The sequence below is a fragment of the Kribbella swartbergensis genome, assembly GCF_054784135.1.
Genome location: NZ_BAAGPM010000015.1, coordinates 1 through 56,212, shown reverse-complemented (window position 1 = coordinate 56,212; position 56,212 = coordinate 1). Strand labels below are relative to the sequence as shown.

Below are 56,212 nucleotides of genomic sequence, written 5' to 3'. Positions count from 1 at the left end.
GCGACGATCGCCCAGCGGGTCGTCCGGGCCAAGCGCAATCTCGCCAAGGCCGGTGTCCAGTTCGAGGTGCCGTCCGGCGACGAACTGCGGGAGCGGCTGTCGTCCGTGCTCGAGGTCATCTACTTGATCTACAACGAGGGCTACTCCGCGACCGCCGGTGACGACTGGATGCGGCCGGCGCTGTGCAACGAGGCCATGCGCCTCGGCCGCCTGCTGGCCGAACTCATGCCGGACGAACCCGAGGTCCACGGGCTGCTGGCACTGATGGAACTCCAGGCCTCCCGCGCCAACGCCCGCGTCGGGCCCGAGGGCGAACCGGTCCTGCTGCTCGACCAGGATCGCCGCCGGTGGGACCGGTTGCTGATCCGCCGGGGTCTGGAAGGACTCGACCGGGCCTGGGCACTCGACAAGCCGCCCGGCCCGTACCTCCTGCAGGCCGCGATCGCGGCCTGCCACGCCCGCGCGGCCGACCCCGAGGACACCGACTGGAGCCGGATCGCCGGCCTGTACGCCGTACTCGCGCAAGTCGCACCGTCACCGGTGGTCGAACTCAACCAGGCGGTCGCGATCTCGATGGCGTTCGGCCCGGAACGCGGGCTCGAGGCCGTGGACGCGCTCGCGGACGAGCCCTCGCTGAAGGAGTACCACCTGCTGCCGAGCGTCCGCGGCGACCTGCTGTTCAAGCTCGGCCGGCTCGACGAGGCCCGAGCCGAGTTCGAGAAGGCGGCCGCCCTCACCCGCAACGAGCGCGAACGCAGCCTCCTGCTGGAACGCGCCGCGGCCTGTTAGGTCGATGCGCTACCGCTGGCGGCCGGCCATCCAGGCCACCGCACCGACGCCGAGGGCCACCGCTCCGCCGACCGCAGCAGCCGCCTTCGGGTGACGCCGGCTCACGGCAGGCACCTGCCTGACTTTGGCGGGCATTTCCTTCATCCGGCGGCCGGCCTGTCCGGCGGACTCCTTGACCCGCCTGGGCACGTTGAGTTGCCGGGTCAGTTCCTGCACGGTGCCGGCCAGGTGCTGCCGGGTCTGCTCGAGGTCGAGGCGCAGTGCCTCGGTCTCGCTCAGCGGTTCTCGATGGGCCGCCTGCTTGGTGGTCATGCGGTGATCTTCCCTTCCGGCCGGTGACCCTTCAGTGCTTCGAGGTCCTCGTGGACGCCCTCGACCGCGCGCCGCGGGACGGGTGGTGAAGCCTGGCTGACGTGCCGCTTCCCGAGCAGTGCCGCGACCCCCGCGATCGCGAACAGCACGATCGCGACGATCAGTGCGGACAACCACGCCGGTACGGCGGTCGCGAGACCGAGGATCGCGGCGGCGATCAGAGCCCCGAGACCGTACAGCGCGACGGCGCCGGCCCCGCCGAACAAGCCGATGCCCTTACCGGCCTCTTTCCCCTTGTCCGCCAGTTCGGCCTTGGCCAGTTGCAGTTCGTCCCGGACCAGCCGGCTGACATCGCTGGTCAGCTGAGCGACCAGGGCGCCTACCGGCTCGTCCTGGCCGTGATGTCCGGCATCGTGCCGGACGGCGTCTGTACGCGTCGTCATCTCGCCTCCCGTGGGTCGGCTCATCGCCCGGTACCCAGGCCTCGCGACGCTACGCAACCGGCCCGTTTCCCCGGCCGGTGTCGATTTCGGCCACGATTGTTCGACGCAGGTGGTGAGATCACCGAAGCAGGAGGAACGTCATGGAGAAGGTCACGTCGGCGGACGGCACCGCCATCGCCTACGACCAGCGCGGAAGCGGCCCGGCTCTGGTGCTGGTCGACGGCGCGCTGTGCAGCCGGGCCCAGGGCCCGATGCCGGAACTCGCCGAACTGCTGGCCTCGGAGTTCACCGTGTACAACTACGACCGCCGTGGCCGCGGCGACAGCGACGACGCGGCGGAGTACGACGTCGAGCGTGAGATCGAGGACCTGGCCGCGGTGATCGAGGCGGCCGGCTGCTCGGCGTACGTCTACGGCACCTCGTCGGGCGCGGCGCTGGCGCTGCGAGCCGCCGCGGCCGGGGTGGCGATCGAGAAGCTGGTCGTGTTCGAGCCGCCGTTCGTCGTGGACGGCAGCCGCAAGCAGATCCCGCGGACCTGGGTGACGGACCTGAAGGCGCTCGGCCCGTCCGACGCGGTCAAGTACTTCATGACCAAGGGCATCGGGCTGCCGGGGTTCGTGGTCGGGATGATGAGGCTGATGCCGGCCTGGAAGGGGATGAAGGCGGTCGCCCACACCCTTCCGTACGACGCGGCCCTGCTGGGAGACAACTGCTTCGGCGAACCGCTGGACGCCTCGCAGTGGGCGACCGTCGACCGGCCGGTGCTCGTCGTCAGCGGCGGCAAGAGCCCGGGCTGGATGAAGACGTCGGTCAAGGCGCTGGCGAGCGCCGTACCGGGTGCGAAGCACGAGGAGGTCCCCGGCCAGAACCATGTCATCAAGGCGTCGGCGATCGCCCCGGTGATCTCCGGCTTCCTGCGCTGACACAACGGCAGGGGCGCCCGGCCCACCTGGTCCGGGCGCCCCTCGAGCCGTGACCGAGCAGCCGGCGGCGCGGCCGCCGGTGTTCGGCCGCCGACGTCAGCTGACGGTGATCAGGCCGCCTGCGTTGGCGCGGGCCGCGTCGAAGCGGGCCTGGGCGTCGCCCCAGTTCACCACGTTCCACCAGGCCTTGACGTAGTCCGGCTTCACGTTCTTGTACTGCAGGTAGAACGCGTGCTCCCACATGTCGAGCATGACGATCGGGATCTGGCCGGCCGGCAGGTTGCCCTGCTGGTCGTACAGCTGGTGGACCAGCAGCCGGCCCGCCAGCGCGTCCCAGCCGAGGATCGCCCAGCCGGAGCCCTGGATGGTGGTCGCCGCCGAGGTGAAGTGGGCCTGGAAGCCGTCGAACGAGCCGAAGTACTCGTCGATCGCGGCGCCCAGCTCGCCGTCCGGCTTGTCACCGCCGTCCGGCGACAGGTTCTTCCAGAAGATCGAGTGGTTGACGTGCCCGCCGAGGTTGAAGGCGAGCGACTTCTCCAGCCCGACGATGGCGCCGAAGTCACCCTTCTCGCGGGCGGCGGCCAGCTTCTCCAGGGTGTCGTTCAGGCCGTTGACGTAGGTCTGGTGGTGCTTGGAGTGGTGCAGCTCCATGATCTCCCCGGCGATGCTCGGCGCCAGCGCACCGTAGTCGTACGGGAGGTCGGGAAGCGTGTACGTGGTCAACTCTGCTCCTTCGTCGGGGCCCGCGGGGGCCGATATCTCCGATGTCCTGTTTCAGCGGCACCAGCTTGAAACTTCAACCACGGTTGAGGTCAAGGCGCCACGCGGGTCGGTGTCGCATCTCTCACCGGCCCCGGCCAGCACCTCGACTGTGCCCGGCACAGGCCCGTTCACACGGGATCCGCACCGGTCACCCCCAGCTTCACATACTCCGCCCGCGGAGCCACGGGCGAGTCTCATCTATCGCACGACCGTGCTCGAGGACGTGCCCATGACGCGCGCAGTACGGCGGCGAACGGCGCGGCGCCCGACACGAAGCCGGTGTGGTCGCCGGGGAAGCGGGTGGGCTCGATGCCCAGCCCGGCGGCCAGCGCGGTCGAGGTCCGGTCGCACAACTGGCCGCCCGACTCCTCGCCGATCCCGACCACGATGCGCACTCCGCTGTCCTTCAGCCGAGCCAGCTCCGGCAGCCAGCTGACCGATTCCCGCAGCTCGTGCTCGAACCAGAACCGCTCGTCGGCGACCACCCGCGGATCCCGCTCACCGCCGAACATCGCCTCGACGACACCATCCGGCACCTCGATGTTCGCCAGCGCGAAGAACTGCCGCCACGCCCCGGTCACGTCCCCGGCCAGGTAGTCCGCGATCATCCGCTCGGATGCGGCCAGCAACTCGTCGCCGTCCTCGACCAGCCGGTCCAACGGCGGCTCGTGCGCGATCACCGTGGTGACCAGCTCCGGATGGGCCTGCGCCAGCGCGAGCGCCGTCACCGCACCCCCACTCGACCCGAACACGGCCGCCGGCCCGGCGTCGGCGTACCGGATCAGCCGGGCGAGGTCGTCGGCCCGCTGCTCCGGCGTCGATCCCTGACCGATCAGCCGGCTGCGGTGGATGCCGCGCGGATCCGTGGTGAGCACGGTGTGGTCGGTCGCCAGTTCCTCGGCGAGCGGCGCGAACGAGTCCGCGTCCATCGGCGCACCCACCAGAACAACCAGCGGTCCGGAACCCCGGACCTCGTAGTACAGCTCGGCATCGGGGACGGTCAGGCGCTGCGCGGTCGTGATCATGGTGTCTCTCCTTCGACGGGTTGTTGGCATCACCACGAACGGCAACCCGCCGAATGGACACAGACGGAGGGTGCCGGGCGGAAGTCGGCCCGGCACCCTGGCGGCACGTCAGTTGCCGGAAATGTCGGAGTCCGGACCGAAGTCGGCCTCCTCGACGACCCGGCGTACCTCGACCTCGCTGCCGAGCGCCTCGGCCAGCCGGGCGGCCCACTCGATCGCCTCGTCGCGGTTGCGAACCTCGACGACGATGACGCCGCCGATCAGCTCCTTGGTCTCGGCGAACGGGCCGTCGGTGACGGTGCGCCTGCCACCCTCGACCTTCACCCGGGCGCCGAGCGCACTGCGGTGCACACCTTCGGCGAACAACAGGACACCCGCCTTCGACATGTCCTCCACAGCCTGGCCGACCGCCACGGCCACCTCGTCCGGCGGGAACATCCCGGCCTCGCTGTCGGCGTCCGCCTTGTTGATGATCATGTAGCGCATCGCAGTGGTTCTCCTCGTCGTGTCGGTCGATCACTTACTCTCACGTCGAGCGGTCCACCACCAGATCGACACACGCCGGAGAAATCAGATCTGCGACGCGGTCAGTTCGGCTGGTCGCCGGTGGCCGGGCGGTAGGCGCAGGCGTCCTCGAGGTCCTGAGTGGGGGCCGGTGGGGTCGCGTTGGCGGGCTTGCCGGAGGGCCTGGTGGACTTCGGAGCCGCCGGCGGGGCCGGGGCGGTGGTGGCCGGGGGTGCGGGCTGCTCGAGAGCCTTCTCCACGGTGTCGCGGAGGGCGTCGTAGTCCGGGTGCAGGTACTTCAGCCGCAGCTTGGCGGCGTCGAGGTGGACGTTCGAGACGGTCCCCGACTTCACCCGGAGCGCCAACTGGACCATCGCGGGCAGCAGTTCCTGCGGGATGTCGGTGCGCAGCAACTGCTGGCCGGCCCTGGCGATCGCCTTGTACTTCGTCACCAGCGTCCTCGGGTCGGCCGCGTCGATGATCCCCTTGATCGCGCAGCGCTGGCGGATCTGGCGCTGGTCGTCGTCGGCGCCGTACCGGCCGCGCGCGAACCACAGCGCGTGCCGCCCGTCGAGGTGCTGGTTCGGCCCGGGCTCGATCCACTCGCTCGGCGGGATGTTCGAACTGCTGACGCCGCCCATCGCGACCCGCTCGTTGACGTTGACGGTGATGCCGCCGAGCGCGTCGACGAGTTCGGCGAAGCCTTTCAGGTTGACCTGCAGGTAGTAGTCGAGCTTCAGGCCGATCGCCTCGCCGACGGACTGCTTCAGCACGTCGGCGCCCTCGTTGTCGGACGGGCCGAGGATGCCCGGGTGGGCCGCCGGGATGTTCTGGTACATCGAGGTCAGCATCCACTCCAGCCTGCCCTCGAGGCTGAGCCCTTCCTTGCCGTAGCCGTTCGGGTAAAGCTTGTGCAGCGGCGAGTCCTTCGGGAACGGCATGAAGGTCAACTGCCGCGGCATCGAGACCAGCGAGGTGTCGCCGGTCCTGGTGTCGATACTCGCCACGATCACCGTGTCGGTCCGCACTCCGGGCCGGCTCGGCGCGTCGTCGCCGCCGAGCAGCAGCAGGTTCAGCCGCGGCTTGTCCTCCCACGGGTCCTTGGTGTTGACCACACTCGGCCGGGTCGCACTCTTGCCCTCGCCCTGCGCCACGAACACGTCCTGCACCAGGTCGCGCTGTGCCAGCACACTCTGTACGCCGAGGGCGGCCGGGGCCGCGATCGCGAAGCACAGGACGCCGACCAGCAGCGCGCCGAGGACCCGGCCGCCGCGGCCACCTGTTGCCGGACGCAACGAACGGTGCGACGCGACGACGACCACGATCCAGAGGACGGCCAGCGTGCCGATCGCCACCGACGTGATCAGCAGCCGGCTCGGTACGACGGCCGCCGAGAGAACCTCCTCGCGCCGGGCCAGGCCGACGTAGGCCCCGAGCGCGATCAGTCCGAGGGTGACGGTCAGCACGAAGACACCGATCCGGCGGCGGCCGCCGATGACAAGGCCGAGCCCGGGGAGCAGGGCACCGAGCAAGGTCAGCCCAAGCACCCTCGGAACCGACCGCGGCCGGCGTCCGTCCGGCTCGGACGCGGGCAACCCGGGATCGCTCGTGGCGCCTGTCGCGCGCGACCGTTTCCCCATGGCTCCCCTGTCGCCGTCCCCCGAGTACCAGTGTGCGTCAAGTACCCGTGCCCGCACCTCTTCAGACGTGTCACCGGGTCAAACGGTTGTCATACCGGCAGATGCGTTCCGGCGAAGCCGGGCGTCTCGACGAGGGTGCGCACCACCACGGCGATGCGGTCGGGCGGGGTCCACTTGGTGGTGTCGGCCTTCGGCATCGCGGCCCGGTTGGCGGGGGTGTCGATGGTGCCGGGCACGATGGTGTTCACCCGGATGCCGTCACGCGCGTACTCCGCGTGCAGGGCGTCGGCGAACGCGATCACTCCGGCCTTCCCGGTGATGTACCCGGCTGCCCCGGCGAACGGCCGCAGCGCCGCTCCGCTCGACGTGCAGACCACCGCTCCACCGCCGGCGGCGATGAGGTGCGGAAGCACGCCCTGTGTCATCAGGTACGTCGGCCGCAGGTTGAGCCGGATCATCGACTCGAAGTCCTCGACCGGCGTCTCGTGCACCCGCGCCCCGGAGCCGAAGCCGCCGACGAGGTTGACCAGTGCGGCCAGTGGCGCGGCCTCGTCGGAGGTGGCGAGCGCGACGACGTCCGCCGTACCGGCCGGATCGAACGGGTCGGCGACGATCGGGTTCAGCGCCGGGTCGGTGCCGAGCCGGGCCAGCGACTCCTCGGTCCGCCCGGGTACGACGACCCGCCAGCCGGCTCGCAGGAACTCCGCCGTCACCGCCGCGCCGAGCACACCGGTGCCACCGGCAACCACCACCGTCTTCGTCATGCCGGAAGCCTAATCCGGTCGCGGCGACCGGCTCCTGGAGGTTAGCGTCGGCAGTGTGCGGATTCTGACGCTGGGTGGGAACGGATTCGTCGGACGCGCGGTCATCGCGGACGCGCTCGAACACGGCGCCGAGGTGGCGTCCTTCAGCCGGGGCAGGAGCGGGACCGACCTCCCACCGGAGGTGACGCAACTGTTCGGCGATCGCGACACCGGTGACTACGCGGCGCTGCGGACCGGTGAGTGGGACGCGGTGGTCGACCTGAGCGGTTACCAGAGCAAGCAGGTCGACGAGGCGATGGACGTGCTGGGCGACCGGGTCGGGCGCTACCTGTTCGTCTCCAGCCACGCCGTCTACGTCCGGGATCTGCCGCCCGGCACCGACGAGAACGCGCCACGGCGTGAGCCGCTGCGGGCGGCCGACGAACTCACGAACGACACCTACGGCCCCTGCAAGGTCGCCTGCGAGGACGACGTCGTGGAGCGGTACGGCGACCGCGCGACGATCGTCCGCCCCGGCAAGGTCACCGGTCCCGGCGACACCTCGGAGACGGTCCTCTACTGGGTACGGCGGGGAGCCCGGGGCGGCCGGGTTGCCCTGCCGACGCGACCGGAGCAGCCGTTGCAGTTGACCGACAGCCGCGACCTCGGCCGGCTCGTCGTCCAGCTCGTCACCGACGGCAGGCCTGGAGCGTTCAACGCGATCGGACCCGACAGCACGATCGGGGAACTGATCGAGACCGCCGCCGAGGTCGCCGGCAACGCGGTCGAGTTGGTGCGGGTACCGGCCGGCGCCGTTCCGGGAGGCTTCCCCTTGATGGAGCCCGAGACGGCGTGGGCAACGCGTCGACGCGACCAGTCCAAGGCACGGGCCGCGGGTATGCCGGTGACGCCCCTGCGGCAGACCGTCGCCGACGTCATCGCTTGGGACCGGGGCCGCGGTGAACCTCCGCTCGCGGTCGGTCTCTCCGATGAGGAAGAGCTGAGGCTACTCGGGCAGGGCTAGGGTCCGGCCGGCGTCGCGGGCCGCGTTGATGCTGCGGGTGAGGGTGTCGCGGAGGGCAGCCGCTTCCTCGGCGAAGCCTTGGACGACCGAGGTGTCACCGGCCGGCTCGGTCCGGGCCAGGAGCTCGATGTAACGGTCGCCGTCCTCCAGCGCCGCCTCGGCACGCAGCGCGGCATCGGCCGAGCGGACCCTGTCGGCGTACCGCTCCAGCAACTCGACCTTGCGCTTGATGGCGTCGACGGAGAGCGCGAGTGCTCGGCGCTGCGGTCCGAGCACGGCTTCCAGCTCGGCGGTCGACATGCCCCGCGCGACCTCGCGCTGCCGGGCCCGCAGCACGGTCTGCTCACGCAGCACCTGGCCGATGTCCCAGAGCTGCTCGGGCAGGACCAGGTCGTTCTTCACCTCGTCGAGCAGCCCGCGCCGGGTGACTGTTGCCTCGAGCACCGTTTTCACCGCGCGTTGGGCCCGGTCCAGCAGCCGGGCGGCCGCCTCGTCGAAGTCCTCCGGCAGCAGGTACCTGCCGTGCTGCCGCCGGACCGCCTTGTGGCCGCGGTCCTCGACCGCGGACTTGGCCACGATCCCGACGGTGGCGACGGCCAGGATCCCGGCCAGCACGATCGCCGACCAGGAGGCGACCTCGGCCGGCAACGTCGCCGCCATCAGGATGAGAGCCAGGATCCAGCCGCCGACGCAGACCGCGAGCCAGACCAGCAGCTGACCGAAGGTGTTGCCGGGTGCGACCGACCAGGAGGTCTCCCGCTTGGGCTTCGGCTGCCCGGCCGGGACGAACAACTCGGGCCGGGTGCCGTACAACCGCCGTACGCGGGCCGGAACGTCAGGCGCGAACACCGGCTCCATCGGCACCTCCACGACTGTCGACACTGTCGATACTCAGCGTAGCCGGGCCGGCTTCGCTTCGAGCCCGAACTCGAACAGACGGTCCTGAAGGCGTATTCAGTCGAGCGGGGAGACCCAGTCGGGGTTGCGGCCGAGGAGGCCGAGTAGCTGGTCGAAGTCGGAGGCGTCGCCGGAGACCTTGACGCTGCGCTCGAAGGCGGCGCCGGGGCCCCGGACCGCGTCGGTGTCAGGGATCTTGCGGGCCAGGATCAGCGCCTGCTCGACCAGGTCCGGCGGCGGGTCGTACGGGATGTCGATGGCCCGGGCCAGGTCCCACGCGTGCACGACACAGTCGAGCTGGTGGAAACTCAGCGCCACCCGGCGCGGGAACGAGCCGTACTCGCGGACCTCCATCAGCCGGTCCAGCGCCCCGCCGTCGGCGAACGCGTCCGCGACCCGGACGTTCGACCGGCGGTACGCGCCGGACGGGTGGTCCCCGAGCCGTCCGCCGTTCCAGGTCTGCACCGGGGCCGACCCGTTCAGCGCCGCGGCGGCGAAGCCCTCGTTCTCGCTGACGATGTGGCGGAGCAGACCGCGGACGGTCCAGTCCGGGCAGGGCGTCGGGAACCACAGCTGTTCGGGGCGCACCTGCATGACCACCTCCCCGAGTACTGCACCGGCCCTCCGATCCAGATCCCGGATGTCCATCCGTGCTCCTCCCGTCGGCGCTGCCCCAGCCGAGCATAGGCCCGCGGGCCTGTTTTGGGCATGGACCGGGTTCGAGCACAAGGGACAACCCGCACTGCGGCGCGCGTGAGATGATGCGGCCATGGGCTTCCAGATCGCGAACCTGCCGGACGCGGACCGTGTCCTCGACGAGTACCCGTTCGCTCTCGTCGTCGGGATGATGCTGGATCAGCAGTACGGGATGGAGCACGCCTTCCGGGGCGGCTGGAAGGTGCTCAGCCGATTCGGCACCCTCGATCCGGCGGCGATCGCCGCCGCCGAGCCGGAGGCGTTCAAGGAGCTGTGCTCCCAGCCCCCGGCGATCCATCGGTTCCCCGGCTCGATGGCTGCCCGGCTGCAGGAGCTGGCCGCCCTGGTCGAGTCCAGGTACGACGGTGACGTGACCCGGCTGTGGACGGAGCCGACGACCGGTAAGGAACTGCTCAAGCGGGTGCAGGAGCTTCCCGGCTTCGGCAAGCAGAAGGCTCAGATCTTCGTGGCGCTGCTGGCCAAGCAACTCGGTGTCCGGCCCGACGGCTGGGAGGCGGCCGCCGGGGACTACGCGCTCGACGGGTACCGGTCGGTCGCGGATGTCGTGGACGCGGATTCGCTGCAGAAGGTCCGTGAGTTCAAGCAGCAGAAGAAGGCCGCCGCTAAGGCCGGCTGATCAGCGGTTCGGGACCCGGGTCCGCCACAACAGGTAGACGAAGTACGGCGCTCCGATCAGCGCGGTGAGCAGTCCGGCCGGGATCTGCGCCGGAGCCAGCAGCGTGCGGCCGAGGCTGTCCGCGACGCTGACCAGGATCGCGCCGAGCAGCGCGGCGACCGGCAGGATCCGGGTGTGCCGCCCGCCGACCAGCGCCCGGGCGGCGTGCGGTGCCACCAGGCCGACGAAACCGACCACGCCGATCGCGGACACGGCGGCCGCGGTCAGCAACGCCGCGCACAACAACGCGGTCAGCCGGGTGCGCTCGAGCCGTACGCCGAGGATGCGCGGTACGTCGTCGTCCAGCGCCACCAGGTCGAGTTCGCGCCGGGCGTGGACGATCACCGGGGTGAGCACCAGCAGCGCGATCGCCACCGGTACGACCTGTGGCAACGTCCGCCCGTACGTGCTGCCGGACAACCACGTCATCGCCATGCTGACGTTCCACGGATCGGTGGCGACGATCAGCAACGTGATGATCGCGGTCGCCCCCGACGACACCCCGACACCGATCAATACCAGCCGGTCGGAGCTCAGCCCGCCACGCCACGACACCAGGTAGACCAGCGCGAACGTGGCCAGCGCGGCCACCGCGGCGGCCCCCGACAGCAGCCAGATGCTTGCGGACGGCAACAGTACGAGCGTGGTCACCGCACCCACGCCCGCCCCGCCCGTGATCCCGAGGATCCCCGGTTCCGCCAGCGGGTTCCGGCAGACCGCCTGGACCGTCGTCCCCGCGATCGCGAGCGCCGCACCGCACAGTACGGCGGACAGCACCCGCGGGAACCGCTGGTCGAGCACATAGGTGATCGCCCGACCGGACCGCCCGTTGATCCAGTTCATGACATCACCGGTACGCAGGAACGCATCGCCGGCCAGCATCGCCAGGACGCCGGCCACGACCAGCAGTACGGCGAGCACACCGGTGACAACCCAGAACGTCCGCCGGCTGCGCAGCCCCGAACTCGCACCACCCGGCGTCCGGCTCGGGCCCGAATCGCGGTACCGCCGCGCCAGCCAGACGAGCACGGTCGCACCGACCATCATGGTCATCACACCGGTCGGGATCTCCACCCCGGCCTGGCCACCGAGCAGGGCCCGGAGTACGACGTCCGCGGCAAGGACGACCAGGACGCCGGCCAGACCGCTCAACGGAAGCAGTACGCGGTGCCGCAGCAACCCGGGCACCATCGGAGCGATCAGCCGCACGAGCACCGGGGCGACCAGACCGACGAAGCCGACCGGGCCGGCAACCGTGACCGCGGCGGCCGACAGCAGCACCGTCAACAGGGTGATCAGTACGCGCACCCGCCGTACGTGAACACCCAGCACCGACGCGGTGTCGTCACCGAGGGCGAGGATGTCCAGCTTCGGCGCCAGCAGCATCGCCCCGATGATGCCGACGGCAACGACTGGCGCCATCTGGCCGACCGCGGTGAAGTCGGTCTGCACCAGCGTGCCCGCTCCCCAGGCGAACGTGCCGACCGTCTCCTCGCGGTAGAGCAGCAGAAGCAGCGTCGTCACCCCGGCCAGCGCCATCGCGACGGCCGATCCGGCCAGGATCAGCCGGGTCGGACCTGACGAGCCGCCGGCCGACAGGGCGAGCACCAGGGCGGCGGCCGCCAGCCCGCCGAGAAAGGCGACTCCCCCGGCGGGCAGCACCGGCAACGAGACCCCGAACGCGGCCACGACCACGACCGCGAGATACGCCCCGGCGTTGACCCCCAACGTGTCCGGCGAGGCGAGCGGGTTCCGTGCCAGCGACTGGAGCCCGGCCCCGGCGAAGCCGAGCGCGACCCCGACCAGTACGCCGGCCAGCAGCCGGGGCAGCCGGGACGCGATCAGCACATTGGCGGAGTTGTCCGTGCCCTGGCCGACGAGCAACCGCAGGAGGTCACCGGCGTTCACCGACGAGGTGCCCTGGGTGAGGTGTACAGCAGCCAGCAGTACGGCGGCCACAGCGGCCAGAGCCAACACGCTCGCCACGCGGAGCCGCCGTACCGGCTGCAGAGCCTCGGGAACCTGGACGTCAGGTCCCGGGGCGGTCACCTGGGTCAAGACGTGACTGCCTGGACGGCCGCGTCGATGAACTGCTCGGTCGACTTCGGACCGCCGAACATCCAGATGCCGTCCGGGAGCCGGTGTACGTCGTTCCGCTTCACGAACGGCAGGTTCTTCCAGATCGCGTTCTTGGCCAGGTCGCCGCCGAACACGTCACCGCCGTCGGCGTCGTTGGCGATGTAGAGGAAGTTGCCGTCCGGCAGCTTGGTCAGGCCCTCGAGGTCGGTCTGGGCCAGGCCGTAGTCCTTGTCACCGGCGCCGGTCCAGCCGTTCTTCAGGCCCAGTTCGGCGAGCACCGCGCCGAGCAGCGAGCCGGTGGTGAACATCCGGATCGAGATCGTGCTGCCCTGCTTCCAGCCGTCGGCCATGGTGAAGTTCTCACCGGCCTTGCCCGCGTCGGCGATCTTCTGCTTGCCCTCGGCCAGCGCCTTGTCGAAGTCGGCGTTGAGCTGCCTGGCCCGGTCGGCCTTGCCGATCGCGCTGCCGATCAGCTCCAGGTTGGCCTTCATCTGCGCGATCGGCTTGGTCGCGTCCGAGCCGCGGATCACCAGCACCGGTGCGATCTTCTCGAACTGGGCGATCGAGTTCGCCGACTCGTCGGTGGTGGTGATCACCAGGTCGGGGCTGAGCGCGGCGATCGCGTCCACGCTGGACTCACCGCGGGTGCCGACGTCCTTGACCGACGGGTCCAGCTTCTCGGCGGTGACCCACTTGCCGTATCCCTTGGTGTCGGCGACCCCGACCGGCATCACGCCCAGCGTCACGAGACTCTCGACCGCGTTCCACTCGAGCGCGACGACCTTGGCGGCCGGGGCCTTCAGGTCGAGCTTCTTGTTCCGCGCGTCGGTGATCGAGACCGGCTGCGCGGTGGTCTGCGCAGCGGCGTCGGTGGTCGCGGGCTCGCTCGTCCCGCACGCCGTCAACGCGAACAGGGCAGCAGCGAGCAGGGCGGTGGTTCTCTTCATCAGATGTCCTCAGATCGTGGTGAGGCGATTCAGGTGCTTGCCGATGGGACGGGTGGTGACCAGGCCGGTCGCGGGGTCGGTACCGACCTCGATCCGGATGCCGTAGGTCTCGGTCAGCGCGTCGGCCTCGAGCACCTCCTCCGGCGTACCGCTCGCACGGACCCGCCCCTGATCGAGCAGCGCGATCCGGTCCGCCACGGCGGCGGCCTGGTTCAGGTCGTGCAGTACGACGCCGACCGCGACGCCGTGGAGGTCGGCGAGCTCACGCATCAGGTCGAGGATCTCGATCTGGTAGCGCAGGTCGAGGAACGTGGTCGGTTCGTCGAGCAGCAGGACGCCGGTGTCCTGGGCCAGACAGGTCGCGAGCCACACCCGCTGCAGCTCGCCGCCGGACAGCTCGTCGACCGCGCGCTCGGCCATCGCGGTCACCCCGGTGACCGCCATCGCGTGCTCGATCGCCCGGTTGCCGTCCGGGTCGTCGGTCCGCCAGCGCCCGCGATGCGGATGCCGCCCGTACCCGACGACGTCGCGCACACTCACCCCGTTGGGGGTCGGCCGCGACTGCGACAGCAGGGTGACCTTGCGGGCGAACTCCTTGGCGGACAGGTCGAGCGCGCTGACGCCGTCCGGGAACGTGATCCGGCCGTCGTCGGGGTGATGGAGCCGCGCCAGGGCACGCAGCAGCGTCGACTTCCCGCTGCCGTTCGGTCCGACGAGCACGGTGACACTGGCCGCCTCGATGCGCAGGGATGCGCCGTCGACCACCCGCTTGCCGTGATATCCGAGGCGCAGGTCGTCGCCCGCCAGCCCCACCGTCTCCTGCATGCAGCAGAGGATAGCCTTACCTAATTGAACTGTCAGCTTTACGCTGCGTCGCTGGAACCGTTCACAGAGTGAGGGCCAGCCGGGTGGCCTGGTCGATGGCGCGTTTGGCGTCGAGTTCGGCGGCGACGTGGGCCCCGCCGATCAGGTGCACCGGGCGACCGGTGTCGCGCAAGGCGTCGGCGAGGTCGCGCACCGGTTCCTGGCCGGCGCAGACAACGACGGTGTCGACGTTCAGGACCCGTGGATTCTCGCGCTTCGGGCCGAAGGTGAGATGCAAACCGTCGTCGTCGATGCGTTCGTAGTTGACGCCACGCAGTTGCTCGACCTGCTTGTTCTTCAAGGCCGCTCGGTGTACCCAGCCGGTGGTCTTGCCCGGGCCGGCGCCGATCTTCCCGGGCTTGCGCTGCAGGAGATAGACGCGCCGCGGCGAGGGCTCGGGCCGCGGCGTGGTGAGTGCGCCGGGGGCGAATCTCGGATCGGTCACGCCCCACTCCGCCTTCCACGCCTCGAGGTCCAGCGCGGGTGACGCTTCGGTGGTCAGGAACTCACTCACGTCCACGCCGATCCCACCGGCTCCGATGACCGCGACGGTACTGCCGACCGGCTTGCGGTCGCGGACGACCTCGACGTACGAGAGAACCTTCGAGTGGTCGATGCCGGGGATTGCCGGAACGCGTGGGACGACTCCAGTGGCCAGCACGATCTCGTCGAAGCCGGCCAGGTCCTCGGCCGTCGCTCGGTGCCCGAGGTGCAGCTCGACGCCGGTCAGGTCGAGCCGGCGCCGGTAGTAGCGGATCGTCTCGGCGAACTCCTCCTTGCCGGGGATCCGCCGCGCGATCCCGAACTGCCCGCCGATCTCGTCGTCGGCCTCGAACAGCTCCACCCGGTGTCCGCGCTCGGCCGCCGTCACCGCCGCGGCCAGGCCGGCCGGACCGGCCCCGACGACCGCGATGTTCTTCGTACGGCGGGTGGGCAGTAACCGCAGCTCGGTCTCGCGCGCCGCCCTCGGGTTGACCATGCAGCTCGCCTTCCGCTTGGCGAAGACATGGTCCAGACAGGCCTGGTTGCAGGCGATGCAGACGTTGATCTCGTCGGCGCGGCCAGTGGTTGCCTTGAGCACCCAGTCAGGGTCGGCGAGGAACGGCCGGGCCATGCTGACCAGGTCGGCGTCGCCGCGCGCCAGCACCTCTTCGGCCACCTGCGGCAGGTTGATCCGGTTCGACGTGACGACCGGGACACTCACGTGCGGCTTGAAGGCAGCGGTCACGCCGGTGAAGGCAGCGCGCGGCACCGAGGTCACGATCGTCGGCACCCGGGCCTCGTGCCAGCCGATGCCGGTGTTGATGATCGAGGCACCGGCCGCCTCGATCTCCTTGCCCAGCGCAACGACCTCGTCCCAGGACTGGCCGCCCTCGACCAGGTCGGCCATCGACAGCCGGTAGATGATCAGGAAGTCGTCCCCGACGCGTTCGCGGGTCCGCCGGACGATCTCGACCGCGAGCCGGCGGCGGTTCTCCGGGCTACCGCCCCAGCGGTCGGTGCGCCGGTTGGTCCGCTCGGACAGGAACTGGTTGATGAAGTACCCCTCGGACCCCATGATCTCGACGCCGTCGTACCCGGCCTCCCGGGCCAGCGCCGCACAGTCGACGTACGCGGTGATCTGCCGGCGGACGCCGCGGTCGGTCAGGGCACGCGGCCTGAACGGGTTGATCGGGGCCTTCAGAGCCGAGGCGGAGACGCTGAACGGGTGGTACGCGTACCGGCCGGCGTGCAGGATCTGCAGGGCGATCCGGCCGCCCTCGGCGTGCACGGCGTCGGTGACGATGCGGTGCTTGCGCGCCTGGCGGCTGCTGGTCAGCTTCGAGCCGAACGGGGTGAGCCAGCCGGTCCGGTTCGGTGCGTAGCCGCCGGTCACCATCAGGCCGACCCCGCCGCGGGCCCGCTCGGCGAAGTACGCCGCCAGCCTGGGCAGGTCCTTCGCCCGGTCCTCCAGGCCGGTATGCATCGAGCCCATGATCACCCGATTCGGCAGCACCACATGCCCAAGATCAAGCGGAGCCAACAGGTGCGGGTAGGCGCTCATCGATTGTCCTTTCGGAGGGCCTCGATCACTTCGTCACACCACTCCACGAACGACTCCTCGGCGCGGATGCCACCGCGCAGGACGAGGTACTGGTGCAGGTCCCGGCCGTGCAGCCTGGCCGGTTTCGGGAAGTCCCGTTTCTGGATCCCGCGGTAGATCTCGAGCCGGGTGGCGTGCTCGGCCCGGTGCCGCTCGACTTCCTTCAGTACGACGTTCGGATCACCGATCGACGCACCGCGCAACTTCACCCCGAGACCGTCGCGCAGTACGGCGGGGTCCTCCGGCTCGGCCAGCCACCGGGTCAGCTCCGCCTTGCCGGCCGCGGACACCCGGTACACCTTCTTGTCCGGCCGCCCGTCCTGCGCGATCTCGGTGTGCCGGACCCAGCCGGCCTCGTCCATCCGGCGCAGGACCCGGTAGATCTGCTGGTGGGTGGCCGGCCAGAAGTACCCGATCGACCGGTCGAACCGCCGGGCCAGCTCGTAACCGGACGCCGCCCGCTCGGTCAGCGAGACGAGAATCGCGTGTTCCAGGGCCATGTCAGGACTCTAGCTATGCAACGCGTTGCACTGCACCTGATTGCATCCAGGATCACAGTCGAGTTCCGGACCGGCTGCTGAGGCTTTGGGATAATGGTTGCAGACGCCAGCTATCGCGGATCGAGGAATCATGGACCAGCAGGCCCACCCGACCAAGACGACGTTGCCCGGGATCGGCACCCGGTACGACCTGATCACCGAAGGCGGCAAGCATGTCTCGGTGGTGGTGCACGACGACGGACGGCGGTTCCTCGGCTTCCACGACCCGCAGGACGACGACAACTGCAAGGACTCCGTCCCACTGGATCCCGGCGAGGCGGCCGCCCTGGCCCAGTTGCTCCTGCCCGCGCCGATCGACCCGGTCCGCGGCGAGATCGAGATCGACCTGGTCACCGAACACATCCCGATCACGGCCAAGTCGCCGTACTCCGGCCGCACGCTCGGTGACACCCAGGCCCGCAGCCGGACCGGTGCGTCGATCGTCGCCGTCCTGCGCCGGACCGGGGCCACCCCGTCGCCGGCGCCGGACTTCCGGTTCGCGACCGGTGACACGCTCGTCGTGGTCGGCACCCGCGAGGGCGTCGACGCGGTGAACGACCTGATCGCGGGTGGGTGAGAGATGCACGAGAACACCACCGCCCTGCTGATCGAGCTGGGCGCGGTCATCCTTGCCCTCGGCATCCTCGGCCGGATCGCCGCCCGGTTCGGTTTTTCGCCGATTCCGCTCTACCTGCTGGCCGGGCTGGCGTTCGGACACGGCGGGTTGCTGCCGTTGGCGGCCAGCGAGGAGTTCGTCGCCACCGGCGCCGAGATCGGCGTCATCCTGCTGCTGTTGCTGCTCGGCCTCGAGTACACGGCCAGCGACCTGGTCGGCACGTTGAAGACGCAGTACATCTCCGGTGTCGTGGACTTCCTGCTCAATGCGTTACCCGGCGCTGCCGTGGCGTTGCTCCTCGGCTGGGGACCGGTGGCCGCGGTCGCGCTGGCCGGTGTCACCTGGATCTCGTCGTCGGGGGTGATCGCCAAGGTCGTCGGCGACCTCGGGCGGCTCGGTAACCGGGAAACCCCGGTGGTGCTGGGGATTCTGGTGCTCGAGGACCTGTCGATGGCGGTCTACCTGCCGATCCTGACCGCGCTGCTCGCCGGTGTCGGGCTCGCCGGCGGCAGCATCACGTTGCTGATCTCGCTCGGCACGGTGAGCATCGTCCTGTTCGTTGCCTTGCGCTACGGACGCCTGATCAGCCGGGCCGTGTCGTCCGACAACCCGGAGATGCTGCTGCTGGTCGTGCTCGGGATGACGTTGCTGGTCGCCGGGATCGCACAGCAGTTGCAGGTGTCGGCGGCGGTCGGCGCGTTCCTGGTCGGGATCGCGTTGTCGGGTGAGGTCGCGCACGGGGCGCGGAACCTGCTGAGCCCGTTGCGGGACCTGTTCGCCGCGGTCTTCTTCGTCTTCTTCGGGCTGAGCACCGATCCGAGGGAGATCCCGCCGGTGCTCGCGATCGCCCTCGGACTCGCGGTCCTGACCGCGCTGACGAAGATCGCCACGGGCTGGTACGCCGCCCGCCGCGCCAACGTCGGATCGGCCGGGCGCTGGCGGGCCGGCGGCACCCTGGTCGCCCGGGGCGAGTTTTCCATCGTCATCGCCGGTCTCGCGGTGGGCGTCGAACCACGGCTCGGCCCGCTGGCGACGGCGTACGTGCTGATCCTGGTCATCCTGGGCCCGATCGCCGCCCGCTACACCGAACCCCTGGCCCGCCGCCTCACCACCCGCCGTCGGACGCCAGCCGGTCCACCCGCCGCCGAACGCCTCGACGACCCCGCCAACACCCCGACCTGAGCTCCCAGCCGGCCGGCGGGACTTGCCACAGCGAACGGGGCCGTGCACAGGCAACACCTGTGCACGTCCCCCGCGTGGTGTTCACCCCCCCGGCGGCTCACCTCGGTTGGTTGGCCCGCTGGTTCAGCGCGGCCTGGTCCACCGTTTGGCGGATGCGGCGGGCGCGGGTCTCGGGGCGTTTGGCCAGGGTGATCCACTCGAGGATCGTGCGGCGGGCGGACGGCGGGAAGGCCCGGAAGTGCTTGTCCGCAACGGGGTTCTCGTCCAGGGCTGCCTGCAGGTCGGCGGGAACGATCAGGTTCTGCGCGTCGGCCAGGAGGTCCCAGGTGCCGGTGCGTTTGGCCAGGTCGACGAGTTCCTGACCGGCGGGAGCCATCAGGCCCGCCGCGGTGAGGCGTTCGACCCGGTCGCGGTTGACCTTGCTCCACGTGCTGCGCGGGTTCCGCGGCGTGAAGCACTGGTACGTCGTCCTGTCGTCCCGCTGGACCGTCTTGCTGTCGATCCAGCCGAAGCACAACGCGTGCTCGACGGCGCTCGTGAGGCCGATCCCCGCCTCGTCCCGGTGAATGATCAGCCAGACCGATCGCTCGACCCGCCCGTTCGCCGCCAGCCAGGCCCGCCACTCGTCGGCGGTCGTGCAGGCCAGCGCTTCGTCATCGGTCGGTGTGCTCATACTCCCAGCATGCGCCCGATAAGTGCTCACCGAATGAGCACTTTCTCAGAAGAGTGCGTCACCCGTTCGTGGTCCAGCAGGGCCTGCTTGCGCTCGAGGCCTCCGCCGTACCCGGTGAGGTTGCCGGTCGAGCCCACCACGCGGTGGCACGGCACGATGATGCTGATCGGGTTCTTGCCGTTGGCGAGCCCGACCGCGCGAGATGCGCCCGGCACGAGACCGAGGGTCCGGGCGAGTTCGCCGTACGTGGTGGTCTCGCCGTAGGGGATGTCCTGTAGGGCGATCCACACCCGCTGCTGGAACGGCGTGCCCGCCAGGTGCAGTGGTACGTCGAACGTCGTACGGCCGTGGTGGAAGTACTCGATCAGTTGCTCGGCGACCGCGGGGAGAACCGAGTCGTCGCGGTCCCCGAAGGTCTCGATCGGCGGGCGGTGCCGATGCTGCTCCATGTAGACGCCGGCGAGGCGGCCGTCCCTGTCGACCAGCGTGAGCGGGCCGAGCGGGCTGTCCACGACGGCGTACGTCACCGCGTCGCCTCCCACTGCGCGCGGTCGATCCGGTAGAGAACGTGGCGGCGCAGTCGGTGGCCCGGGGCGATCCGCGGGTGGTCGAAGTCGTCGGCCTCGTCGTGCGTCATCCCGATCCGCTGCATGACCCGCTGGGACGGCAGGTTCGTGGTGGTGGTGAACGAGACGATCTCGTCCAGGCCGGCCGGACCGAACCCGTGCGCCAGCGCCGCGCGGGCCGCCTCGGTCGCGTAACCGTTGCCCCAGGCCTCTTTCATCAGCCGCCAGCCGATCTCGACCGCGGGCGTGAAGTGCGCCTCGAAGCTCGGCACCGACAGCCCGGTGAATCCGATGAACCGGCCGGTCTCCCGCACCTCCAGCGCCCACAGTCCCCAGCCGCGCTCGTCGATCGCCGGGCTGAACCGGTCGACGAAGTCGTCGCTCTGCTCCGGTGTCATGGTCGACGGGAAGTGCTCCATCACCGCCGGGTCCGCGTTCATCGCGGCGAACGGCTCGCGGTCGGACTCGCGCCACTGGCGCAGCAGGAGACGGTCGGTGGACAACTCGGTCATGCTCACTCCGCGGGAATCGTGTTGATCGCGTGGTCGCCGGTGGCCCACAGGTACTGCACCGCGTACGCGCGCCAAGGACGCCACGCACGCGCGTGGGCGGTCAGGGCTTTGGGGGCTTCCGGCAAGCCTAGATGACGGGCGGCGTACCGGACACCCAAATCACTGGCCACGAAGGCGTCCGGGTCGCCGAGCGCGCGCATCGCGATCGACTCGACCGTCCACGGCCCGATCCCCGGCAGGGCATCGAGTTGCTGCCGCGCCTTGTCCCAGTCGCTGCCCGCACCGAGGTCGACCTCACCGGCGGCCAGGGTCCGGATCAGTGTCATCAACGTCGTACGACGGGACTTCGGGAAGGCAAGGGTTTCGGGATCGAGCCCGGCCAGCGACTGCATGGTCGGGAACAGATGGGTGAGCCCGCCGGCCGCGTCCTCGATCGGCTCACCGTGCTGCAGGACGAGCCGATGAGCATGCGTCCGGGCGGCCGCGGTCGACACCTGCTGCCCGAGCACGGCCCGGACGGCGAACTCCTCGCCGTCGACGGTGTGCGGAACCCGACGACCGGGCGCCTTCGCGATCAACGGCGCGAGCACCGGGTCGGTGCTCAACAGGTCGTCGACCGCGACCGGGTCGGCGTCCAGATCGAGCATCCGCCGGCACCGGCTGATCGCGATCGCGAGGTCACGCTGGTCGGTCAGGGACAGTTGGCACGCGATGTGGTCGGGCATCGGCTTCAACGCGACCACTCCGTGTCCGTGCGGGAGCCTGAGCGTCCGTCGATAGTGACCGTCGCGCCACTCCTCCACACCCGGTACGCCGGTGGCTATCAGGTGACCGAACAGGTTGTCGGGCGTCAGCGGTGCGCGGAACGGGAGCCGGAGCGAGATGGTGCCGGGCGCGGATGTCGTCGTACCTCGCCTGGCGCGGCGGCGGAGCTCGGTCGGGGACAGCGCGAACACTTCCTGCACCGTCTCGTTGAAGGTCCGCACACTGGAGAACCCGGCCGCGAAGGCAACGTCGGCCATCTGCAGGTCGCTGGTCTCGATCAGCAGCCGGGCGGTCTGCGCGCGCTGGGCCCGGGCGATCGCCAGCGGGCCGGCCCCGAGCTCGGCCAGCAACTGACGCTGCACCTGGCGAACGCTGTAGCCGAGCTGGGCAGCGAGTCCTGGTACGCCGTCGCGGTCGACGACTCCGTCCGCGATCAGCCGCATCGCCCGGGCGACGAGGTCGGCACGGTCGTTCCACTCCGGTGATCCCGGACTGGCGTCCGGCCGGCAGCGCTTGCAGGCGCGGAACCCGGCCTGCTGAGCGGCGGCGGCACTCGGGTAGAACCGCATGTTCTCCACCTTGGGCGGCGCCACCGGGCAACTCGGCCGGCAGTAGATCCGCGTCGTCAGCACCGCGGTGAAGAACCACCCGTCGAACCGCGCGTCCTTGGACTGGACCGCGCGGACACACCGCTCTCTGCATTCGTACACGTCCCCCAGCATCGCTGCCGCCACCGACAGTCTCTAGCGGTTTTGCGACATGGAGGTGTCGCGGGCCAGCTGATTGTCGCGGGAATGCGACGCAAGGATCCGGTGTCGGATTCCCGCCAGAACCGGCGGCCGCGTGCCGGTGGACTGGAGGCATGAACGAACTACTTGGCAAGAAGGCACTCGTGACCGGTGGCAGCCGCGGGATCGGCGCGGCGACGGCGATCGCCCTGGCACGGCGGGGCGCGGATGTCGCGCTGACCTACAACAGTTCTGCCGACGCGGCGGCGACGGTGGTGAAGGAGATCGAGGCGCTCGGGCGTACGGCGTACGCCCTCGAGGTCGACGCGGCCGACGCGGTCGCGGTGGCAGACGGCGTCGCCCGGGCTGCGGACCGGCTCGGCGGTCTCGACATCCTGGTGAACAACGCGGGCGTCGGCGCGATCGGCCCGATCACCGACTTCACGCTCGACGACGTGGATCGCGTGCTCGCGGTCAACATCCGTGGTGCCTACGTCGCCGCGCAGGCCGCCGTACCGAGGCTGTCCGACGGGGGTCGACTGATTCACCTGGGCAGTTGTGCCGCCGGCCGGGTCACCAGTCCCGGGATGACGCTGTACGCGATGAGCAAGTCCGCGCTGATCGGCATGAGCAAAGCCCTGGCCCGTGAACTCGGGCCCCGCGGCATCACGTCGAACGTCGTCCAGCCCGGCCCGATCGACACCGACCTGAACCCCGCGGACGGCCCGTTCGCCGCCGCCCAGATCGCCGACCTGGCCCTCGATCGCTTCGGCACCCCGACCGAGGTCGCCACCGCAATCACCTACCTCGCCGGCCCCGACGCGGCGTACATCACCGGCACCGAACTCACCATCGACGGAGGCCACACGACCTGACGGCATTCATAAACGTCGACCGCATGCGTTCCTCGGTGACGGTCGGAGCAGTCGGACCTGGACGGCACCCGCGCGAGCTCACCAACCTCGCGCGGGTCGCCGAGGCGTTGACACCGGGCGGGGCGGGAGGGAAACTGCGGATGGTTTTAACGTTCAAAGTGTCTGTGGGAGGGTGCCGTGGCCACGTTGAAGCAGGTCGCCGCCCACGCCGAGGTGTCGGTGCAGACGGTGTCGAACGCCCTCAATGCACCCCACCGCCTCCGCCCGGACACGCTCGAACGGGTGAACCGCTCGATCGAGCTGCTCAACTACCGGCCCAATCGTAATGCGCGCAGCCTGCGCACCAGCGCGGTCGAACTGATCGGCTACTGCGTGCCGAGCTGGCCGAACCAGACCCACCTGGTGATGGACCAGTTCCTGCACGCGCTCTGCGCCGCCGCCGAAGCCTCCGGCCGGCACATCCTGCTGTTCACCGCCCCGCCCGCCCTCGAGGGCATGCCGGTGTACGACGACCTGCACGCGCGCCGCCTGGTCGACGGGTTCGTCCTCTCGCAGACCGAGACCCACGACCCGCGGCACGGCTGGCTCAAGGACAAGCAGATCCCGTTCGTGTCGTTCGGCCGGGTCTGGAAGGAGACCGTCCAGCCCGGCGCGTGGGTCGACGTCGACGGCGCGTCCGGCACCGCGACCGCGGTGCAGCACCTGTACGACACCGGCCGCCGGCGCATCGCGTTTCTCAGCTGGCCGAAGTCGTCCGGTCTGGCCGAGGACCGGCTCGCCGGCTGGCGCAATCGCTGCAAGGAGCTCGGCCTGCCCACCGGCGGACTGGCCGTGCGCTGCGGTGAGGACACCATCGACGACGGCGCCCGGGCGACCGCCGAACTGCTCGACGGCGACCAGCCGCCGGACGGGATCGTTGCCTTGAGCGACGTTCTCGCCCTCGGTGCGCTCCGCGAGCTCGGCGCGCGCGGTCTCACTCCCGGCGTCGACGTCGGCGTCACCGGCTTCGACGACTCACCACTCGCGTCGGTCGTCTCCCCCGGCCTGACCAGCCTCCGGCAACCGATGGACCAGATCGCGTCCGAGCTCATCGCCATCCTGACCGGTACCGCGCCCGACGTACCGGCCCAACGTCTGCTGCAACCCGAACTGGTGATCAGGGGCAGCTCAGCCCCTGGGTGATGCGGCGCATGCGTGCCGCGAGAAGGAGGACTCCGCCATGACTCTCCGCCCAACCGTCAGACGCAGCACCGCCCCACCACGCCGGGCCAGGCGCACGGCCGGCGTCGCGCTGCTCGCCGCCGCCACCATCCTGGCCGGCAGCGCCTCCGCAACCGCCGGCTCGGCTCCGAGTACGACGGGTGGCCGGCCGTCCGTCGGACCGTCAGAGCTCTCGGAGACCACCCGGCTGGCCGACCGGCGGTCGCTGGTGGTCGGGGATCGCGCCTACGCGATGGGCGACGAGACCGGCCTCTACCCCGCCGCCGGGTGGCACATCCGCGGCGAGATGGGAGGCTTCTGGACTCAGCCGATCAAGTTGCTCGACGGCCTGTGGTTCGGGCTCGACGGCGCCTGGCTCGGCAAGGACGTGGCGGCGCAGAAGTACACCAGCGGGCACGGCTACAGCCGGATCGACTACGCCGGCGACGTGCGCGTACGCCGTACCGACTTCGTCCCCGACGGCATCCGCGCGACCCTTGTCGGGCTCACGCTCGAGTCCAGTACGGCGAAGACGGTCAAGCTCGACGTGGACGCCCACTCCGAACTGATGGCGTCGTACCCGTGGGGCTGGACGACGCCGAGCGCGGCCGACGCCAACCTGCCGGACACGGGTGCCTACGCCGACGGATCGCTGCGGTTCCGCGAGCAGGGCACACCGTCGTTCCCGAACGCGACCGCCCACGACTACGCCGCATTCGTCGGATCGTCCCTGCGTCCAACGAGCCACGCCCTCGGACCGAACCACCGCGGCCCGCAGGACCCGGCGGTGATCTGCCCGGCCGACGGGACGACGCCGGCCCGCTGCGACGACTCGCTGGTCGGCAAGGGGACCGGCGGGCGCCTCACGTACGACGTGAAGCTCGCCCCCCGGAAGTCGAAGACCATCTGGTTCGCGGTGGCGGGATCGGACGACGGGGTGGCCGCCGCGCACCGCGAGTACCGCCGCGCCCTGAGCAGTCCGGAAGCGTTGCTGAAGGCAAAGGCCCGGGACCGTCGGAAGATCGACGCTCTGTCGGTGGTGGACCTGCCTGGTGACCGGCTGCTGCAGCAGAGTGTCGAGTGGAGCAAGCAGAACCTGGCGGACTCGGTGCAGGAGGCACGCAACCTGCGCATCCGCGACGTCAACGAAGGCAAGGACTACCCCGCCCCGGTCGGCACCGTCGACCGCGCACGCTGGTTCGGCGCAGGCTTCCCGGACTACCCGTGGATCTTCGCGACGGACGGTGAGTACATGGCGTTCGCCGCGGTCGCGGCCGGCCAGTTCGACACGGTAAAGGAACACTTGCGCGCGCTGCGGGACATCAGCGACCTCCTCAACGACCGCAGCGGCAAGGTCGCGCACGAGGTCGTCCCCACCGGTGACGTGTACTTCGGTTCGAACCAGAGCGCGGGTAACACCGACGAAACGGTGAAGTTTCCGAGCGCGGTCGCGCTGCTGTGGCGGTGGACCGGCGACGACAGGTTCCGTGACTCGATGTACGACTTCAGTGTCCGCAACCTGCGGTACGTCTACCGCGAACTGGACAAGGACGGCGACGGCTGGCCGGAGGGTCTGGCGAACGTCGAACGCAGCGGGATGGGCGTGGAGAAACTCGACAGCACCGTCTACCTCGCCCGCGGTCTGCGCGACCTCGCCGACCTGGCCGCGTCCAAGCGCGACACCCGGGTCCAGCAGTGGGCGACCGCCCGGGCCGACGACCTGGAGTCCCGCTTCGAGGCGCAGTGGTGGGTCCCGCAGGCGATGGGGTACGCCGACTCGGTCGACGACCCCGACAACCCCGCGAACGACAACACGCCGATCTTCCAGCGGCACTGGATCGGTGTCACGCCGATGGAGGCGGTCCTGAACCGGCCCGGCCGGCCGGACTCCCCGCTGGCCTCGGCCGACCATGCGCACATCGCCCTCGACCAGCGCGAGAAACCTTGTTACACAGGCGAGTTCGGCCTGTACCACACCGGCACCGGGCCGACCTCGGCCGCGGGCGGCAACCGCGGACCGTCGTGTGACCCGATCGTCTCCGAGGTCCAGAGCGAACGGGCCATGTTCGGGCTGAACACCTCGATCATGGCGGTTGCCGAGGGCAACTTCGGGCGGCTGGGCAGGAACCAGCAGCAGTTCTACACCACCGGCAACGCCCGGATCCAGCTCGACCCGTCGGTGTGGGAGACGCCGGGCGCGATGCCGGAGATCGCACCGTCACCCGACGCACCGGCGAACATCGGCCGGCCGTTCTACGACCGCTCGATGGCACTCCAGGCGTGGGGCGCGTACGGCATCCTGTGGCCGGTGGTGCACCAGCAACTCGGCGTCGACCCGGATCTCGGCCACGGCAAGGTCGCAGTGGTCCCGCAGCTCCCGGAGGGCCAGCAGAAGGTGGCCGGGAGCAACATCCGGCTGGGTCGCGGATCCATCGACGTGTCCGCACGCCTTGCAGGTAAGGAATTGCGGACCGACGTGAAGGTGAAGGGTGTCGGCGCGAAGTTCACCATCGGCGCCGTCCTGCCGGCCGGCGCGACGGTGAAGAGTGTCTCGCTGGACGGCCGCAGTGCGTCGTACCGGCTCGTCACCACGACCCGTGGAGTGGAGGTGCACGTCGCGGCCCGCGGCTCGTCCTCGGCGCTGAGGATCACTCTCAACTGATTGATTCGGCCGTGGCGGCTCACGTCGCCACGGCCCGACGTCGGGACCCCGACCCGGTGGGTCCTGACCGCCGGCCCGCGCACCTCCGTTCTGTGCGCCGGCCGGCTTCGCGTCGTTAACGACACCGCTCGGTGCCGATAGGCACACAGAAGCGAGGCCCCTCCGAGTATGAGTCGGAGGGGCCCCGCATAGCTGAAGGAAGGTGACGTCTCCAGCCTCCCGAACGGGTCCGTTGGGACCGGCAGACCCCGTCACCGGTCTACCTCGGTGGGGATCCCCACCGCTAGGGTCCTCGGTTTCCGTTCGACCCGCCGCCTCCATCAGAGGCGGCGTGTCGCCATTTCTACCGCCGTCGCCCGGCGCCGCACAACCCTTTCCTGCCAAGAGATTTCGTCAATTCGCGACCGACCGCGTGTCGTCCACAATGATCCCCCGGCCATCCACAGAATCCCCCGACTTATACACACCCCCTGTGCATAACCGGGGTGGTCAGCCCTTCGCCGGTTTGAGTGCCATCGGCCGCAGGACGAGATAGCCGACGTACAGGCCGAGCGCACTCACCACCAGGATGGACGGGACCGCGACAGCCAGTGGCGGACGCTGGTAGCCGATGCTGCTGAGCGCGTCGGCGAGCCACTGGGCGACCAGCAGGAACTCGGCCGCGGCCGCCGGGAGCACCGCCAGCGGCAGCATCAGCACTCCGCGCCAGAAGCCGAACCGGTAGAACGTGATCCCGAGCAACCAGCCGGCCGTCTCGTGCGACAGGACCAGCAGGAAGAACTCGGTGAAGATCAGACCGGCCTGTGAGGTGTCACCGAACAGGTGCGGGTTCGCCAGCGTCTGCGCCCAGCCCTGCGAGCGGTAGAGGAGGTGCTCGGCCTGGTAGACCAGCACCCACAGCACCGCGGTCGCGGCCGCCGCCCCGGTGAGATAGATGCTTGCGGCAACGGAAAACATCCGCCGGGTGATGCTCTGGGCGATCAGCAGGGTGAAGTACGCCGGGGTGAGGGTGATTCCCAGCGCCATCGAGAAGTACTTCGGCGACTGGGTGCCGTAGTCCCACATGCTGTGGTCGATCCCGCCGGTGGCGAGTTTGAACGCGACGCCGACCGCGCAGAACGCGAGGATCATGATGAGCCAGTAACCGACCAGCATCGGCCGGGTGCCGACCATCATCGACCGCAGCACCTGCCGCAACCGGTCCGTCGAGGTGACACCTCGCGGCAGCGCCTGCACCTGCTGATCGAGTACGGCGCTCACCGGCGTACCCCCTTGCCGTTGGACGTCAGGTGGACGAAGAGATCCTGGAGGCCGACCGGGCCGATCTCGAGACCGGCGGCGCCGGCCCGCGCGACCGACTCCGGGTCGAGGTCGCCGAGGATCGTGGCCGACTTGGTGCCGCCGAGCTTCTCCTCCGCGAGCACGGTGAACCCGGCGGTGAACTCGTCCACCGCCGCGGCCGGCCCGACGATCGACGCACCGCGGCCGCGGAGCGCGTCTACCGGCGACTGCGTGACCAGCCGTCCGCTGTCGAGGATGACGACCTCCTCGAGCATCGTGCTGACCTCGCTGACCAGGTGCGTCGACAGCACGATCGTCCGCGGCACCTCGGCGTAGTCGGCGAGCAGAGCGTCGTAGAACAGGTTGCGCGACGGCACGTCCATGCCCAGATAGGTCTCGTCGAAGATGGTCAGCGGCGCCCGGCTGGCGAGCCCGAGCACGACACCGAGCGCGGACTTCTTGCCGCGGGACAGCTTCTGCACCTTCTTGTTCGTCGGCACCTCGAACCGGTCGAGCAACTCACCCGCGAGATCGGCGTCCCAGTACGGGCGCAGGCTCGCGGCCAGGCCGAGCACGTGCTTGACCGGCGCCGCGTCGATCAGGTCGCCCGATTCGCGGATCAGGCAGATCCGGCCGGTGACGACGGCGTTCTCGTACGGCTCGGCCGCCGTACCGAGGTCACCGCCCTCGATCAGGACGCGACCGTCGTCCGGTTGCCGGAACCCGGCCAGCACGGCCGCGAGCGTGCTCTTGCCGGAGCCGTTGCGGCCGAGCAGGCCGTGGATCTTCCCCGGCGCGAGCCGCAGGTCGAGCCGGTCGAGCGCGGGCACACCGGCGAACCGGACCGACAGGTTCTCCGTCCGCGCCGCCAGCGCGTAGCCGGTCTCCTCCGTGGTGGTGAGGTCCACGGTTTCCAAGGTGCGGTTGGTCATCACGCGTCCCCGTAGGTTCGGATGTGCTGGACGACGTCCTTGAGCGGTACGCCGATCGCCTTGGCCTCCCGGATCATCGGGTCGACCACGTCGGCGAAGAACGAGTCACGCCGGCTGGTGCGGAGCAGCTCCCGCGCGTTCGGGCTGACGAACATCCCGATTCCGCGCTTCTTGTAGAGCACGCCCTCGTCGACCAGTTGGGCGAACCCCTTGGCCGCGGTGGCCGGGTTGATCCGGTAGAACGCGGCGTACTGGTTCGTCGACATCACCTGCTCGTCCTCGGCGAGGGCGCCGGTGACGATGTCGTTCTTGATCTGCTCGGCGATCTGCAGATAGATCGGGCTCCGATCGTCGAACATCACGGCCTCCTCTCGCGGGGTCGACAGGTTCTTAGGTTCATTACTTGAGTAACGAACCATAGCACCGATCGGGGTCCGGGGGTCAAGCTTCCCCGGAGGACGCATGGCTCTGCTGGAGCGCCTTCTTCAGCGCCGGCACCACCGGACCGACCCGTACGGCTGGATGGCGCAGGCTGATCCGATCGGCCGGCAGGACGGCGTACGAGGGGATATCCCTTGCGGTTGGGGGTTCTCTGTTCGCATGCGAGGGGAGAACCGACAACTCCAGGGGATATCCGGTCCTGTGACTGGGGCGCGGCCGGCCGGGGCGGAAGCTTGTGGTGGCGGGGGGGTCAGAGAGGTTGGGCGAGGGTGGTGAGGTGGTGTTGCCAGGTGGTGGATTGGGAGTTGGGGAGGGGGTCGATGGCGGAGTCGGACCAGGCGTGGACGGGGCGGATGCCGTGGAGGGCGTTGAGGAGCCAGACCTCGTGGGACTGGAGGTCGGCGGGGGTGCGGGCTCGTTCGGCGGTGTCGACGCCGTGTGTGGTGGCGATCCGGCGGAGGAGTCGCGCGGTGACCGAGGGCAGGAGAGGGCGGTCGGCGGGCGGGAAGCAGAGGGTGTCGTCCTCCCACCAGGCGATGGCGGAGTACGCCGCCTCCAACACGGTGCCGTCCTGGTCGAGCAGGACGATCTCGTCGGCGCGATGCGATGCGGCTTCGCGCAACTTGCCGAGGAGTTCGAGGTCCGGGCCCTTTACCCGCGGCGCCGTCCGCGGATCCGGACCTTCGTGGACGACGACCCGGACCCGGCCGCCGGTCGGCGGCGCGGGCCGGAGCTGGACCGCCAGCTCTCCCGAGGTGCGCAGCTCGAAGCGCGGGAACCAGCGGCCGAAACCGGGCAACCGGCCGATCTGCTCGTCCCAGAACGCCGAAGCGTCGACCCCGACGGCCGCACACGACCCGACGAACCGGTCCCGGTGCAGCTCGATCCCCCGAACCTTGCCATTGGCAACCAGAAACGAGTCCGCCACCTGCACACCGCTCATCTCCCCCACCCTTCGGCCGCGGCGTTCCCGCCGACGGCTGCTCTTGCCTTCAGCACCATTTCGTCGTACTCCGCGACCGGCTCCGAGTCCAGCACGATCGCCCCGCCCGCACCGACCACGGTCCCGGACGGCGTCAGCACCGCCGTACGGATCACCACGCTGAGATCCGCCCGCCCGTCCACGGTCAGGTAGCCGAGCGCCCCCGAGTACACCCCGCGCGCACTGGACTCGAGCTCGTCGAGGATCTCCATCGTCCGGATCTTCGGCGCCCCGGTCATCGACCCCGGCGGGAAGCACGCCCGGACGGCGTCGATCGCGGACACCCCGGACCGCAGCCGCCCGCGCACGGTGGTGACGAGCTGGTGGACGGTCCGGTAGGTCTCGACCTGCATCAGCTGCGGCACGTGCACCGTCCCGGGTTCGCTCACCCGGCCGAGGTCGTTGCGGATCAGGTCGACGATCATCAGGTTCTCGGCCCGGGTCTTCTCGTCCTCGGCCAATGCCTTCGCGGCCAGCTGGTCGGCAGCCGGGTCGGCCTCCCGCGGCGCGGTGCCCTTGATCGGCCGGCACTCCGCCCATCCGTCCGCGTCCACGGTCAGGAACCGTTCCGGCGACGAGCTGGCCACCGCGAGATCGCCGTACCGGAGGAAGGCGGCGTACGGCGCCGGATTGTGCGCCCGCTGCCAGAGGAAGAACTCGAAGGCATCTGGCACTGCCGGGAGCCGGACGCGGTTGGTCAGGCAGACCTCGTACGTCTCCCCCGCCTCGAGCGCGGCCATGCACTTGCCGATCCCGGCCAGGTACGTCGCCCGATCCTGCTCCAGGTGTGCCTCGAGATCGAGTCGCGCGATCGCCGGTGCCTCGACCTCCGCCATCGACCAGTGGACCGCGACCCGCTCGGCCTTCTCCAGCCAGCCGTCGTCGGACTCGTCCACGCTGACCAGGTAGCTGACGTCCCGGTCGTGGTCGATCACGACGAACCGGTTCGCCCAGAGCCACAGTGCGTCCGGTGTGGGCGACTCGTGGACCGCGGCACCGCCGGTCAGCGCCTTCAGTTCGTACCCGAAGTACCCGACGTACCCACCGTTGAAGAGCCCGGTCAACTCCTCCGGTACGGCGCCCAGCCGCGCAGCCTTGTCCGCGATCAGGCCCTGCAACTCGGTGAACACGTCGCCGTCGGAAACATCGCGTGCGACGACCTCCGCGCCGGGGCCGAGCGTCGTACCGAGCACCGAAACCCGCCGTGGCGCGCGGTCCGTCAGACTCCCGTCGAGCCAGAACGCGACGGGTTCACCGGCCAGCAGCTCGCGGTAGACCGTCTCACCGTCGAGCGCCCGGTCGACCGTCCGAACGGACCAGCGCAGTGCACTCACAGGAACACGCTACCTACAGCAGGTCCCGCCGGGCGCGGGCGATCAGGAGGCGGTCAGTGCCAGCTTGGTGCGCATCGCGGTGATCCGGCGGATCGGGATCGCGACCTCGAGGCCGTCCTTCGACTCGGCGCGGTCGGCGAGCCAGCCGGCCGCGATCTCACGGCGGGCGGCCGGGGTCCCGGGAAGGTAGAGCGCGTTGACCAGGCGCTGGGCGTCGTCGCGGCCGCGGATCGTGTACACGTACCGCTCGCGCTGGCTCTCCATCACGTCGAACCCGGCGTGATGCAACTTGTCCTTGAGCTCGGTGATCTCGCCACCGGCCGGGAACTGCGGAGTCGACCGCAGCCGGGTGGTCAGCCCGCTCAACGTGCGGATGTCACGCCGCCGAAGGGGTCGCACAGCCGGCACGATCGCGGCCAGTACGCCGCCACGCCGCAGTACCCGAGCCGCTTCGGCCAGTACGGCGGGCAGCGGCTGCAGCACCGCCAGACCCATCGAGCAGGTGACGACGTCGAAGACCTCGTTCGCGAACGGAAGGTGCAACGCGTCCGCCTGGACCTTCGGACCCGGTGCGCCGGCGAGCTGGGCCGGGTTGTTGTCCACACCGACGACCCAGCGCCCGTGCAGCTCGCGCGCGACCGGGCCGTTCCCGCACGCGAGGTCGAGAACGCGGCGGGCCTCGCCGGAGACGGCACGGACCAGCCAGCGGTACGGCGTGTGATCTCCGGCTACCGCTCGGGACAGCAGGGCTTCGGTGCTGCCCGGAGCCGCGGTGTGAAACTCCCGCAGATACTCCGGCCAGTCGATCTCGTTCTCAGGCATCGCGGACAGAGGCTACCTCGTGACCACCCGCTGTACAGCGGCGAGCGCTCAGCGTTGACGGTTTTAACAGTGCTCTGACCTCAGACCCGGCTGACGAAGATGTGGCCGGCCGTCTCGTCGCTGATCACGCCGCCGGCGTCGCGGCTGCCGACCAGGACGCCCTCGGCGTCGAGGGTGGAGTCGACCTCGCGGCCGGGCAGCGCGCCGGCCTTGCGCAGTACCGCCATCGCACTGTCGTCGGTCTGCACCGGCTCGGCGATCCGGCGGACCAGCACGCGGACGCTCTCACCGGTGGCGGCGTCGAGCACCTTGTCCAGCGGCTCCACGCCGATCCGGAACTCCTCGATCCCGCTGGCCTGGCCGTCCTTCAGCAGTTCCTCCAGGCCGGGGATCGGGTTGCCGTACGGCGACTCGGTGGGGTTGTTCAGGATCTTGAGCAGCCGCAGTTCGACCGCGTCGCTCATCACGTGCTCCCAGCGGCAGGCCTCCGCGTGCACGTCCTCCCACTCCAGGCCGATCACGTCGACCAGCAGCCGCTCGGCCAGGCGGTGCTTGCGCATCACCCGGACCGCCTGCTTCCGGCCGACCTCGGTGAGCTCCAGGTGCCGGTCGCCCTCGACCGTGACGAGCCCGTCGCGCTCCATCCGCGCCACCGTCTGGCTGACCGTCGGACCGGACTGGTGCAGACGCTCGGCGATCCGCGCGCGCAGCGGCAGGATGCCCTCTTCTTCCAGCTCGTAGATGGTCCGCAGGTACATCTCGGTGGTATCGATCAGCTCGCTCACGACAACCATTCTCGCCTATACAGGCAACCCTTACCCAATCCGCGGCCGCGGATGATCTTGACTCGGTCTTGATCCATACATCTATAGTGCTAGTCACCTAGATGAATGGGGTTGGAGATGATCGAGTTCCATCTGGACGGCCGGTCGGGGGTCTCGCCGTACCAGCAGATCGTCCAGCAGGTCCGGAACGCGCTGCGGCTCGGACTGCTGCGGGAGGGTGACCAGTTGCCGACCGTCAAGGACGTGGTCGCCGCGCTGGCGATCAACCCGAACACCGTGCTCAAGGCCTACCGCGAACTCGAGCACGAGGGTCTGGTGCAGGCCCGGCCCGGTCGCGGCACGTTCGTGACCCGGACGCTCACCGACAACACGCTCGCCTCGCACGGCCCGCTCCGGCAGGACCTGCGCCGCTGGCTGGCCAAGGCCCGCAAGGCGGGCCTAGACGACGAGAGCATCGAGGCGTTGTTCATGACAACCTTTCGGTCCACCGCTCAGCAGGACATAGCGTGAGCGCCGTACTGCGGGCCCGGGGCCTGGGCAAGAGGTACGGCCGGCGGTGGGCGTTGGCCGACTGCGACCTGGAGGTTCCGGCAGGGCATGTGGTCGGGCTCGTCGGTCCGAACGGCGCGGGTAAGAGCACGCTGCTGAACCTTGCGGTCGGGATGCTCAGCCCGACCACCGGGACCGCCGAGGTCCTCGGGGCGCCGGCCGGGACACAGCAGGCGAAGGTCGGGTACGTCGCTCAGGACACGCCGACGTACAGCCGGCTCAGCGTCGCCGATCATCTCAAGCTGGGCCGGAAGCTCAATCCGGGGTGGGACGATTCCGTTGCCCAGCAAAGGATTCAGCGCCTCGGTCTCGACCCGAAGCAGCGGGCCGGCAAGCTGTCCGGCGGTCAGCGGGCCCAGCTCGCGCTGACCCTCGGCCTGGCCAAACGCCCGGAACTGCTGATCCTCGACGAGCCCGTCGCCGCGCTCGATCCGCTGGCCCGGCGCGAGTTCCTGCAGGACCTGATGGAGGCGGTCGCCGACCAGGAGTTGAGCGTCGTCCTGTCCTCGCACCTGGTGTCCGACGTCGAGCGGGCCTGTGACTACCTGATTGTGCTGGTCGATTCACGGGTCCAGGTGAGTGGAGAGATCGACACCCTGCTCGCGACCCACCACCGGCTGACCGGGCCACACCGCGACGCCAGGAATCTGCCGCGGGATCAGCACGTGGTGACCGAAAGCCACACCGACCGGCAGTCCACGTTCCTGATCCGGACCGACCAGCCGATCCTCGACCCGGCCTGGAGCGTCAGTCAGCTCACCCTCGAAGACCTGGTGCTGGCGTACCTGGGCCGCACTGCCCCGGCCCACCCCGAACGCCCGCTGCTGGAGGTACAACGATGATCTGGCTGACCTGGCGGCAGTTCCGCGTCCAGTTCCTGGTGGTCGCGGCGGTGATCGCCACGGCGATCGGCTTCCTCGCCGTCACCGGACCTGCACTCGCGGACGACTACGAGCGGCTGACCACCGAGTTCATCCGGAACCTCGCGTTAGAGCGCCTCAGCCCCCGGCTGTACTACGTCGGCCAGGCCCTGCTGTACGCCGTTCCGCCGGTGATCGGGGCGTTCTGGGGCGCACCCCTGATCGCGCGCGAACTGGAAACCGGGACGCATCGGTTGGTCTGGAGTCAGAGCATCGGCAGGCGGCGCTGGCTCGCGACCAAGGTCGGGCTCACCGGCCTGACCGCAGTCGTCCTCACCGGACTGCTCAGCTTCGTGGTCACCTGGTGGTCCGACCCGATCGACGACGCGATCAACGCCGGCCAGGAGTCGAACACGTTCCTGCCCCGGATGTTCCCGCCCGTCTTCTCCGCCCGCGGGCTGGTCCCGATCGGGTACGCCGCCTTCGCGTTCGCCCTCGGTGTCGCGATCGGTCTCGTCGTACGCCGTACTCTCGTCGCGCTCGCGGTCACGCTGGCCGTGGTGATCCTGGTGCAGATCCTGACGCCGACGTTCATCCGGCCTCACCTGCTCGCACCGACCGAGGCGACCATCGTCGCGACGCAGGAGAACGTCCGTGGCTTCATGCTGACCGGGTCGGAGAGCACCTTGCAGGTGAAACAACTGGAGGTGTACACCGGGTCGGTCGGAGCCTGGAAGCTCTCCGACGAGACGGTTGACAAGTCCGGCAAGGTAATGAGTACGTTGCCGGACTGGGTGATCAAGTGTGGACCGACACCGCCCGGCCGCTCGGGGGAGAACACAGCTGAGGAGCAGGCTGCCTGTTTCGAGCGACTGGCCGACGAGGGCTACCGGCAGCATGTGAAGTACTTCGCCGCCGATCGGTTCTGGGTCCTGCAATGGCGGGAGTTCGGGTTGTTCCTGCTGCTGGCGTTGGGTCTGACCGGTTTCAGCTTCTGGCGGATCCGCCAAGACCTTTCCTGAGCAATCCCCGCAGGACCAGCCCGAGGGCGAGAACCGCGGCTCCGGCTACGGCCGAGGTCCAGGGCAGCGTGACCGCCAGCACGACACAGCCGACCAGACCGATCACGTTGACGGCGCGAGGCCATCGACGTTGATCGGCCGGCTGGGTGAACGCCGACGCGTTGGCGATCGCGTAGTACAGCAGTACGCCGAACGACGAGAAGCCGATCACGCCGCGCAGATCGGTGCTGAGCACCAGGATGCCGACGACCACGGCCAGCGCCAGCTCGGCGTGATGCGGAACCTGGAACCTCGGGTGTACGGCGGCCAGCCAGGTCGGCAGGTCGCCGTTCCGGGCCATCGCCAACGACGTCCGGCCGATCCCGGCGATCAACGCCAGCAACGCTCCGAGGCTGGCCAGGGCCGCGCCGATCCGCACCACCGGCTGGGCCCAGGCCGCGCCGACCGCCTCAGCCAGTGGTGCGGTGGCCGTCGCCGGGTCGAGCACCCGCAGGAGCGCGACGCCGATGAGCAGATAGATGCCGATGGCAATGGCAAGGGCGATGGTGATCGCCCGGGGGATGGTCCGCTGGGGTTCGCGGACCTCCTCCCCCATCGTGGCGATCCGTGCGTACCCGGCGAACGCGAAGAACAACAGGCCGGCCGCCTGCAACACCCCGTAGACCGAGGTGCCGGTGAGCGCCGGCAAGTCGCGATGCGAGTCGGCCGTGAAGAGCAGCACCACCACGAGAGCTAGCACCACCAAGACGCAGGAAACCAGGATCCTGGTCAGCCGGGCAGTCCTGGTCACACCGCGATAGTTGACCGCCGCCAGTGCGGCAACAGCCAGCAACGCGACCAGCCTTCGCAGCCATCCGCCGTCCGGCACCACGTAGGTGGCGAAGGTCAACGCCATCGCGGCACACGACGCCGTCTTCCCGATGACGAAACACCAGCCCGCGGCGAAGCCCCACCACTCACCCAGCCGCTCCCGGCCGTAGACATACGTCCCACCGGACACGGGGTACACGGCCGCCAACTGCGCCGAGGAGACGGCGTTGCAATAGGCAACAACCGCCGCGATCACCAGCCCGATCAGCAGTCCGGCCCCAGCGGCCTGCGCCGCCGGCTCCCACACCGCGAACACACCGGCGCCGACCATCGACCCGACGCCGATCACCACGGCATCGAAAACCCCAAGCCGCCGCGCGAGCCCCGGCTGGGAAGACATCAGACCGCCTTGAGAACACCCAGCAGACGGGCTACTTCCGCTGCCACCGCGTCGCGGGCGGGGCCCAGGTACTTGCGGGTGTCGACGAGCTTCGGGTTCTCGGCCAGCGTCTTGCGAACGGACTCGGTGAAGACGTTGTTGAGGTGGGTGGCGATGTTGACCTTCGTCATGCCGGCGTCGACGGCGCGGGTGAGGTCCGGGTCCGCGACGCCGGAGGAGCCGTGCAGGACGAGCGGTACGGCGACCGCGGCGTGGAGTTCGCCGATCAGGTCGAAGTCGAGGGTGGCGGTGCGTTCGGTCATCGCGTGCGACGAGCCGACGGCGACCGCGAGCGCGTCGACGCCGGTGGCCTCGGCGAAGGCGACGGCCTCGTCGGGACGGGTCCGGGCTCCGGGGGCGTGGACGCCGTCCTTGCCGCCGACCTCACCGATCTCGGCCTCGACGAAGACGCCGTGGTCGTGGCAGAACCTGGTGACCTCGGTGGTCGCCGCGACGTTGTCGGCGTACTCGAGTTTCGAGGCGTCGTACATGACCGAGGTGAAACCGAGCGAGACCGCCTCGGTGACCAGGTCGCGGTCCATCGCATGGTCGAGGTGGACGACGACCGGGACCGACGCGGCGGCCGCGGCGGCGAGGGTGGCGACACCGATCGGCTTGAGCGCGCCGTGGTACTTCACCGCGTTCTCGCTGATCTGCAGGATGACCGGCGCGCCGGCCTGTTCGGCACCGGCGATCAGCGCGGTCGCATGCTCCAACTGGATCACGTTGAACGCGCCGACCCCGCGACCGGCATTGGCAGCGGTCAGCACGACCTCGGCCCCGGATACCAATGGCATGAGTGCTCCTCTAGTTGACGGTGACCTGGGGCTGCCAGCGCCGATAGGCCGCGAGATCGATGTCCCCGGCAACAGGCGTCAACACAGCGGCGGCAGACGCGGCGACAGCGGACCTGAGTACGACGGGCCAGTCTGGCTCCGGCGATTCCGCGACGGCCGCCGCGACGACCGCCGTACACGCATCGCCCGCACCGGTGGGATTGCCGGACACCTTCTCGACCGGCAGCGCCCGCCAGACACTTTTGTGGCTCGCGGCAACCATTCCGCGCGGTCCGTCGGTGATCACCGCCGCGGTCGCACCGAGCTCGACCAGTTGCCGAGCGCCCGCTTCGACCGTTGTGTCACCGAGCGCGTCACGCAACTCGGCCGCGTTGGACCGCACCACCGCACCGGCCCTCGCCGCAGCCGTCAGCGCGTCACCGCCGGCGTCGATGACGGTCAGTACGTCATGATGCCGGGCCCTGACCGCGATCTCGGCGTACGCGTCTGCCGGCAACCCCGGCGGAAGGCTGCCCGAGCAGGCCAGCACGCCGAGCCGCCCCCACGGCATCCGGTCGAGGAACGCTCGCCATTCGTCGGCGGACACCGACGGACCGGCCTCGTTGAAGATCGTCGCGTCCCCGTCGGCCCCGTTGACGATGGCAACGGTACGGCGGGTCTCACCGGCGATCGGGGTGAGCAGGGCGGTCAGCCCGGCGTCGAAGAGCTCCTCGGCGACGACCTCACCGGTGACGCCGCCGACGAACCCGAGCACGAGCACCTGGTGGCCGAGGGTGGCCGCGACGCGCGCGACGTTCACCCCTTTGCCACCGGCCCGCTGCCGGACCGCGGCGACGCGATGACTGCCGCCGACGACGAGTTCGTCGACCTCGTAGGTGACGTCCAGCGCGAGGTTGAGGGTGACGGTGCCGATCATGGCCCGATCAGTCCAGCCACGACCCCGCCCGCATCACCTTCTGGACGGCGTACTCCTCGTCCAGGACCACCAGGTCGGCCCGCTTGCCGGTCTCGATCGCGCCGACGTCGTACCAGCCGAAGGTCTGTGCCGGCGTGGTCGACGCCATCCGGGACGCGTCCACCAGGGATACCCCGGCCTTGACCGCGTTGGCGTAGGCGACGTCCATCGTCAGGGTGCTGCCGGCGATCGAGTGCGTGCCGTGGGCCAGTGTCACCAGCCCGTCCTTGACGTCGACCTCGAGGTCGCCGATCTTGTACCGGCCCTCCGGCATCCCGGTCGCCTCCATCGCGTCGGTGATCAGCGCGATCCGGTTCACGCCCGCGGCGGCCAGCGCGACCCGGACGACCTGCGGATCCAGGTGCAGACCGTCGTTGATCACCTCCAGCAGCAGCCGCTCGTCGTTGATCGCCGCACCGACCGGGCCGGGGTCGCGATGGTGGAACGGCCGCATCCCGTTGAACAGGTGCGTCGCCACGGTCGCACCGGCGTCGGCACCCGCGATCATCTGCTCGTACGTCGCGTCGGTGTGACCCAGGGCGGCGACGGCACCCGCGTCGACCACCTGCCGGATCGCGTCCAGCCCGTTCTCGAGTTCCGGCGCGATCGTCACCATCCGGACCACGTCGCTCAGGACCTTCGCCACGTCGTCCGCGGCCGGCGGCCGCAGCAGCGAGGGATCGTGCGCACCACAGCGCGCCTCCGACAGGAACGGGCCTTCGAGGTGGACACCGGCGATGATCCCGTCGGCGACCAGTTCGGCGAGACAGGCGGTCTGTGACACCAGGTCGTCGAGCGGCGAGGTGACCAGGCTGGCCAGCGTCGTCGTCGTCCCGTGCCTGGCGTGGAAGGCCGCGACCTTGCGGGCCTCCTCCGGATCGGTCGTCGAGTACGTCGCTCCGCCGCCACCGTGGGTGTGGATGTCGACGAAACCCGGGACGACCGTGACGTCGCCCAGTTCCTCCGGCCGCCTGCCGTCGGCGGGCATCCCCTCCGACCGCCGGCCGAAGGCGTAGATGTCCTCGCCCAGCACCTGGATCCAGGCGTTCTCCAGGACATCGTCCGGCGTGACAAGCCGGCCGACACGATATGTCGTCATACCGTCCCCTCAGTCTCGTCCGCGGCGACGCGGTCCCAGGCCATCAGCGCGGCGCCGAGACAGCCCGCCTCCTCACCCAGGACGGCGGCGACGATCTCCGGCTCGCGCTGGAACGTCAGCCGGGCGTGGATCCCTTCGCGGAGTGGCTGTAGCAGCGTCTCGCCTGCTCCCACCAGTCCACCACCGATCGCGATCCGCGTGGGCGCGACCAGGGTGGTGTAGAGGACGAGGGCCTCGATCAGCGCGGTGAGCGCGTCGTCCCAGACCTGTGCGGCATCCGGATCACCGGCCGCGAGCAACTCGAGTACTTCGCGGGCGCCGTCCACGGTCCGCCCGGTGCGAGCGCCGTACCTGCGGGCGATGGCGGCGGCGGACGCGACGGTCTCGAGGCAGCCCCACTGGCCGCAGGCGCACAGCTCGGCGGCGTCGCCATGGACGAAGCGGGTGTGGCCGAGTTCGCCGGCGTACCCGTCGCCGCTGACCAGCGAGCCGTCGACCACCATCGCCGCGGCGATACCGGTGCCGAGCGGGAGGAACATCGAGTTCGTCGTGCCGGCCAGGGCACCGTGGCGGAGTTCGGCGTACCCACCGGCCCGGACGTCGTGGGCGAGCACAACCGGTACGTCGTTCCCGACCGCGGCGGTCAGCTCCGCGAGCACCGGCGTACCGACCCAGGCCAGGTTCTCCGCGCTGACGGTGCCGGTCGCGGCGTCGATGACCCCGGGGACGACGACGCCGATGGCGCGCACCCGGTGGCCGTCGGCGGTCGCCTTCTGGCCGAGTTCGACGACGGTCTCCAGCAGGGCGTCGAGCACGGCGCGGCCCCCAGCGTCCCGGGGCGTCGGCCTGGTCTCGCGGTGCAGCACGGCACCGTCCGCGGCGACCAGGCCGCACTTCATCCGGGTTCCACCGAGATCGACGGCAACCACGATTTCACAGGGGTCCACGGAGCGCCATTATGCAGCGTTACCCGGCAGTCCGAACATCCGTGAGCAATCCTTGGACAAAACTCTGTCCGGAGGAGGGGCCTGTCCCGTCCCGCTGTCGTCCCTGATCGGGTGCGTCTGCCGACTCGGGTGCGTCCGAAGATCCGCGGGCAGGGCGCCGCGGGTGATCGGCCGCCACCGGATCAGCTCCGCAATCCCCGGTCGAACGCGGCGACCAGGAACGCGATCAGGTTCTCGGCCAGCTTGCCGGGATCCTCGGCCTCCTCCAGCCCGGGTGCCCGCGACAGCGCCTGCGACTGGTGCAGGGCGAGCAGACCGAGCATGTTCACGTAGCCGAAGGCGACTGCCTCCGGTGTCGCATGCGGCAACGCCGCCTGCAGCGCGGCCAGGTACCGCGACTCGATCGGGTCGGACTCCGCCGCGTACAACTCGCGGATCCGCTGGCTCGGGTCGAAGGCGATCCGGCCGATGAACCGGGCCGCCACGGCACCGCGCTCGCCCCGGCGCAGGACCAGGTCCAGCCCGGGCTCGATGAACGCGCGGATCAGTTCCTCCGGCTCGGGGTTGCCGCGAGCCTCCAGCAGGTCCAGCCGGCGCCGGCGTTCGGCGTTGACCGGCGCCATCGCCCGCGCCACCGCCGCCCGCAGCAGCGCCTCCTTCGAACCGAAGTGGTAGTTCACCGCCGCGATGTTCGCCGCCGCCGCAACCGTGATGGCGCGCAGGGACGTCCCTTCGTAACCCCCCTCTCCGAACCGTTGCTCGGCGACGTTGAGCAACCTCTCCCGGGTCGATTCGACCGGTGTTTCCACAGAGTTCTCCTTCCCCCCGGCCACTGCTCGCTCAGGCACCCCACCTGCTCACTCGCCGTAGCCTGCAGTCAGCATAGTTCAAACGGTCGTTTGAACAGGAGTACTCAGCTCAGTTATCTCCGAGAATTCCTCAGATTTCTCTGAACCTCCTTCATTCCCCCGTGATCGGGACTCACACCTGTGTATTTTGCGGATGTCCGGGATGCGACCGCACGGCTCTTCCGGCTGCTGCTGTGAGCCAGATTCGGTCACTGTGGGTGGCAAAGCGAACCACTGACCGTGAACGGCTAGGGTCGAGGTCCATGAACGAGGCGGTGTGGATCGCGCGGCGGTTCCAGGGCCCGGAGAGATCCGGGAACGGCGGGTACGTCGCCGGCCGGGTCGGGACCGCCCTGGCCGGTGTGATCGACGGCGGCTTCGTGCCGCAGGTGACGTTGCGGATGCCCCCGCCGCTGGAGCGCGAGCTCGAACTCGTCGCGGAGACCGAGGGCGCCAGGCTGCTGGACGGGGAGTCCGTGGTCGCGACCGCCGTACCCGTCGAGTCCGGCTTCCTGGCCGATGCGACCATCGATCCGGTGTCGCCGGAGGATGCTCGCACGGCCGAGGCGTCGTACCGGGGACTCTCGAACCATCCGTTCCCGTCGTGCTTCGTGTGCGGGCCGGCGAACGAGGGCGGGCTGCGGCTGAAGCCGGGCCCGCTGGCGGGCGGGCGTACGGCGTGCACCTGGACGCCGGCCGCGGATCTCGCGACCGACGACGGCCTGGTCGACGCGGTCTTCCTCTGGGCGGCGCTCGACTGCCCGGGTGGATGGGCGATCGACCTGGAAGGCCGGCCGTCGGTGCTCGGCCAGCTCACGGCCTGCATCGACGCGCGCCCGCAGGTCGGCGAGGCCTGTGTCGCGCTCGGTCGCTACCTGGGCGAGGACGGCCGGAAGACGTTCACGGCGAGCACGTTGTACGACGCCGATGGCCGGGTGCTCGCCCGTGCCCGGCACACGTGGATCACCGTCGACCCGGCGCAGTTCAACTAGCGCGCACGGGCCGCGTGCGCCCGGACCTTTGCGCGGTTGCCGCAGGTCGCCATCGAACACCAGCGGCGACGACCACGCGGATCGAGGAACAGCCAGCCGCACGACTCCCCCGGGCACACCCGGACATGCGCCCGCGATGGCCCGGTCAACAGGTCGCCGGCGAGCAGTGCCAGCTGGTCGAGCGGCTGCGCCAAGTCCTCCGGCAGCTCCCACGACGCACCGTCGCCCGTGCGTAGGAGCTGCCGCCGCCCGGATGCTTTCTCGATCACCCGGGCCGCGGCTTCGAACGACTCATCCCTCGCCTGACCGGTCAAGACGTCGTACAGCTCGGCTCTGAACTCCAGTGCCGCATGCAGCCGTCGGGCCGCCTCGGTCGGCTTGCCGCTGGCCTGCTCGATCAGCCGGAACACGGTCGCCGGCGGCAGCAGGCCGACGTACGAGTTCCAGATCAGGAAGGCCTCGTACGACGTCAGCCACTCGGTTCTGGCCTGGTCACGCGTGGACCAGTCGGACCGGGTGTTGACGAAGTCGAGCACCGGGTCCGCGCCGACCGGCTTCGGCAGCACGACGCCCTGCACGAGCTCGAGGTGCGACGGCAGGGCGGACACGGATGCTCCTTCGGTCTCAGCGGGTCGGCTGGTTGTTCGGCTGGTTGGGTTGGGTGGTGGTCGGCACGGGGATGCTGACGTTGCCGTTCTGCGGGATCACCATGAACTGGATCTTGCCCGACTCGATCGCCGTCTTCAGCAGGTAGCCCTGCGCCCCGAGCATCGCAACCTGCTGCTTGACCGACTGCAGCTCGACGTTGACCTGCTGGTTCTTCTGCTCCTGCGTCGCCCTGGCCAGCTCGGCCCGCTGCTTGGCCTCCAGGCCGTCGATGATGCCCTTGTCCAGCGGCGTCGGCTTCTGGATGGTGAAGGACAACTCACCGCACGCGTTGTTCCCGGTGTACGACGGGCCGCAGAAGTAGTCACCACCGACGGCGGCCGGCAGCAGCCGGGTGAACTCCTCGGCGGCGGCCTTCTGGAAGGCGGACTTCTTCGCCTCGTTGTTGTAGAGCTCGGCCCAGGTGTAGTTGGTCGCGACCGCGGCCAGCGCCCGGTCGATCTGCGGCCGGAAGTAGGACTGCAGCATCTCGTTCCAGCCGCGCTCCTCGTACGCGTCGGTCTTCAGGCCGATCCGCTCGTGGAAGGACCTCAGCGTCTCCTCGGTCCGGTTCAGGGTGAAGTAGACCTGCACCCGGACGCCGAGCCGGACGTTGTCCTTGCTGACCACGGTGACCTCGTCGCCGCCGTCGGTGTCCGCTCCGGCGCCGCCGATGATGTAGGAGCGCTGGTCGGTCGGGTAGGCGTAGACGGTGTCACCCGGTCCGATCAGCTTGTTGGTCGAGCCAGGCGGGATGATCGACTTGAACTTCTTGTCCTCGACCACACCGCCGCCGTAGTGCAGGCCGATCTTGTTCGCGTCGGTGTCGGCGAAGTTGAAGATGTTGAACAGCACGACGATCGCGATCACGGCCAGGATCAGGCCGCCGATCACCTTCGCCTTGACGCCGCCGCTCCCCTTGGCCCGCACCGCAGCGGCGGCGTTCCCCAGCTTTGCCATCAGTCGTCGAGCTCCTTGCGTTCTACCAGTCGCCGTACGTCGGCGAGGGTCAGGTCTGCGGTGACCGCGACGTCCCGCGGCACCGACGGATGCGAGCTGAGCGTACGCAGGCCCTGCTCGGCAGCCGCGACCGCCCGTTCCAGCGCCCTGGCCTCGTGCAGCAGCGCCCGGTTCTCGGCGTGCAACTCGGCCAGCGCCCGCTCTGCCTGGGCGGCCCGGCGGTACGACGCCCACGCGAACCAGGCGGTTCCGGCCAGCAGGATGAGGAGCAGCGGACCTCCGACTCTGAACATGTCCCTTATGGGATCACGCTGTGGGTGAAAAACGGTTGAACGGGGGACCGTCGGCCAGTAGGTTCGCAGTACACGCGAAGGGAGGTGGTCCAACGCATGAATTGCTATCGGACTCGTGAGGTGGCGGCGGGCTGACCGCCAACCACTAGTTAGTGGGCATGTGGTCGGCCAATCCAACGCCAGCCACCGGGCCCGCGGGCAGTCAGGTCAGTCCGCCTGACCCAGAGTTCGGCCACCCGGTCGTGTTCTGGAAGCGCCCGCGGGCTTTTTCTATTCAGGCGCCGGGCAGTCCAGCCCGAGCGCTACCCCGATCTCGTAGAGCTGCGCCTCGAAGTACGCGCCGGCATCCTCCAGCGCCCAGTGCAACTGGCCGAACACCTCCATGCAGATCAGGCCGTACAACCTGGTCCAGTAGTTCAGCGCCAGGTAGATGGCGCCGGGCGGCATCCCGTCGAAGTACTCCGCCTTGCGGGACAGTTGCGCCACCAGCACCGGGCCGAGCTCCTGCTCGGACGGGTGCGGGAACGGCTTCTCGTGCCAGACCTGGGCGACCAGCGCCTTGAAGACGGCGGCGAACCGCATCGCCGCCTGGTGACCTGGCGTGTCCTCGTGCCCCTCGGCGTCCGGATCCGGGATCGCGGTGCCGAACAGCAGCCCGAACTCGGCCGGATGGGCCAGCGCCCAGTCGCGCAGGCCGTTCGCCAGCAGGTACAGCCGCGCTCCGAGATCCGGATCGGCGTCGTTGTCCTGCAACGCCATCAGCGCCGCGGTCAACTCGTCGTACAGGTCGGCGATCAGGGCGGTGACGAGCGCCTCGTGGCTGGGGAAGTAGCGGTACAGCGCGGGCGGGGTCAGGCCGAGCTCGCGGGCGACGGCACGCAGGCCGACCGCGCCCACGCCGCCGCTGACCAGCAGCCGCCGCGCGGCGGCCTTGATGTCGGCGAGCGTCGCGGCCCGCTGGCGATCACGCCGGCTCGGTTCCACAGTTCTCCCTTGACACGTCTCGGTACCCGATGTCTAGAGTTAACACCGTTAACAGTTAACGCTGTTCACTGAGGCCATCCGCTCAAATCTACGCCCTGGGGAGAGTTTCGTGTTCGAGACGCTCGGCCGATTCACGTACCGGCGCCGCCGCCTGGTCCTCGCCCTGACCGGAGTCTTCGTCGCGCTCGGGCTCGCCTGGGGCACCGGCGTGTTCGGCCCGCTGGCCAACGGCGGTTTCGACGCGCCGAACACCGAGGCCGCCGGCGCGGTCGCGACCATCGAGCAGAGCGTCGGCCGGACCGGGACCGACGTCGTCGTGCTGTACCGCAGCGCGGATCAGACGGTCGCCGACCCCGGCTTCCGGCAGTCCGTGGAGAGTCACCTGGCTGCCCTGCCCGCGCAGGACGTCACCAGCAGGCAAACGTACTGGAGCACCCGCTCCCCCGCTTTCGTGTCGAAGGATCAGCACAGCACGTACGCCGTACTGACGCTGGCCGGCGCGGATCCGGAGGCTCGGCTGGACACCTTCCACAAGATCTCCGACCAGTTGCGGGCCGGTCCGCCCGGCCTGGACGTCAAGGTGGGCGGCGAGGTCGCGGTCTTCGACGAGGTGAACACCCAGACCGAGCACGACATCGTGCGCGCGGAGACGATCTCGATGCCGATCGTGCTGGTGCTGCTGGTGATCGTCTTCGGCGGACTGGTCGCGGCCTCGCTGCCGCTCTTCGTCGGCGCGCTGGCGATCCTGGGGGCCTTCGTGCTGCTCCGCGGACTGTCGGCGGTGACGGACGTGTCGATCTTCTCGATCAACATCGTCACGATGATCGGGTTCGGGCTGGCGATCGACTACGCGCTGTTCATCGTCACCCGGTTCCGCGAAGAGCTTGCCAAGGGCAACGACGTGGAGACGGCGCTGGCGGTGACGATGGCGACGGCCGGCCGGACGGTGGCGTTCTCCGGGATCACCGTCGGCGTGGCGATCAGCAGCCTGGTGCTGTTCCCGGTGATGTTCCTGCGCTCGATGGCGTACGGCGGCGCGGCCGCGGTGGCGGTCGCGATGGTGGCGGCGTTGACTGCGCTGCCCGCGTTGCTCGCCGTACTCGGGCACCGGGTGAACAAGCTCCGCATCTTCAAGCCGCGCAAACCCGCCGCGGACCACGGCGCCTGGTATCGCCTCGGACACAGTGTGATGAGGCGGCCGGTGCGCTACGTCGTGGTCCTGGTTCCGCTGCTGCTGGTGCTCGGGATTCCCTTCCTGCAGGCGCAGTTGGGCGGAGTGGACCATCGGGCCTTGCCGGCAGGTGCGACCTCCCGGACGGTGACGGAGACGCTGCAGCGGGACTTCGCCGGAGCCGGCGGATCGGACATCGTCGTGGCCGTGCGGTTCTCCTCACCGCCGGCCGATCCCTCGGCGGTGCTGGCGCCGTACGTCGGCACTCTCGGGCAGATCGCGGACGTCGACAACGTGCGGATCGGTGGATACCAGGACGGCGTCGCCTCGGTGGTCGTCCACACGCACTTCACCGGGCAGGAGTTGCCGGCGCGCGAGGTCGTGCACGACGTCCGGGCGGTGCCGCCGCCGGCCGGGACCACGGTCGAGGTCGGCGGTGAGACGGCGGCTGTCATCGACCTGCTCGACGTACTCGCCGAACGGGCGCCGTGGATGGCCGGGTTCATCGTGCTGGTCACGTTCGTCCTGCTGTTCGTTGCCTTCGGCTCCTTCGTGCTGCCGGCCAAGGCGCTGGTGATGAACGTGCTGTCGCTGTCGGCCGCGTTCGGCGCCATGGTGTGGATCTTCCAGGACGGCAACCTGTCCGGAGTGCTCGACTTCACCCCGGCCGGGTTCCTCGACGCCACGAATCCGGTGCTGCTGTTCGCCGTACTGTTCGGGCTGTCGATGGACTACGAGGTGTTCCTGCTCAGCCGGATCCGGGAGGAGTACGACCGGACCGGCGACAACACGCAGGCCGTCGCTCTCGGGTTGCAGCGGACCGGCGGGATCATCACCAGTGCGGCCCTGCTGCTGATCATCGTGGTGGCCGCGTTCTCCACCTCGGGCATCGTCTTCGTCAAGATGATCGGCGTCGGGCTGGTGATCGCGATCGCGCTGGACGCGACGATCGTCCGGGCGCTGCTGGTGCCGGCGACGATGCGGCTGCTCGGCCGGTTGAACTGGTGGGCGCCGGCGCCGCTGGTGCGGTGGTGGGAACGGTTCGGGTTCCGGGAGACCTCGGATCCTCAGGGCTGGAGCCGGGAGAGCTCCCAGCCTTCCGAACTGGTGCGGCGGTAGGCCAGCCGGTCGTGGAGGCGGCCGATCCGGCCCTGCCAGAACTCGATCATGTGCGGGTGGACGAGATAGCCGCCCCAGAAGTACGGCGTGGAGATCTCCGTGCCCTCCGGCCATTGGCGCTCGTAGGAGGCGTACTGCAGGTCGAGTTCCTCACGGGAAGCGACCGGCTGGCTCTGCTGGGAGGCCCACGCGCCGAGTTGCGACTCGCGCGGCCGGCTGGCGAAATAGGCGTCGACCTCCTCCTGCGGGAGCTTGCTGACGGTGCCTTCGACGCGGACCTGGCGTTCCATCACGTGCCAGGGGAAGACGAGGGCACACTGCGGGTTCGCGGCCAGGTCGTCGGCCTTGCGGGACTGCTGATTCGTGTAGAAGACGAAGCCGCGGGCGTCGAGGCCTTTGAGCAGGACGGTCCGCGCGGATGGCCGGCCATCGCTGTCGGCTGTGGCCAGGACCATCGCATTGGGCTCGGCGAGACCGGCATCGGTCGCTTGTTCGAGCCAGATGCGGAACTGGACGATCGGATCGGGGTCAACCTGGCTCTCGAGCAGTTCACCGAGGCCGTAGATACGCCGCATCTCTGCTAGGTCCACGGTCCGAGCCTACTGACTCAGTCCTTTCCAGGAGCGGCCGAGTCGGGTACGGCGGAAGGCTTTCCAGACTCGGTTGGCTGCCAGTCGGCGTACGACAGGGTGACGGGCCAGGCGGACCCTGGTCGCTGGGCGGGCCTTGGGTGCTCTGGCCTTGGACGCTGGGGGTGTGGGGGTTGTCTCCTGCAGGCTTAGCTCTGCCTGCTGCTCTCGGTGGCTGCGGACGCCCGGCGGCAGGTGGCGGTTGACCTCGTCCAGGTGCTGGTCGAAGGTCGCCCGCCAGAGGGCTTGGCTAAGGGCGGCCTCGGCGGCGGCCGAACTGGCGCCCGCTGTGGAGGCCGCCCAGAGGGTGTTGAGTGCTTGCTGATCGAAGCCGTCGACGTCCCGGAGGAGTTCCTCGATGACGTCCCGATCGGGCGCGTCGGCAAGGCGGCGAACTCTCGGCCGGGCACCGGCACTGCGCACTGCCGGTTTGAAGAACGGCACGTCGGCCCACTCGGGGATCAGGCGACCGACCAGCTCCCGGTGGAGGGCGTTGCCGACGCGTTGGGCGGGGGCCAGCGCGAACGCCGACCGGACGAACGCGGGTACGAGCAGCGGTGACACGACCCCGCTCCGCTCACCCGTCGTACCCCAGCGGCGAAGTCGTTCGACCAGGTAGAAGTAGTCCAGCATGGTCGCGTCCTCGATGCCGCCGTGCACCGCGGTCCGCAGGACGCGATCGATCTGCTCCACGACGACCGCGCGGGCAGTCGAGCTCGGACCTGCGGTCGGAGTGAGCCGGGCCTGCAGACGGTTACCGAAAACATTCAGCTTGTCGTGCAGGGGTAGCGCGTCCAGCTCCAGTACGTCGCTGGGATAGAAGTGGCCGTGGGCAACTTCTCCGCCGGCTCCGCCGATCGCCAGGTGGGCGACGTTCGCGAGCGTGGCCGGTGGCGCGTGGAAGAGGTAGCTGGCCGGGCGGAGTCCTTCGGCGTACCGGTGCCAGCGGAGCGCGCGGCCGACCAGTGCCGGTGGTGTGGCCGGCTGGGCCGACTTCACCGACTTGACCGGCTGCCTCTTGGTGACCGCATGGTCGACGTTGAAGGGCAGTGCTTTGACGAGTTCCTCCGCTACTTCCAGTTCACCCGGCACCGCGTCGTAGCTGTTGAGTCTGAGGTCCACACCGGCCTTGAGGAACGCGGCCGCAACCACTCTGGAGTCGCGGCCACCGCTGAGGTCGACAGTCGGCCTGTCAGGCCACAAGCGGGCTACTGACCTCGCCACGTCCTGCAACGCTGCGGCGGTCTCCTCCACGGTGTCCGGGTCGTCGGTGGACCAGACACTGGTCGTCTCGATCCGACTGACCGTCTGCTTCCGTTGCCTGCCGTCGGCAACGATGTGTGTCGCCCCTGGAACGGCGAGCACACCGTCGTACGGCGTGCTGTCGTCCATGAACCAGCCACACGCCGCGGCAAAGCTCCAACCCCGCGGCGCCGCCGTGGCCGGCACTCCGGCGAAGAGCAGCGCGGCGACCGGTCTGTTGCTCCACACCCAGCCATCCGCCAGCCGTAGCTGGAAGAGCCGGCCCACGCCGATGGAGTCGGTGAAGAGATCCAACCGCTCCTGCTGCGGCTCCAGCACTGCCAGCGTGAACGGTGGCGCCAACTCGAGGAAGTCGGCCGGAGTACGCCGTACTGCGTCTGCCAGCCGGCCCGGGCCGTCGTACGGCGGTACGTCGCCGATCACGCGCTGGTAGCCGAGCGGTGCGTGGATGCTGGCCACACACAGGTCACCGGAGTCGTGCCATGAGGGCCAGAAGCAACCGGTGTCGTCTCTGTCCCAGACGTGCAGACCGACCGTGCTGCCGTCGTAGCCGTTGTGCTTGGCCTTCTGGTCCCAGAGGCCGTCGTAGTACGCCTCGACGCGTGCCGTGCCCGCAGCAGCCCTTGCCGCACCGTCGCGCTGGAAGGTGTAGGCGACCAGTGTTTCCATGCAGAGCCAGATGCAGGCCCCGCTAGGAAAGTTATCGCGGCAGCTGCTCGGGCGGCAGCTGCAGCCAGGGCAGACTCCGGCCGACAACCCCGCGGGCAGGAACAGGTTTGGCGGTCATGGCGAGACCCTAACCGCAGACGCGGTCACCCCCGGCCCAGGCGGGATTCCAGCCTTCGACGGAGGTGGCCGGGCGGGTGGCAGGGCCCGAGTAGATCGCCGACGGGCGGATCAGGCGGCCGGTGCGTTTCTGTTCGAGGACGTGGGCGCTCCAGCCGGCGGTGCGGGCGCAGGTGAACATCGAGGTGAACATCGGCGGCGGTACTTCGGCGAAGTCCAGCACGATGGCCGCCCAGAACTCGACGTTCGTCTCGAGCACACGGTCTGGGCGGCGTTCGCGGAGTTCGGCCAGCGCGGCCTGCTCCAGGGCCTCGGCTACTTCGTAACGGGGTGCAGCCAACTCGCGCGCCGTACGACGAAGCACACGGGCTCTCGGGTCCTCGGCACGGTAGACGCGGTGGCCGAAGCCCATGAGGCGGTCACCTGCGTCCAGGAGGCCTTTGACGTAGGCACGCGCGTCACCGCTGCGCTCCACGCCTTCGATCATCGTCAGCACGCGTGCGGGCGCTCCACCATGCAGCGGGCCGGACATCGCGCCAACCGCACCGGACAGGGCTGCTGCGACATCGGCGCCCGTAGAGGCGATCACGCGGGCGGTAAACGTGGAGGCGTTCATGCCGTGCTCGGCTGCTGAGGTCCAGTACGCGTCGACGGCCTTGACGTGCTTCGGGTCGGGCTCGCCGCGCCAGCGGATCATGAAACGCTCGGTGATGGTCTTCGCCTTGTCCACCTCGCGTTGCGGCACCATCGGTTGCCCGATGCCACGAGCTGCCTGCGCGACGTACGACAACGCCATCACCGCGGCGCGGGAGAGGTCCTCGCGGGCCTGGACGTCGTCGATGTCGTAGAGCGGCCGTAGACCCCAGGCGGGTGCGAGCATTGCCAGCGCGGACTGTACGTCGACCCGCACGTCACCGGTGTGGACCGGCAGCGGGAACGGCTCGGCCGGCGGCAGGCCGGGGGTGAAGGCACCGTCGACCAGGAGGCCCCAGACGTTCTCGAACGGCACGCGGCCGACCAGGTCCTCGATGTCCACGCCGCGATACCGCAGCGCCGAACCTTCCTTGTCCGGCTCGGCGATCTGCGTGTCGAACGCAACCACACCCTCCAGCCCGTGCTGCACCTCGGTCCTCGGATCTGACATGCGACTCCCTCGTCCTCGTGGTCAGAGCACCCGCCCACCAGTGGCCGGCGCGCTGCTAGGCGCCCAGGCAGCATAGTTCTCGCCGCCACCCCCCGGACAGACCTGTGACCAGCCCCGCACGTCGCCCCTCCCCCCGCCGACTCCCCACGGCCGGTCCACACCGTCGGCGCTGACAGCACCACGGCCTCGACGCGTTGAGTGTCGGACCCGGAGTGGGCGTTGCGGCGTGTCAGACGCGGGCTGTGCTGGGAGATCTGCCTGTGCGTTGCTTGTACTGGCGGCTGAAGTAGGGAACGTCGGTGTAGCCGAGTGCGGCGGCGACCTGGGTGACTGTCATACCGGTCTCGGTCAGCAACTGATCCGCACGATCGATCCGCGCCTGGATCAAGTACTGCGCCGGCGACATCCCCATCTGCGCAACGAACCGCCGAGTGAACTGCGCCCTCGACAACGCGGCCCGCCCCGCCATCTCCGCCACACTCCAGTCCCGCCCGGGATCCTGCCTAATCAAGCGGGCCACCTCGTCCACAGCCGTGTCGGTCCCACCCCGCCCTGGATTGTGTACGGCGTCCCAGATCATCCCCAGCAACTGCTCCAAACACAGCTCAGCCTGCCGCCTCCCCACCACATCCCCCCGCCGATACCCCGCATCACTGGCCCGCGCCAACACCCCCAACAGCTCCCGATCCAAAACCTCCCCCCACCGAGGCAAGGGCACCACCCCACCCGCTCCCACCTCCTCGGACTCGTGAGAGACAGAAGCTTCGACATCGGATGTTTTGGCGTCGAATGGCTTGCGTGGTTCGGGTGTGGATTGTTTGGTGTCGAAGGGTTTGACGTCGAAGTGCATGCCGAAGACCAGGAGGCGTCGTCTGGGGTCGTGGCCTGCTCTGGGCGCGTCACCTGGTGCGAAGACGGCGCAGACGCCGGGGTGCAACTCGCGCTCAGCGCCGTCCAGCTCGAGCCGGCCGCGGCCGTCCAGGACGCACCAGAGGAGGTGGTCGGGCAGCGGGCGGGACACCCAAGACCAGCTCGGCTCGCACCGCCAGAACGTCGGCGCCGACAGCAAGCGCAGCCTCAGAGGTTCACCGACCGCCATTCCGTGCGTCAAAAGTCCAACTCCTTGCGCGAATCGTCCGTGGCCTGATCCTCAATCAGCCTAGGAGAATTGCTACGGCAGGCACAGACCGCGAGGGCCTGACAGATTTGGCCGGAACTATCCCGGGAGTGGTGGATGAGCGTTTCGTACAAGGTCGAGGAGCAGGCCGCCGCGACGTACAAGGAAGAGTTCGACAGCACCGGGTACACGCTGGTGCGCGGGCTGTTCGGCGCAGACGAGGCCGACCGGCTACGGGACCACTACATGGACCTGCGCAAGCGTGGCTCGGCTCCGCACGACTTCGCCGGCCATACGAGCACCAGCCGGGATCCGCTGCGCAGGTACCCACGCATGGCGCAGATGCACCGCTGGGACGACACCTCGCTGCAATGGCTGATCGACCCGCGCATCAATGAGGTGATGACCGCGCTGCTCGGCAGGTCGCCGTACGCGGTCCAGACGATGCTGTACTTCAAGCCCCCGGGCTCCCGCGGGCAGGCGCTGCACCAGGACAACTTCTACCTGAAGGCGGAGCCCGGGACCTGCATTGCGGCGTGGATGGCGCTCGACCGGGTGGACAAGGCGAACGGCTGTCTCGAGGTCGTGCCCGGCAGCCACCGCTGGCCGATTCTCTGCACCGAGAAGGCCGACACCACGGTCAGCTTCACCGATATCACGGTCCCGCTGCCGGATCCGGACGCCGCCGTACCGATCGAGATGGAGCCCGGTGACGTGCTGTTCTTCCACGGCGCTCTGGTCCACGGCAGTGCGCCGAACGTCACCAAGGACCGTTTCCGCCGCGCCCTCATCGGCCACTACATCGAAGGCGAGGCGCAGCGGGTCGCGCAGTACTACCACCCCGCTCTCCGGATGGACGGCACCCCGCTGGAACTCGAGGTGGCCGAAGGCGGCGGCGCCTGCGGCGAATGGACCAACGGCCCCGACGGCCCGGTCGTCCAGATGACCGGCACCCACACCGTCACCCGCAAACACGAGTAACCCACCCACCGACCAGCCCGCCGGTGGGTCTCGCCAACCCACCCGACCCCCACCCCGGGTCTCACCAACCCAACCCCGCCCACCCGAGGTCGCACCAACCCACTGCGCGCCCACCGGGGTTCTCGCCAATCCCACCGAGGGCCAGCCAGGGGTCTCGACAACCTCGACCGCGCGCTCACCCGGGGTCGCACCATCCCACCCGACGCCCACCCGGGTCTCACAACCCCACCCGACGCCCACCCGGGGTCTCACCAACCCCGCTCAGCCACTACGGGTGGGGCTCGCTGAAACCCTGGGTGGCGTGGGGTGGGTTGGCGAGGCCCCGGGTGGGCGTTGGGTGGGCTGATCCGACGCCCGGTCGCCGTGGGTTGGCGAGGCCCCGGGTGAGCGCTCGGTGCGGTTGGTGAGACCTGCGGGCGGGGTTGGTTTGAGTTGGTGAGACCCGGGGGCGGGCGTCGCGTGGGTTGGCAAGACCCCAGGTGGGCGCGGGTGGGTAGGCGAGGCCGCGGGTGGGCGGGCCGTGGAGGTTGGGGAGGCTCTGGGTGGGATTGGGTGGGGTTGGTGAGACCCGGGAGTTGGGGTTGGATGGGGTGTGGGAAGATGGGGGGCGCTGACAGCGTCGTCGGCCTAGGGAATGCCAGACGACGAAGGGAACGCTGGTGACCAGCGACATTCAGATTCCTGCAGAGCTCAAGCCCGCCGACGGTCGTTTCGGGGCCGGTCCGTCCAAGGTGCGTCCGGAAGCCGTCGCGGCTCTCGCGACCGAAGGCGCCAAGCTGCTCGGTACGTCGCACCGCCAGGCGCCGGTCAAGAACCTCGTCGCGCGGGTGCAGCAGGGCGTGGCCGACCTGTTCCAGCTGCCCGACGGCTACCAGGTGGTGCTGGGCAACGGCGGGTCGACCGCGTTCTGGGACATCGCGACGTTCGGGCTGATCCGGGAGAAGAGCCAGCACCTGAGCTTCGGTGAGTTCTCCTCGAAGTTCGCCAAGGCCGCGCAACTCGCGCCGCACCTCGGCGAGCCCAGCATCGTGAAGTCCGACCCCGGTACACGTCCGGCCGCGGTCGCGGAGGCAGGCGTCGACCTGTACGCCTGGCCGCACAACGAGACCTCCACCGGTGTGATGGCGCCGGTGAAGCGGGTCGAGGGTGCCGACGAGGGCGCGCTGGTCGCGATCGACGCCACCTCGGGCGCCGGCGGTCTGCCGGTCGACATCAACGAGGTCGACGTCTACTACTTCGCGCCGCAAAAGTGCTTCGCCTCAGATGGCGGGCTGTGGATCGCGGTGATGAGCCCGGCCGCGCTGGCGCGCGTCGAGGAGATCAGCGCCTCCGGCCGGTGGATCCCGGCGTTCCTGGATCTGGCCACCGCGGTCGACAACTCGAGCAAGCACCAGACGTACAACACGCCGTCGCTGGCCACGCTGTTCCTGATGGCGGAGCAGACCGACTGGATCAACAACCAGGGCGGGCTGGAGTGGAGCGTCGCGCGGACGACCGACTCGAGCACCCGGCTGTACACGTGGGCCGAGAAGTCCGAGTACGCCACGCCGTACGTCGAGGACCCGGACGCGCGGTCGCTGGTGATCGGAACCATCGACCTGGACGACTCGATCGACGCCGCGGCGGTCGCGAAGACGCTGCGGGCCAACGGAATCGTCGACACGGAGCCGTACCGGAAGCTGGGACGCAATCAGCTGCGGGTCGCGATGTTCCCCGCGGTCGAGCCGGACGACGTCGAGAAGCTGACGCAGGCCATCGACTACGTAGTCGAGCGCCAGAAGTAGTCGCTGGGATTCCTTTCGCACAGCGAGCAGCCGCCGGCCCAGGTGTCGGGTCGGCGGCAAGCTCATCCGTACCGCGAACAGCCCCCGACCCGGGTGCTGGGTCACCGGCAAGCTCATGCGTACGGCGAACAACCCCCGGCCCGGGTGCTGAGTCGGCGGCAAGTCCAGTGGTACGGCGAACAGCCGCCGGCCCGGCCGCTTGGGTCACCGGCAGGTTCATCCGTGCGGCGATCAGCCCCCTGGGCCCGGGTGCTGGGTCACCGGCAAGTTCAGTGGTACGGCGAGCCGCCGCCGGACCCGGGTGCTGAGTCACCGGCAAGCTCATGCGTACGGCGAACAACCCCCGGGCCCGGGTGCTGAGTCGGCGGCAAGTCCAGTGGTACGGCGAACAGCCCCCGGCCCGGCCGCGTGGGTCACCGGCAGGTTCATCCATACGGCGAACAGCCCCCGGGCCCGGCCGCTTGGTCACCGGCAGGTTTATCCATACGGCGATCAGCCCCCCGGGCCCGGGTGCTGGGTCACCGGCAAGTTCAGTGGTACGGCGAGCCGCCGCCGGCCCGGCCGCTTGGGTCACGGGCAAGCTCATCCCTACGGCGAACAACAACCCCCGGCCCGGGTGCTGAGTCGGCGGCAAGTCCAGTGGTACGGCGAACAGCCGCCGGCCCGGCCGCTTGGGTCACCGGCAAGCTCATCCATACAGCGAACAGCCCACCCGG

The 56,212-nt window shown here is 69.7% G+C and carries 55 protein-coding genes (1 of these 55 cut by a window edge); 16 read left to right on the top strand and 39 right to left on the bottom strand.

Features of this window, described 5'->3' with window-relative positions; translation table 11 throughout:
- A protein-coding gene (locus ACYVOK_RS11135) for an RNA polymerase sigma factor (protein WP_460662247.1) crosses the window boundary here: on the top strand, positions 1-789 show its 3' portion. It extends 480 nt beyond the left edge of the window; the window shows 789 of its 1,269 coding nt (coding positions 481-1,269); its start codon lies beyond the left edge, outside the window; it ends in the stop codon at positions 787-789.
- Between the two features lie 9 nt (positions 790-798).
- Here ACYVOK_RS11135 and ACYVOK_RS11130 read toward each other — a convergent pair whose 3' ends face one another.
- Both ACYVOK_RS11130 and ACYVOK_RS11125 read right to left on the bottom strand, forming a co-directional pair.
- Positions 799-1,101: a DUF3618 domain-containing protein gene (locus ACYVOK_RS11130; RefSeq protein ID WP_460662246.1), complete on the bottom strand. Its 303-nt coding sequence runs from the start codon at positions 1,099-1,101 to the stop codon at positions 799-801.
- On the bottom strand, positions 1,098-1,544 hold the full coding sequence (locus ACYVOK_RS11125) for a phage holin family protein (protein ID WP_460662245.1): 447 nt from the start codon (positions 1,542-1,544) through the stop codon (positions 1,098-1,100). Before ACYVOK_RS11125 ends, ACYVOK_RS11130 begins: the two co-directional genes overlap by 4 nt.
- 140 nt (positions 1,545-1,684) lie before the next feature.
- Here ACYVOK_RS11125 and ACYVOK_RS11120 point away from each other — a divergent pair, with 140 nt between their 5' ends.
- The gene (locus tag ACYVOK_RS11120) at positions 1,685-2,467 is read left to right on the top strand and encodes an alpha/beta fold hydrolase (protein ID WP_460662244.1); all 783 of its coding nucleotides are present in this window, start codon (positions 1,685-1,687) and stop codon (positions 2,465-2,467) included.
- A gap of 96 nt (positions 2,468-2,563) precedes the next feature.
- On the opposite strand, the gene ACYVOK_RS11115 is transcribed toward ACYVOK_RS11120, so the two are convergent.
- The 5 genes from ACYVOK_RS11115 to ACYVOK_RS11095 form a co-directional block, all read right to left on the bottom strand.
- Positions 2,564-3,190, bottom strand: coding sequence for a superoxide dismutase (locus ACYVOK_RS11115; protein ID WP_460662243.1), 627 nt, complete (start codon positions 3,188-3,190; stop codon positions 2,564-2,566).
- A 233-nt stretch (positions 3,191-3,423) separates the two neighbouring features.
- Positions 3,424-4,254, bottom strand: coding sequence for an alpha/beta fold hydrolase (locus ACYVOK_RS11110; protein ID WP_460662242.1), 831 nt, complete (start codon positions 4,252-4,254; stop codon positions 3,424-3,426).
- Between the two features lie 108 nt (positions 4,255-4,362).
- Positions 4,363-4,740 carry a YciI family protein gene (locus tag ACYVOK_RS11105; protein ID WP_460662241.1) on the bottom strand — a complete coding sequence of 126 codons (378 nt, stop codon included), beginning with the start codon at positions 4,738-4,740 and terminating at the stop codon, positions 4,363-4,365.
- Positions 4,741-4,841: 101 nt separating this feature from the next.
- Positions 4,842-6,305 carry an LCP family protein gene (locus ACYVOK_RS11100; RefSeq protein ID WP_460662240.1) on the bottom strand — a complete coding sequence of 488 codons (1,464 nt, stop codon included), beginning with the start codon at positions 6,303-6,305 and terminating at the stop codon, positions 4,842-4,844.
- Positions 6,306-6,487: 182 nt separating this feature from the next.
- Entirely contained in the window at positions 6,488-7,162 is a 675-nt protein-coding gene (locus ACYVOK_RS11095; RefSeq protein ID WP_460662239.1) for an SDR family oxidoreductase, read from the bottom strand.
- A 55-nt stretch (positions 7,163-7,217) separates the two neighbouring features.
- On the opposite strand from ACYVOK_RS11095, the gene ACYVOK_RS11090 reads away from it, so the two are divergent.
- Positions 7,218-8,165 (top strand): NAD-dependent epimerase/dehydratase family protein, encoded by a 948-nt coding sequence (locus tag ACYVOK_RS11090; RefSeq protein WP_460662238.1) that lies wholly within the window; start codon positions 7,218-7,220, stop codon positions 8,163-8,165.
- Here ACYVOK_RS11090 and ACYVOK_RS11085 read toward each other — a convergent pair.
- Together ACYVOK_RS11085 and ACYVOK_RS11080 are read right to left on the bottom strand one after the other, a co-directional pair.
- On the bottom strand, positions 8,148-9,047 hold the full coding sequence (locus tag ACYVOK_RS11085; RefSeq protein WP_460662237.1) for a hypothetical protein: 900 nt from the start codon (positions 9,045-9,047) through the stop codon (positions 8,148-8,150). The genes ACYVOK_RS11090 and ACYVOK_RS11085 overlap by 18 nt on opposite strands.
- Positions 9,048-9,119: 72 nt before the next feature.
- On the bottom strand, positions 9,120-9,710 hold the full coding sequence (locus ACYVOK_RS11080) for a TIGR03086 family metal-binding protein (RefSeq protein WP_460662236.1): 591 nt from the start codon (positions 9,708-9,710) through the stop codon (positions 9,120-9,122).
- A gap of 121 nt (positions 9,711-9,831) precedes the next feature.
- On the opposite strand from ACYVOK_RS11080, the gene ACYVOK_RS11075 reads away from it, so the two are divergent.
- Entirely contained in the window at positions 9,832-10,395 is a 564-nt protein-coding gene (locus ACYVOK_RS11075) for an HhH-GPD-type base excision DNA repair protein (RefSeq protein WP_460662235.1), read from the top strand.
- On the opposite strand, the gene ACYVOK_RS11070 is transcribed toward ACYVOK_RS11075, so the two are convergent.
- The 5 genes from ACYVOK_RS11070 to ACYVOK_RS11050 form a co-directional block, all read right to left on the bottom strand.
- Positions 10,396-12,483, bottom strand: coding sequence for an iron ABC transporter permease (locus tag ACYVOK_RS11070; protein ID WP_460662335.1), 2,088 nt, complete (start codon positions 12,481-12,483; stop codon positions 10,396-10,398).
- 5 nt (positions 12,484-12,488) lie between these two features.
- A complete protein-coding gene (locus tag ACYVOK_RS11065; protein WP_460662234.1) occupies positions 12,489-13,460 on the bottom strand; it encodes an ABC transporter substrate-binding protein in 972 nt (323 codons plus the stop codon).
- 9 nt (positions 13,461-13,469) lie between these two features.
- Positions 13,470-14,285: an ABC transporter ATP-binding protein gene (locus tag ACYVOK_RS11060; protein ID WP_460662233.1), complete on the bottom strand. Its 816-nt coding sequence runs from the start codon at positions 14,283-14,285 to the stop codon at positions 13,470-13,472.
- Between the two features lie 61 nt (positions 14,286-14,346).
- Entirely contained in the window at positions 14,347-16,368 is a 2,022-nt protein-coding gene (locus tag ACYVOK_RS11055) for an oxidoreductase (RefSeq protein ID WP_460662232.1), read from the bottom strand.
- Entirely contained in the window at positions 16,365-16,907 is a 543-nt protein-coding gene (locus ACYVOK_RS11050) for a PadR family transcriptional regulator (RefSeq protein ID WP_460662231.1), read from the bottom strand. The genes ACYVOK_RS11055 and ACYVOK_RS11050 overlap by 4 nt, the downstream gene beginning before the upstream one ends.
- 130 nt (positions 16,908-17,037) lie before the next feature.
- On the opposite strand from ACYVOK_RS11050, the gene ACYVOK_RS11045 reads away from it, so the two are divergent.
- Both ACYVOK_RS11045 and ACYVOK_RS11040 read left to right on the top strand, forming a co-directional pair.
- Positions 17,038-17,523, top strand: coding sequence for a cation:proton antiporter regulatory subunit (locus tag ACYVOK_RS11045; RefSeq protein WP_460662230.1), 486 nt, complete (start codon positions 17,038-17,040; stop codon positions 17,521-17,523).
- Between the two features lie 3 nt (positions 17,524-17,526).
- The gene (locus tag ACYVOK_RS11040) at positions 17,527-18,744 is read left to right on the top strand and encodes a cation:proton antiporter (RefSeq protein WP_460662229.1); all 1,218 of its coding nucleotides are present in this window, start codon (positions 17,527-17,529) and stop codon (positions 18,742-18,744) included.
- A 97-nt stretch (positions 18,745-18,841) separates the two neighbouring features.
- Here the strand turns inward: ACYVOK_RS11040 and ACYVOK_RS11035 are convergent, their stop codons facing one another.
- The 4 genes from ACYVOK_RS11035 to ACYVOK_RS11020 are packed head-to-tail and all read right to left on the bottom strand — an operon-like array spanning position 18,842 to position 21,994.
- Positions 18,842-19,417: a YdeI/OmpD-associated family protein gene (locus ACYVOK_RS11035; protein ID WP_460662228.1), complete on the bottom strand. Its 576-nt coding sequence runs from the start codon at positions 19,415-19,417 to the stop codon at positions 18,842-18,844.
- A 26-nt stretch (positions 19,418-19,443) separates the two neighbouring features.
- Positions 19,444-19,944, bottom strand: a complete 501-nt coding sequence (locus ACYVOK_RS11030; protein WP_460662227.1) for a methylated-DNA--[protein]-cysteine S-methyltransferase — start codon at positions 19,942-19,944, stop codon at positions 19,444-19,446.
- Entirely contained in the window at positions 19,941-20,495 is a 555-nt protein-coding gene (locus ACYVOK_RS11025; protein ID WP_460662226.1) for a GNAT family N-acetyltransferase, read from the bottom strand. The genes ACYVOK_RS11030 and ACYVOK_RS11025 overlap by 4 nt, the downstream gene beginning before the upstream one ends.
- Before the next feature lie 2 nt (positions 20,496-20,497).
- Positions 20,498-21,994 carry an AlkA N-terminal domain-containing protein gene (locus ACYVOK_RS11020; protein ID WP_460662225.1) on the bottom strand — a complete coding sequence of 499 codons (1,497 nt, stop codon included), beginning with the start codon at positions 21,992-21,994 and terminating at the stop codon, positions 20,498-20,500.
- A gap of 128 nt (positions 21,995-22,122) precedes the next feature.
- Between ACYVOK_RS11020 and ACYVOK_RS11015 the strand changes: the two genes are divergently transcribed.
- The 3 genes from ACYVOK_RS11015 to ACYVOK_RS11005 all read left to right on the top strand — a co-directional run bounded on the left by ACYVOK_RS11015 (position 22,123) and on the right by ACYVOK_RS11005 (position 26,725).
- Entirely contained in the window at positions 22,123-22,863 is a 741-nt protein-coding gene (locus ACYVOK_RS11015; RefSeq protein WP_460662224.1) for an SDR family oxidoreductase, read from the top strand.
- A gap of 177 nt (positions 22,864-23,040) precedes the next feature.
- The gene (locus ACYVOK_RS11010) at positions 23,041-24,045 is read left to right on the top strand and encodes a LacI family DNA-binding transcriptional regulator (protein ID WP_460662223.1); all 1,005 of its coding nucleotides are present in this window, start codon (positions 23,041-23,043) and stop codon (positions 24,043-24,045) included.
- A gap of 37 nt (positions 24,046-24,082) precedes the next feature.
- Positions 24,083-26,725: a glucosidase family protein gene (locus ACYVOK_RS11005; RefSeq protein ID WP_460662222.1), complete on the top strand. Its 2,643-nt coding sequence runs from the start codon at positions 24,083-24,085 to the stop codon at positions 26,723-26,725.
- Positions 26,726-27,214: 489 nt separating this feature from the next.
- On the opposite strand, the gene ACYVOK_RS11000 is transcribed toward ACYVOK_RS11005, so the two are convergent.
- The 7 genes from ACYVOK_RS11000 to ACYVOK_RS10970 all read right to left on the bottom strand — a co-directional run bounded on the left by ACYVOK_RS11000 (position 27,215) and on the right by ACYVOK_RS10970 (position 33,311).
- Entirely contained in the window at positions 27,215-27,985 is a 771-nt protein-coding gene (locus ACYVOK_RS11000) for a hypothetical protein (protein WP_460662221.1), read from the bottom strand.
- A complete protein-coding gene (locus ACYVOK_RS10995) occupies positions 27,982-28,938 on the bottom strand; it encodes an ATP-binding cassette domain-containing protein (RefSeq protein WP_460662220.1) in 957 nt (318 codons plus the stop codon). The genes ACYVOK_RS11000 and ACYVOK_RS10995 overlap by 4 nt, the downstream gene beginning before the upstream one ends.
- The gene (locus ACYVOK_RS10990) at positions 28,938-29,297 is read right to left on the bottom strand and encodes a GntR family transcriptional regulator (RefSeq protein ID WP_460662219.1); all 360 of its coding nucleotides are present in this window, start codon (positions 29,295-29,297) and stop codon (positions 28,938-28,940) included. Before ACYVOK_RS10990 ends, ACYVOK_RS10995 begins: the two co-directional genes overlap by 1 nt.
- Positions 29,298-29,629: 332 nt before the next feature.
- Positions 29,630-30,322 carry an aminotransferase class IV gene (locus ACYVOK_RS10985; protein ID WP_460662218.1) on the bottom strand — a complete coding sequence of 231 codons (693 nt, stop codon included), beginning with the start codon at positions 30,320-30,322 and terminating at the stop codon, positions 29,630-29,632.
- Positions 30,319-31,695, bottom strand: a complete 1,377-nt coding sequence (gene pabB / locus ACYVOK_RS10980; RefSeq protein ID WP_460662217.1) for an aminodeoxychorismate synthase component I — start codon at positions 31,693-31,695, stop codon at positions 30,319-30,321. The genes ACYVOK_RS10985 and pabB overlap by 4 nt, the downstream gene beginning before the upstream one ends.
- A gap of 42 nt (positions 31,696-31,737) precedes the next feature.
- On the bottom strand, positions 31,738-32,517 hold the full coding sequence (locus ACYVOK_RS10975) for a class I SAM-dependent methyltransferase (protein ID WP_460662216.1): 780 nt from the start codon (positions 32,515-32,517) through the stop codon (positions 31,738-31,740).
- Positions 32,518-32,597: 80 nt separating this feature from the next.
- Positions 32,598-33,311, bottom strand: coding sequence for a metal-dependent transcriptional regulator (locus ACYVOK_RS10970; RefSeq protein ID WP_460662215.1), 714 nt, complete (start codon positions 33,309-33,311; stop codon positions 32,598-32,600).
- Positions 33,312-33,407: 96 nt separating this feature from the next.
- Here ACYVOK_RS10970 and ACYVOK_RS10965 point away from each other — a divergent pair, with 96 nt between their 5' ends.
- From ACYVOK_RS10965 to ACYVOK_RS10955, 3 genes are read left to right on the top strand one after another with little or no spacing between them, the layout of a single operon-like run.
- Positions 33,408-33,812 (top strand): GntR family transcriptional regulator, encoded by a 405-nt coding sequence (locus ACYVOK_RS10965; RefSeq protein WP_460662214.1) that lies wholly within the window; start codon positions 33,408-33,410, stop codon positions 33,810-33,812.
- Positions 33,809-34,693 carry an ABC transporter ATP-binding protein gene (locus ACYVOK_RS10960; protein ID WP_460662213.1) on the top strand — a complete coding sequence of 295 codons (885 nt, stop codon included), beginning with the start codon at positions 33,809-33,811 and terminating at the stop codon, positions 34,691-34,693. The genes ACYVOK_RS10965 and ACYVOK_RS10960 overlap by 4 nt, the downstream gene beginning before the upstream one ends.
- Positions 34,690-35,733 carry an ABC transporter permease gene (locus ACYVOK_RS10955; RefSeq protein ID WP_460662212.1) on the top strand — a complete coding sequence of 348 codons (1,044 nt, stop codon included), beginning with the start codon at positions 34,690-34,692 and terminating at the stop codon, positions 35,731-35,733. The genes ACYVOK_RS10960 and ACYVOK_RS10955 overlap by 4 nt, the downstream gene beginning before the upstream one ends.
- Here ACYVOK_RS10955 and ACYVOK_RS10950 read toward each other — a convergent pair.
- From ACYVOK_RS10950 to ACYVOK_RS10925, 6 genes are all read right to left on the bottom strand, one after another.
- Positions 35,699-36,943 (bottom strand): APC family permease, encoded by a 1,245-nt coding sequence (locus tag ACYVOK_RS10950; RefSeq protein WP_460662211.1) that lies wholly within the window; start codon positions 36,941-36,943, stop codon positions 35,699-35,701. The genes ACYVOK_RS10955 and ACYVOK_RS10950 overlap by 35 nt on opposite strands.
- Positions 36,943-37,779, bottom strand: coding sequence for a class II fructose-bisphosphate aldolase (locus ACYVOK_RS10945; RefSeq protein WP_460662210.1), 837 nt, complete (start codon positions 37,777-37,779; stop codon positions 36,943-36,945). The genes ACYVOK_RS10950 and ACYVOK_RS10945 overlap by 1 nt, the downstream gene beginning before the upstream one ends.
- Positions 37,780-37,789: 10 nt before the next feature.
- A complete protein-coding gene (locus tag ACYVOK_RS10940) occupies positions 37,790-38,695 on the bottom strand; it encodes a 1-phosphofructokinase family hexose kinase (RefSeq protein WP_460662209.1) in 906 nt (301 codons plus the stop codon).
- Positions 38,696-38,702: 7 nt separating this feature from the next.
- Positions 38,703-39,833 carry an N-acetylglucosamine-6-phosphate deacetylase gene (gene nagA, locus ACYVOK_RS10935; RefSeq protein WP_460662208.1) on the bottom strand — a complete coding sequence of 377 codons (1,131 nt, stop codon included), beginning with the start codon at positions 39,831-39,833 and terminating at the stop codon, positions 38,703-38,705.
- A complete protein-coding gene (locus ACYVOK_RS10930) occupies positions 39,830-40,780 on the bottom strand; it encodes an ROK family protein (RefSeq protein WP_460662207.1) in 951 nt (316 codons plus the stop codon). Before ACYVOK_RS10930 ends, nagA begins: the two co-directional genes overlap by 4 nt.
- 182 nt (positions 40,781-40,962) lie before the next feature.
- Positions 40,963-41,589 carry a TetR family transcriptional regulator gene (locus ACYVOK_RS10925; protein ID WP_460662206.1) on the bottom strand — a complete coding sequence of 209 codons (627 nt, stop codon included), beginning with the start codon at positions 41,587-41,589 and terminating at the stop codon, positions 40,963-40,965.
- Between the two features lie 302 nt (positions 41,590-41,891).
- On the opposite strand from ACYVOK_RS10925, the gene ACYVOK_RS10920 reads away from it, so the two are divergent.
- A complete protein-coding gene (locus ACYVOK_RS10920; RefSeq protein ID WP_460662205.1) occupies positions 41,892-42,620 on the top strand; it encodes a hypothetical protein in 729 nt (242 codons plus the stop codon).
- Here ACYVOK_RS10920 and ACYVOK_RS10915 read toward each other — a convergent pair.
- The 4 genes from ACYVOK_RS10915 to ACYVOK_RS10900 form a co-directional block, all read right to left on the bottom strand.
- On the bottom strand, positions 42,617-43,228 hold the full coding sequence (locus ACYVOK_RS10915; protein ID WP_460662204.1) for a CGNR zinc finger domain-containing protein: 612 nt from the start codon (positions 43,226-43,228) through the stop codon (positions 42,617-42,619). The two genes, ACYVOK_RS10920 and ACYVOK_RS10915, sit on opposite strands and share 4 nt — an antisense overlap.
- A 16-nt stretch (positions 43,229-43,244) precedes the next feature.
- The gene (locus ACYVOK_RS10910) at positions 43,245-44,225 is read right to left on the bottom strand and encodes an SPFH domain-containing protein (RefSeq protein WP_460662203.1); all 981 of its coding nucleotides are present in this window, start codon (positions 44,223-44,225) and stop codon (positions 43,245-43,247) included.
- Positions 44,225-44,518, bottom strand: a complete 294-nt coding sequence (locus tag ACYVOK_RS10905) for a hypothetical protein (protein ID WP_460662202.1) — start codon at positions 44,516-44,518, stop codon at positions 44,225-44,227. The genes ACYVOK_RS10910 and ACYVOK_RS10905 overlap by 1 nt, the downstream gene beginning before the upstream one ends.
- 270 nt (positions 44,519-44,788) lie before the next feature.
- Complete coding sequence (locus tag ACYVOK_RS10900) at positions 44,789-45,502, bottom strand: TetR/AcrR family transcriptional regulator (protein WP_460662201.1); 714 nt, start codon at positions 45,500-45,502, stop codon at positions 44,789-44,791.
- Between the two features lie 109 nt (positions 45,503-45,611).
- Here ACYVOK_RS10900 and ACYVOK_RS10895 point away from each other — a divergent pair, with 109 nt between their 5' ends.
- Complete coding sequence (locus ACYVOK_RS10895) at positions 45,612-47,792, top strand: MMPL family transporter (RefSeq protein ID WP_460662200.1); 2,181 nt, start codon at positions 45,612-45,614, stop codon at positions 47,790-47,792.
- Here ACYVOK_RS10895 and pdxH read toward each other — a convergent pair.
- From pdxH to ACYVOK_RS10875, 4 genes are all read right to left on the bottom strand, one after another.
- Positions 47,741-48,382: a pyridoxamine 5'-phosphate oxidase gene (gene pdxH, locus ACYVOK_RS10890; protein WP_460662199.1), complete on the bottom strand. Its 642-nt coding sequence runs from the start codon at positions 48,380-48,382 to the stop codon at positions 47,741-47,743. The two genes, ACYVOK_RS10895 and pdxH, sit on opposite strands and share 52 nt — an antisense overlap.
- 9 nt (positions 48,383-48,391) lie before the next feature.
- Positions 48,392-50,353: a hypothetical protein gene (locus ACYVOK_RS10885; RefSeq protein ID WP_460662198.1), complete on the bottom strand. Its 1,962-nt coding sequence runs from the start codon at positions 50,351-50,353 to the stop codon at positions 48,392-48,394.
- A gap of 127 nt (positions 50,354-50,480) precedes the next feature.
- The gene (locus ACYVOK_RS10880; protein WP_460662197.1) at positions 50,481-51,614 is read right to left on the bottom strand and encodes a citrate synthase 2; all 1,134 of its coding nucleotides are present in this window, start codon (positions 51,612-51,614) and stop codon (positions 50,481-50,483) included.
- 229 nt (positions 51,615-51,843) lie between these two features.
- Complete coding sequence (locus tag ACYVOK_RS10875; protein ID WP_460662196.1) at positions 51,844-52,464, bottom strand: helix-turn-helix domain-containing protein; 621 nt, start codon at positions 52,462-52,464, stop codon at positions 51,844-51,846.
- A 384-nt stretch (positions 52,465-52,848) separates the two neighbouring features.
- On the opposite strand from ACYVOK_RS10875, the gene ACYVOK_RS10870 reads away from it, so the two are divergent.
- Positions 52,849-53,712, top strand: a complete 864-nt coding sequence (locus tag ACYVOK_RS10870; protein WP_460662195.1) for a phytanoyl-CoA dioxygenase family protein — start codon at positions 52,849-52,851, stop codon at positions 53,710-53,712.
- Between the two features lie 659 nt (positions 53,713-54,371).
- Complete coding sequence (serC, locus tag ACYVOK_RS10865) at positions 54,372-55,496, top strand: phosphoserine transaminase (RefSeq protein ID WP_460662194.1); 1,125 nt, start codon at positions 54,372-54,374, stop codon at positions 55,494-55,496.
- Positions 55,497-56,212: the final 716 nt, after the last annotated feature.

Bases quoted from the DNA above. Each gene is read 5' to 3' on its own strand.
- ACYVOK_RS11110 (WP_460662242.1), bottom strand. From the start codon at position 4,254: ATGATCACGACCGCGCAGCGCCTGACCGTCCCCGATGCCGAGCTGTAC.
- ACYVOK_RS11060 (WP_460662233.1), bottom strand. From the start codon at position 14,285: ATGCAGGAGACGGTGGGGCTGGCGGGCGACGACCTGCGCCTCGGATAT.
- ACYVOK_RS11065 (WP_460662234.1), bottom strand. From the start codon at position 13,460: ATGAAGAGAACCACCGCCCTGCTCGCTGCTGCCCTGTTCGCGTTGACG.
- ACYVOK_RS10905 (WP_460662202.1), bottom strand. From the start codon at position 44,518: ATGTTCAGAGTCGGAGGTCCGCTGCTCCTCATCCTGCTGGCCGGAACC.
- ACYVOK_RS11130 (WP_460662246.1), bottom strand. From the start codon at position 1,101: ATGACCACCAAGCAGGCGGCCCATCGAGAACCGCTGAGCGAGACCGAG.
- ACYVOK_RS11050 (WP_460662231.1), bottom strand. From the start codon at position 16,907: ATGGCCCTGGAACACGCGATTCTCGTCTCGCTGACCGAGCGGGCGGCG.
- ACYVOK_RS10920 (WP_460662205.1), top strand. From the start codon at position 41,892: ATGAACGAGGCGGTGTGGATCGCGCGGCGGTTCCAGGGCCCGGAGAGA.
- ACYVOK_RS10945 (WP_460662210.1), bottom strand. From the start codon at position 37,779: ATGCCATTGGTATCCGGGGCCGAGGTCGTGCTGACCGCTGCCAATGCC.
- nagA (WP_460662208.1), bottom strand. From the start codon at position 39,833: ATGACGACATATCGTGTCGGCCGGCTTGTCACGCCGGACGATGTCCTG.
- ACYVOK_RS11015 (WP_460662224.1), top strand. From the start codon at position 22,123: ATGAACGAACTACTTGGCAAGAAGGCACTCGTGACCGGTGGCAGCCGC.
- ACYVOK_RS10940 (WP_460662209.1), bottom strand. From the start codon at position 38,695: ATGATCGGCACCGTCACCCTCAACCTCGCGCTGGACGTCACCTACGAG.
- ACYVOK_RS10990 (WP_460662219.1), bottom strand. From the start codon at position 29,297: ATGTTCGACGATCGGAGCCCGATCTATCTGCAGATCGCCGAGCAGATC.
- ACYVOK_RS11005 (WP_460662222.1), top strand. From the start codon at position 24,083: ATGACTCTCCGCCCAACCGTCAGACGCAGCACCGCCCCACCACGCCGG.
- ACYVOK_RS10950 (WP_460662211.1), bottom strand. From the start codon at position 36,943: ATGTCTTCCCAGCCGGGGCTCGCGCGGCGGCTTGGGGTTTTCGATGCC.
- ACYVOK_RS10965 (WP_460662214.1), top strand. From the start codon at position 33,408: ATGGGGTTGGAGATGATCGAGTTCCATCTGGACGGCCGGTCGGGGGTC.
- ACYVOK_RS10870 (WP_460662195.1), top strand. From the start codon at position 52,849: ATGAGCGTTTCGTACAAGGTCGAGGAGCAGGCCGCCGCGACGTACAAG.
- ACYVOK_RS11095 (WP_460662239.1), bottom strand. From the start codon at position 7,162: ATGACGAAGACGGTGGTGGTTGCCGGTGGCACCGGTGTGCTCGGCGCG.
- ACYVOK_RS11125 (WP_460662245.1), bottom strand. From the start codon at position 1,544: ATGACGACGCGTACAGACGCCGTCCGGCACGATGCCGGACATCACGGC.
- ACYVOK_RS11045 (WP_460662230.1), top strand. From the start codon at position 17,038: ATGGACCAGCAGGCCCACCCGACCAAGACGACGTTGCCCGGGATCGGC.
- ACYVOK_RS11105 (WP_460662241.1), bottom strand. From the start codon at position 4,740: ATGCGCTACATGATCATCAACAAGGCGGACGCCGACAGCGAGGCCGGG.
- ACYVOK_RS10885 (WP_460662198.1), bottom strand. From the start codon at position 50,353: ATGGAAACACTGGTCGCCTACACCTTCCAGCGCGACGGTGCGGCAAGG.
- ACYVOK_RS10995 (WP_460662220.1), bottom strand. From the start codon at position 28,938: ATGACCAACCGCACCTTGGAAACCGTGGACCTCACCACCACGGAGGAG.
- ACYVOK_RS11035 (WP_460662228.1), bottom strand. From the start codon at position 19,417: ATGAGCACACCGACCGATGACGAAGCGCTGGCCTGCACGACCGCCGAC.
- ACYVOK_RS11120 (WP_460662244.1), top strand. From the start codon at position 1,685: ATGGAGAAGGTCACGTCGGCGGACGGCACCGCCATCGCCTACGACCAG.
- ACYVOK_RS10985 (WP_460662218.1), bottom strand. From the start codon at position 30,322: ATGAGCGGTGTGCAGGTGGCGGACTCGTTTCTGGTTGCCAATGGCAAG.
- ACYVOK_RS10910 (WP_460662203.1), bottom strand. From the start codon at position 44,225: ATGGCAAAGCTGGGGAACGCCGCCGCTGCGGTGCGGGCCAAGGGGAGC.
- ACYVOK_RS11055 (WP_460662232.1), bottom strand. From the start codon at position 16,368: ATGAGCGCCTACCCGCACCTGTTGGCTCCGCTTGATCTTGGGCATGTG.
- ACYVOK_RS10875 (WP_460662196.1), bottom strand. From the start codon at position 52,464: ATGCACTTCGACGTCAAACCCTTCGACACCAAACAATCCACACCCGAA.
- ACYVOK_RS11025 (WP_460662226.1), bottom strand. From the start codon at position 20,495: ATGACCGAGTTGTCCACCGACCGTCTCCTGCTGCGCCAGTGGCGCGAG.
- ACYVOK_RS10970 (WP_460662215.1), bottom strand. From the start codon at position 33,311: ATGGTTGTCGTGAGCGAGCTGATCGATACCACCGAGATGTACCTGCGG.
- ACYVOK_RS11040 (WP_460662229.1), top strand. From the start codon at position 17,527: ATGCACGAGAACACCACCGCCCTGCTGATCGAGCTGGGCGCGGTCATC.
- ACYVOK_RS10955 (WP_460662212.1), top strand. From the start codon at position 34,690: ATGATCTGGCTGACCTGGCGGCAGTTCCGCGTCCAGTTCCTGGTGGTC.
- ACYVOK_RS10975 (WP_460662216.1), bottom strand. From the start codon at position 32,517: ATGCCTGAGAACGAGATCGACTGGCCGGAGTATCTGCGGGAGTTTCAC.
- ACYVOK_RS11075 (WP_460662235.1), top strand. From the start codon at position 9,832: ATGGGCTTCCAGATCGCGAACCTGCCGGACGCGGACCGTGTCCTCGAC.
- ACYVOK_RS10880 (WP_460662197.1), bottom strand. From the start codon at position 51,614: ATGTCAGATCCGAGGACCGAGGTGCAGCACGGGCTGGAGGGTGTGGTT.
- ACYVOK_RS11080 (WP_460662236.1), bottom strand. From the start codon at position 9,710: ATGGACATCCGGGATCTGGATCGGAGGGCCGGTGCAGTACTCGGGGAG.